Raw genomic sequence first — 57,671 nt, forward strand, 5'->3', positions numbered from 1 at the left:
CCACCCCCACAAACCAACGCGGGGGCTACGGGGTATCAACATATCTGGCGTTGACTTTTGGCACACTGTTGAGTTCTCAAAGAACGAACGCTTCCATCACAACCCATATCCCAGGGCCACTCCGGGCACATCCCTCTCGGTAAGATCCAACTCTACCAGTGAACTTTCCGAACCCGTTTGCGGGGCCTTCCAGTTGACTCTGGCTTGCGGGTGTCGGTGGGCGAAGCCCGCCCGGTACCCGCTGAGTTGGAGCTGTAAACCTACTGGAGCGGAGCGCCTGGACGCAAATCGAGGCGCTCCGCCCGTCGTTGGGCTCAGACCTCGACGACCACCGGGAGGATCATCGGACGGCGCCGGTAGGTGTCGGAGACCCACTTGCCCACGGTGCGGCGTACGAGCTGCTGGAGCTGGTGCGTCTCCGCGACCCCGTCCTGGGCCGACTTGGCCAGGACCTCGTCGATCTTCGGCACGACCTGGTCGAAGTCGGCGTCGTCGATGCCCGAACCGCGCGACTGGATGTGCGGCCCGCCGACGATCTTTCCGGAGCTGCTGTCCACCACCACGAAGACGGAGATGATCCCCTCGTCGCCGAGGATGCGGCGGTCCTTGAGGGAGGACTCCGTCACGTCCCCGACCGAGAGGCCGTCCACGTACACGTAACCCGCGTGCACCTTGCCCGCGATGGTGGCCTTGCCGTCGATCAGGTCGACGGCCACGCCGTCCTCGGCGATGACGACGCGCTCCCGCGGGACGCCGGTCTGGGCTCCCAGTTCGGCGTTGGCGCGCAGGTGGCGCCATTCGCCGTGCACCGGCATGAGGTTCTTGGGCCGGCAGATGTTGTAGAAGTACAGCAGTTCGCCGGCGGAGGCGTGCCCGGAGACGTGCACCTGGGCGTTGCCCTTGTGCACGACGTTCGCGCCCCAGCGTGTGAGGCCGTTGATGACGCGGTAGACGGCATTCTCGTTGCCCGGGATGAGGGACGAGGCCAGGATCACCGTGTCGCCCTGGACGATGCGGATCTGGTGGTCGCGGTTGGCCATGCGGGACAGTGCCGCCATGGGTTCGCCCTGCGATCCCGTGCATACCAGCACGACTTCGTCGTCCGGGAGATCGTCCAGCGTCTTCACGTCGACGACGAGGCCGGCGGGGACGTCGAGGTAGCCGAGGTCCCGCGCGATGCCCATGTTGCGGACCATCGAGCGTCCGACGAAGGCCACTCGCCGTCCGAACTCGTGGGCGGCGTCGAGGATTTGCTGGATGCGGTGCACGTGGCTGGCGAAGCTCGCCACGATGATGCGTTTCTGCGCTCCCCCGAAGACCTGGCGAAGCACACCCGAGATGTCGCGCTCCGGCGGTACGAAGCCCGGCACCTCGGCGTTCGTCGAGTCGCACAGCAGCAGGTCGATGCCCTCTTCGCCGAGGCGGGCGAAGGCACGCAGGTCCGTGAGGCGTCCGTCCAGCGGGAGTTGGTCCATCTTGAAGTCGCCGGTGTGGACGACCATGCCCGCGGGCGTGCGGATGGCCACGGCCAGCGCGTCCGGGATGGAGTGGTTGACCGAGACGAACTCGCAGTCGAACGGCCCGATGCGCTCGCGGTGGCCTTCCTCGACCTCCAGCGTGTACGGCCGGATGCGGTGCTCCTGGAGCTTCGCCTCGATCAGCGCGAGGGTCAGCTTGGAGCCGATCAGCGGGATGTCGGCCTTCTCACGCAGCAGGAACGGTACGCCCCCGATGTGGTCCTCGTGTCCGTGCGTCAGGACGATGCCGTCGATGTCGTCGAGACGGTCCCGCAGGGAGCTGAAGTCCGGCAGGATCAGGTCGACTCCGGGCTGCTCCTCCTCCGGGAAGAGAACGCCGCAGTCGATGATCAGCAGCCGGCCGTCGTACTCGATGACCGTCATGTTCCGGCCGATCTCGCCGAGTCCGCCGAGAGGCGTGACGCGCAGGCCGCCCTCGGCCAGCTTCGGCGGCGAGCCGAGTTCGGGATGCGGATGACTCAAAAGACTCTCCTCACCACACGCGCGCCACGCTCCCCTGGTCTTCGGCATGGGGAATCCCACTGGCCTTCGGCATGAGGGACCCCGTGGGACGCGTGGCGCGCGCGGTATTCGTGAATGGGTTTGACGCTTATTCGCTCGTACTGGCTATGTCTGGGTGTTTCTGATCTTGACCGTTATGAAGTTATGCCGTCCTTGCTCAAATCTGTACGCCGCCGTGCGCGAGGTCGTGCCGCAGCTGCTGCGTCTCCTCCGAGGAGAGCTCGACGAGCGGCATCCGCAGGGGTCCGCCCGGCAGGCCGCGCAGCGTGAGGGCGGCCTTCGTCGTGATGACGCCCTGCGTACGGAACATGCCCGTGAAGACGGGCAGCAGCTTCTGGTGGATCTCGGTGGCCTTCGTCACATCGCCGCTGAGATACGCCTCGAGCATCGACCGCAGCTCGGGTGTGACCAGGTGGCCGACGACCGATACATAACCGATCGCGCCGACCGAGAGCAGCGGCAGGTTGAGCATGTCGTCGCCGCTGTACCAGGCGAGACCGCTGGTCGCGATGGCCCAGCTGGCGCGGCCGAGGTCGCCCTTCGCGTCCTTGTTCGCGACGATGCGCGGGTGCTCGGCGAGGCGGACGATCGTCTCGGTGTTGATCGGGACGCCGGAGCGACCGGGGATGTCGTAGAGCATCACCGGGAGTTCAGTCGCGTCGGCGATGGCCGTGAAGTGCCGGTAGAGGCCTTCCTGCGGCGGCTTGCTGTAGTACGGCGTCACCGCGAGAAGGCCGTGCGCGCCGGCCTTGGCGGCGTCGCGGGCGAGTTCGAGGCTGTGCGCGGTGTCGTTCGTGCCGGCTCCGGCGACGACGTGGGCGCGGTCTCCGACCGCTTCGACCACTGCCCGCACGAGCTGGGCTTTCTCGACATCACTGGTGGTCGGGGACTCGCCGGTGGTGCCGTTGACGATCAGGCCGTCATTGCCGGCGTCCACCAGATGTACGGCGAGCTGCTGCGCACCGTCGAGGTCGAGTGCGCCGTCCGCGGTGAACGGCGAGACCATCGCTGTCAGTACCCGCCCGAAGGGCGTGTGCGGTGTGGAGGTCGGAGCCATGGGGTCCACGCTACTCGCAGCCCGGTCGGTAGCGCCCCCTCGGGGCCATGGTCATGGTCATCCCGCTTGACGGCGAAGGGGCGGGCGAAGCCGGGAACAAGTGCAGACAGAGGGCGATGCCGGAGGTGTGCACACCCGCGGCACCGCCGGGATCAAGGGAGACCCGGCACTGCCTGCTCGGGGGTTCAAGCAGTGCCGGGCCGTGATTTCAGCGTAGACGTACCACGCGAAAGCCCGCAATCCGGGCAGATTACGGAGCGACACGACCGTTGGCGTTGAAGGCCTCGTAGGTCAGGGGCATGAGCTTCGCCCACTGCTCCTCCATCAACTCGCCCACCATCTCGATCTCGCGCTGCGGGAACGAGGGCACCTTCGCCTCCTCGTGCTGGGTGCGCAGCCCGAGGAAGTGCATCAGGGAGCGGGCGTTGCACGTCGCGTACATCGACGAGTACAGGCCGAGCGGGAGGACGGCGCGGGCCACCTCGCGGGCGACGCCGGCGGCCAGCAGCCGCTGATACGTCTCGTACGCCTGCCGGTACGAATCCTCCATGGCGGAGGCCGTCAGCTCGTGCTGCTCGGGAGTGCCCTCCACGAATTCGTACTTGCCGGGGCGGCCGCGCTGGACGAGCTTCCTCGTCGCGTCCGGGGTGTAGAAGACGGGCTGGAGCTCGCGGTAGCGGCCGGACTCCTCGTTGTAGGACCAGCCGACCCTGTGCCGGTGGAACTCCCGGAAGACGAAGAGCGGAGCGCTGATGAAGAAGGTCATCGAGTTGTGCTCGAAGGGGCTGCCGTGGCGGTCGCGCATCAGGTAGTTGATCAGGCCCTTGGAGCGCGCCGGGTCCTTGTGCAGCTCCTCCAGGGACTTCTCGCCGCCCGTGGAGACCCGGGCCGCCCACAGCACGTCGGTGTCGGCGGCGCTGTGCTTGACCAGCTCTACGGTCATCCCCCCGCGGAAAGCGGGAGCTGCGGACTGGTCTGAGGTTTCGGTCACGGCGGTCCTTCCGGGTCGTACGGCTGCCGGGCGCGACCAGCCTAAGGCGCACCACCGACAGCGCCCGGCCGTCCCCGGCGTGCTCGCCCGAGCCGTGCGACTGCCTGCTCGCGCCGTCCGGTAAGCGCCTTGTGTACGGACAAAACGGGCCGTCTGTCGCCATAAGGGGGGTCGGTGTGTGGAGGCGCCTGGGCGCTTGGTATTTTTTGACGCACGTCCCCTTTCATCCGGCACTTCTCAGCCGTCGTGGACGTTCTACCTACGAAACCTTCCAGCACGATCTCGACAGGAGCTTCCCTGCCCATGTTCCGCCGCGGAGAGTCCGTACCGTTCGCGTTCCTCGCAGACGCCGACCGGTTCCGCAGCAATGTCACGCCGCCGCCCCGAGCCCAGCGCACCTCCGCCGAGAAGGCGGGCAGCGCGCTGTTCGGCCTGACGGTCGTGGCGGGCCTCGTCGGTTCCCTGATTCTGGGCGTTCCCGCCCTCGATCCCGACCGACCGTCGCAGCATCACGGGCCCGCTGCCGCCGAGAGCCGCTGACGCCGCGGCTCTGCCGCTCCCTCGCTCCTCCGCTGCACTTCGCTAAGCCAGGCCCTTGCCTTGCCTCGCCTCGCCTTGCCGTGCCCGGGTCGGCCCGGGCACGGCACGCCGCGCCGACCTGCCGGGCTGGCCGGGTCCCGTACACCTCGCTAGTGTCCTCGCGCATCACGATCCACCCGATCGAGACCGTTCCGAGCGAGGACCACCAGTGCCCCTGCCCTTCATGACGGCCGCAGGACAGACCGGCGCGGCCGACCACGCAGACCAGACCCCGCTGCCGCACGACGCCCGTGAGCACTGGCGCCGCCCGTACCGTCCCGGCCCCTGGCGGGTCGGGGGCGCGGCGGTGCTGCTGCTGCTCGCGTCGTACATGCTGTTCTCCGCGCTGATCATCGCCCTCGCCGGGGCGGTGCCGGGCGCGCTCGTGTGTCTCGCCGCCGCGCTGGCGGTCATCGCATTCGCGCTGCGGCTGCTGCGCGTCGGCGTGTGGGTCTCGGCGCACGGCCTGCGGCGGGTCGGGCTGCTGAACACGGTGACGCTGCACTGGCGCGAGGTGGCCGCCGTGCGCACGGTGCAGCAGCCGGTGCGGTGGCTCGGGCTTCCGCGCACCGTGCAGGGCCAGGCCCTGGATGTCGTACGGGCCGGTGACGGCGAGCCGCTGCGCCCGCTGCTCACCGACCACAACGCCGACTTCCTCGCGAGGCCGGAGGCGTTCGAGCGGGCGGCGGACGTCATAGAGGGGTGGGCCGCCGAGTGGCACCAGGCCGCCCATGGAGCCGCGGCCCCTCGTTAGGAAGCCGCGTCAGGGGACGTCGCTGCCGCTCTGCCCGTTCGGGGCGGTGCCGTGCGGCTGGTGCCCGTCATGCCCGTCGTGCAGGGCGATGGCCCGCTGCATCGCCCTGCGGGCTCGGGGGGTGTCGCGGGCGTCGCGGTAGGCGACGGCGAGCCGGAACCAGCAGCGCCAGTCGCCGGGGGCCCGCTCGGTTTCGGCTTTTCTGCGGGCGAAGACGGCGTCGGCCGAGTCCCTGTCGATCCGGCCGGAGGGCGTGCGCCGCAGCTCGTCGACGGGCAGCCCGCCCTCTGCCTCCAGCTCGCGCGCCAGGCGCTCGGCGTTCCGGGCGAAGCGGGTTGTCTGCCACAGGAACCAGACGCCGATCAGCGGCAGGACGAGTACCGCGAGGCCGAGGGCGACGGTGACCGCCGTGCCCTGCCCGATCAGCAGCACTCCGCGGCTGCCGGCCAGCACGAAGTACGCGGCCAGCACGGCGGCCAGGATGAAGTACGTGATCTTCGCCCGCACGCCGTCACCGGTCCAGGTCGAGGAAGTGCTCCAGGCCGTAGGTGAGTCCCGGGGCGGAGCCGATGCGGCGCACTCCGAGCAGCACACCGGGCATGAACGAGCTGCGGTGCAGCGAGTCGTGCCGGATCGTGAGGGTCTCCCCCTCGCCTCCGAACAGCACCTCCTGGTGCGCGACGAGGCCGCGGAGCCGTACGGCGTGCACCGGGACGCCGTCGACGTCAGCGCCGCGCGCACCGTCCAGCGAGGTGGTCGTGGCGTCCGGCTGCTCGGGCAGGTCGGCCTCCTCGCGTGCGCCTGCGATGAGCTGCGCGGTGCGTACGGCCGTGCCGCTCGGTGCGTCCGCCTTGCCAGGGTGGTGCAGCTCGACCACCTCGGCGGACTCGAAGAAGCGCGCGGCCTGCTGCGCGAACTGCATGGTCAGGACGGCGCCGATGCCGAAGTTGGGCGCGATGAGGACGCCCGTGCCCGGCGAGGACTCCAGCCAGCCCCGTACGGTCGCGAGGCGCTCGTCCGTCCAGCCCGTGGTGCCGACGACCGCGTGGATGCCGGCCGCGACGCAGTGTTCGAGGTTGCCCATCACGGCGTCGGGGTGCGTCAGATCGACCGCGACCTCGGCGCCGGCGCGGGCAAGGTCGTCGAGGGTGTCGTCGCGGTCGAGGGCGACGGCGAGCTCCATGTCGTCGGCGGCTTCGACGGCCCGTACGGCCTCGGAGCCCATCCGTCCTTCGGAGCCGAGTACGGCCACGCGCAGCTTGCTCATGTCGTTCCTTCGGGGACTTGTGGCAGGTGGGCGGCGGGCGGAGGTCAGGCGACCGCCTCGTGGAGCTGGGTCGTCTGGCGGTCGGTGAGCGGGCCGATGACGGCGAGCGAGGGGCGTCTCCCGAGAACGTCGCGGGCGACCTCGCGTACGTCGTCCGGTGTCACGGCGGAGATCTTCGCCAGCATCGCGTCGACGGAGAGCTGTTCGCCCCAGCACAGTTCGCTCTTGCCGAGCCGGTGCATGAGCGCGCCGGTGTCCTCCAGACCGAGGACCGTCGCGCCGGACAACTGGCCGACGGCGCGGCGCAGTTCGTCATCAGGCAGGCCGTGCCGTGCGGCCTGGTCCAGCTCGTCGCGGCAGATCTTCAGCACGTCGGAGAGCTGGCCGGGGCGGCAGCCCGCGTAGACGCCGAACAGGCCGCAGTCGGCGAATCCGGACGTGTAGGAGTACGTGCTGTAGGCCAGGCCCCGCTTCTCCCGGATCTCCTGGAAGAGGCGGGAGCTCATGCCGCCGCCGAGCGCCGCGCTGAGCACCCCGAGCGCCCACCTGCGGTCGTCGTTGCGGGAGTAGCCCGGCATTCCGAGGACGAGGTGGGCCTGCTCGGTGCTGCGGTCGGCGATCTCCACGCGGCCGCGGGCGCGCAGGGAGCGTGCGCCGGTCCGGGGGCCGAGCGGCTCGCGTCCCTCCGTACGCTCCAGTGCTCCCGCCCGGTCGAAGGCCGCGCGCACCTGGCTCACGACGGCGTCGTGGTCGAGGTTGCCGGCCGCGGCGACGACGAGGTGCGGAGGGTCGTAGTGCTTGCGGTAGAAGCGCGCGAGGCGGTCGCGCGTGAAGCCGTTGACCGTCTCGACGGTGCCGAGGACGGGACGGCCGAGGGGTGAATCGCCCAGCAGGGCGCGGGAGAAGAGGTCGTGCACGCAGTCGCCGGGGTCGTCCTCGGTCATCGCGATCTCTTCGAGGATGACGCCCCGCTCGGCCTCGACCTCCGCCGCGTCCAGCACCGAGCCCGTGAGCATGTCGCAGACGACGTCGACGGCCAGGGGCAGATCGGAGTCGAGGACGCGGGCGTAGTAGCAGGTGAACTCCTTGGCGGTGAAGGCGTTCATCTCGCCGCCGACGGCGTCCAGCGCCGCCGAGATGTCGAGGGCGCTGCGCCGCCTGGTGCCCTTGAAGAGCAGATGCTCCAGGTAGTGCGTGGCGCCGCCCAGCGCCGGGGTCTCGTCGCGGGAGCCGACGTGCGCCCAGATGCCGAGGGTCGCGGAGCGGACCGTCGGCACCGTCTCGGTGACGACGCGCAGCCCGCCCGGCAGGACCGTCTTGCGGACCTCGCCTCCGCCGCCGGCGGGACGGCCGCCGGTCGCAGCCTTCGCCGTCGCCGGTGCCTTCGCCTTCGCCTTCGCCTTCGACGGCGTACGGGCGACGGCCCGCCCCTCCACGGTGGTGGGGCGGGCCGTCGGACGGTGCTTACGTGTCACTGGTCACCCGCGGCGGCCTCGGCCGGCGCGGCGTCCTTCTGCTCGGAACCGCCGGAGCCCTCCGACTCCTCGTCCTCCAGGACGGGGATCAGCGAGAGCTTGCCGCGCTGGTCGATCTCGGCGATCTCGACCTGCACCTTCTGGCCGACGCCGAGAACGTCCTCGACGTTCTCCACGCGCTTGCCGCCGGCGAGCTTGCGGATCTGCGAGATGTGCAGCAGCCCGTCCTTGCCGGGGAGCAGCGAGACGAACGCGCCGAACGTGGTCGTCTTGACGACCGTGCCCAGGTAGCGCTCGCCGACCTCGGGCATCGTCGGGTTGGCGATGCCGTTGATCGTGGCCCTCGCGGCCTCGGCGGCGGGACCGTCGGCGGCACCGATGTAGATCGTGCCGTCGTCCTCGATCGTGATGTCGGCGCCGGTGTCCTCCTGGATCTGGTTGATCATCTTGCCCTTGGGGCCGATGACTTCGCCGATCTTGTCCACGGGGATCTTCACGGTGATGATCCGCGGGGCGTTCGGGGACATCTCGTCCGGGACGTCGATCGCCTCGTTCATCACGTCCAGGATGTGCAGACGCGCGTCACGGGCCTGCTTCAGCGCCGCGGCGAGCACCGAGGCCGGGATGCCGTCCAGCTTGGTGTCGAGCTGGAGGGCGGTGACGAACTGGCGGGTGCCGGCGACCTTGAAGTCCATGTCGCCGTAGGCGTCCTCCGCACCGAGGATGTCGGTGAGGGTGACGTAGTGCGTCTCGCCCTCGATCTCCTTGGAGATCAGGCCCATGGCGATGCCGGCCACCGGCGCCTTGAGCGGCACGCCGGCGTTCAGCAGGGACATGGTGGAGGCGCAGACCGAGCCCATGGACGTCGAGCCGTTGGAGCCGAGCGCCTCGGAGACCTGGCGGATCGCGTACGGGAACTCCTCGCGCGTCGGCAGCACCGGCACGAGCGCACGCTCGGCGAGCGCGCCGTGGCCGATCTCGCGGCGCTTCGGAGAGCCGACGCGGCCGGTCTCACCGGTGGAGTAGGGCGGGAAGTTGTAGTTGTGCATGTAGCGCTTGCGGGTCACCGGGGAGAGGGTGTCCAGCTGCTGTTCCATGCGCAGCATGTTCAGCGTCGTCACGCCGAGGATCTGCGTCTCGCCGCGCTCGAAGAGCGCCGAGCCGTGAACCCGCGGGATCGCCTCGACCTCGGCCGCAAGCGTACGGATGTCCGTGACGCCGCGGCCGTCGATGCGCTTCTTCTCCTTGATGACGCGCTCGCGGACCAGCTCCTTGGTCAGCGTGCGGTACGCCGCCGAGATCTCCTTCTCGCGGCCCTCGAACTGCGGGATGAGCTTCTCCGCCGCGACGCCCTTGACCCGGTCCAGCTCGGTCTCGCGCTCCTGCTTGCCCGCGATGGTGAGGGCCTGGGCCAGCTCGTCGCGAACGGCCTCGGTGAGCGCTTCGAGCACGTCGTCCTGGTGGTCCAGGAAGATCGGGAACTCGGCGACGGGCTTCGCGGCCTTGGCCGCCAGGTCGGACTGGGCCTTGCAGAGCACCTTGATGAAGGGCTTGGCCGCCTCGAGACCCGCGGCGACGACCTCCTCGGTGGGGGCCTCGGCACCGCCCCTGACCAGCTCGACGGTCTTCTCGGTGGCCTCGGCCTCGACCATCATCACCGCGACGTCGCCGTCGGGGAGGGTGCGGCCCGCGACGACCATGTCGAAGACGGCCTCCTCGAGCTCGGAGTGGGTCGGGAAGGCGACCCACTGACCGCGGATGAGGGCGACGCGGGTGCCGCCGATGGGGCCGGAGAAGGGCAGGCCCGACAGTTGCGTGGAGCAGGAGGCCGCGTTGATGGCGACCACGTCGTAGAGGTGGTCGGGGTTGAGCGCCATGATCGTCTCGACGATCTGGATCTCGTTGCGCAGGCCCTTCTTGAAGGACGGGCGCAGCGGACGGTCGATCAGGCGACAGGTGAGGATCGCGTCCTCGGACGGGCGGCCCTCGCGGCGGAAGAAGGAGCCGGGGATCTTGCCGGCCGCATACATCCGCTCCTCGACGTCCACCGTGAGCGGGAAGAAGTCGAGCTGGTCCTTGGGCTGCTTCGATGCGGTGGTGGCCGACAGCACCATGGTGTCGTCGTCCAGATACGCCACGGCGGAGCCGGCTGCCTGCTTGGCCAGCCGGCCCGTCTCGAATCGGATGGTGCGGGTGCCGAACGTGCCGTTGTCGATGACGGCTTCGGCGTAGTGGGTCTCGTTCTCCACCAGGGATATCTCCTCGTCTGCGTCCGGCGCCCGTGCGGCGGCGGACCGGCTGCGGAGGAGCGCTCCGTGTGCGGGCCGGTCTTCGATCGAAGCTCCCGGAACGTCTGTGTCCGGGGGCCACTACCGAGGACCGGCGACGGCGGGGCGCCCCTGCCGCGTCTGTTTTCCTATGTGCCCGTGTGACCGCTGTCCTGTGGGGGCGGTCTCCGTCTCGTACTCAGAGTCGTACGTGTTCGTGTGTTGTACGTCGTGCTGGGACCAGCCTACAAACCATGCGGTCCGTTCAGATACGGCGAAGGGAGCGGCCCCCGGTCACGGGAACCGCTCCCTGCGTCGCATGTCAGCGGGCGCCCGCCGCACCGCGGCGGATGCCGAGGCGCTCGACGAGAGCGCGGAAGCGCTGGATGTCCTTCTTCGCCAGGTACTGCAGGAGGCGGCGGCGCTGGCCGACCAGCAGCAGCAGACCACGGCGGGAGTGGTGATCGTGCTTGTGGATCTTCAGGTGCTCGGTCAGGTCCGAGATGCGGCGTGAGAGCAGTGCCACCTGGACCTCGGGGGAGCCGGTGTCACCCTCCTTGGTGGCGAACTCGGACATGATCTTCTTCTTGGTCGCGGCATCGAGAGACGACACGCGTACTCCTTCGGTTTCTGCCCGCGAGCGCCCCTGGTCTTCGTCTCAGGGGAGGCTTCGATTACTCGGAGGGCCGCACCAGCCTATCAGCGCCCCAGCATGCCTTCGCCCGCCCCCTGTACGGCTCTTGGGGCGGGCGGAGTGCGGACGGCGACGGCTGTCGGCGCCGCGGTGAACGGCGGTCCCGTCAGCCCGAGATGGATCCGCGGACCTCGGCGTAGACGTCGAGGACCGCGAGGCAGAGCGGGATCAGGGAGAGGAGCACGAAGGTCTCCGTCAGCTCCATGAAGCGCCCCCAGAACGGGGTCAGGCCCGTGCGCGGAACGATCAGGCCGATCGCGGTGACGAGCGCCGCGGCGACCGCGATGGACGCGGCGATCCAGACCGTACGGACGTCGAGGCCCGTGCTGTCGCCCTGAGCGAACTCCCGGACGAGCTGGGCCGGCGGGTTGAGCGAGAGCCCGAGCGCGAGCAGCGTGAGGGCGCCGAGGCCCGCGACCAGGGCGCAGGTGACCTGCGAGGTGTAGCGGAAGAGCCGGGCGCGCAGCAGCATCGCGATGCCGGTGGCGAGGGCGAGCAGCTGGCCCCAGCCGTTGTGCGAGAAGCCCAGCACGGCGGCGGTGCCCACGACGGCGGCGCACCAGCCGCCGACGAGACCGACGAGCATCTCGTGGCCGCGGCGGGCCTGGGCCGCGATGCGCTCCGCGTCGACCGGGCCCTGCGCGCTGCGGCCGTCCTGCCCGCCGTCGTAACCGCCGAGGCCGCCCGCGCGGGGCTCGAAGCCTATGGGCAGGCGGGCGAAGCGGGCGGAGAGACCGGGCAGGAAGGCGATGACGCCGACGGAGACGGGGGCGGCGATGGCCGCCGCGTCGGCCGCGCCGATGTCGGCGAGGACGGCAACGAAGGTGAAGACCGTGCCGACCGCGGAGACGATAGCGGCGGCGACGAACGGGCCGTCGCCCCTCGGTGTGATCGCGATGAGCACCGCCGAGGCGAGCAGCACCGCGACGCAGCCGAGGAGGAACTGGAGCCGGCCGATGCCCTCGCCCTCGCCGATCGGGAGGATCCCGGACCCGGCGATCATGATGTGCGGCATGGCGCCGAGGCCGAGCGCTATGGACGACGCCCTGTCCTCGTACACACGGGCGCGGACGCACGCGAGCGCCACGAGGAGGATTCCGGCGGCGCCGGCGATGATGCCGGGCAGCCCGTGCATGTTGTGCCTGACCGGGTCGGCGAACCACAGCGCGAAGGCCATGAGCACCAACAGGACGCCGCCGCCGGTGAGTCCGGCCACGCGCATCCGCTGTTCGTTCCACAGCGCGCGGTCCTGACGGACCGCCGAGGCGACCGCGTCGCTCACGTCGTCGAAGACGGCGGAGGGCAACGAGTCGGCGAACGGACGCAGGAGCAGAACCTCGCCGTCCCTGATGCCGTTGCCCGCGAGGGAGAGGCCCGACTCAAGAACCCGCCCGTCCCTGCGCACCAGGTGATACCCCGACAGGGAGCCCTCGGCCGGGCTGCCTCCGGAGAGCCTGGCGATCTCCGGATAGACGTCGGACAGGGGCACGTCCTCGGGAAGCGCGACATCGATGCGCCCCCCGGGAGCAACTACCGTGACGCGGCAGAAGCCGGTCGCTGCGGTCGTGGCCACCTTGTTGTTCCCCCTTGCTCACTGCTCGGACTCGGCGTCACGATGAATTACAGACATTGTGGGCCCATGTAATGCCCCAAGGTTCCTCGCCATGGAAGCACTTGGGGAAGATTGCGGGTCACCTTACCGTCCACGGCGGACAGTCGGTCCTCCCGGATACCGGAGACTCTCACACCTACTAGGATCGGCATCTGCATGACCGGTAGCTGTTGCGGATGGCGGGGGCATCGGTGCGTAATTGCGAATTTATCGTGAAGGACTGATGAAACGGTGAGTGTGGTCATCGTGAAGCGGCAGCCACGGGTCATGCCGCCGACCGTGCCCGAAGGGGAAGTGAAGCTTGAATCCCCTCCCGAACTGCCGCGCGACGGTGACAGCGACATCTGGATGAATCTCCTGCCCGTGATGGGCATGGGAGGTTCGGTCGCGTTCTTCTTCATGCCGGGCTCGCAGCCCTACATGAAGGTCGTCGGCGGCCTGATGGCGGTCTCCACCGTCGCCATGGCGATCGCACAGGTCGTCAAGGCCAGGCGTGGAGGCCGTGCCCAGATGGGGCAGGCGCGGAGGGATTACTTCCGCTACCTCGACCAGATCCGGAAGGACGTACGCAAGACATCGGAGGCGCAGCGGAACGCGCAGCTGTATCAGCATCCGAGTCCGGATCAGCTGTGGGCGATCGCCGGTGACGCCAAACGGCTGTGGGAACGGCGGCCGTCCGACAACGACTTCTCGTCCGTGCGAATCGGCACGGGCTGGCAGCAGTTGAGCACTCCGCTCGTCGCACCGGAAACGGCTCCGAAGGACGAACTCGAGCCGCTCACCGCGGAAGCGATGAAGTCCTTCCTGGACATTCACCGTTCACTTCCGGATCTCCCCATCGCGGTGAGTCTCCGGGCCTTCTACCACGTGGTCGTCACGGGAAGTACGGACGAGGTGTACGGCAACGTCCGTGCCGCGATAGGCCAACTCTCCGCGCTGCACTCCCCCGAGGAGATGATGATCGCGGTCGTCGCCCACCCGGGCTCGATGGCCGAGTGGGACTGGACGAAGTGGCTGCCCCACGCGCAGCACCCCTCGCAGTCCGACGGCGCCGGCCAGGCCCGCCTGTTCTTCGACGACCTCGGGCAGCTGGAGGAGTCGCTCGCGAGCCAGCTCGACGGCCGCCCCCGGTGGAACCGGGACGGCGCGCCCGTCGCCGACCAGCCGCACATCATCGTCATCCTCGACGGCGGTTCGATCCCGCCGGACTCCCAACTCGCGGGCGCCGAGGGCCTCCAGGGCGTGACGTTCATCGAGGTGGCCCCGGGCGCGCTGGACGACCAGATGTCCGGCGGCCTGACGGTGCACGTGCGCGAGAAGGCGCTCGACCTGTACGTCGGCCGGGAGTCGGCGTACTCCGGCAGGCCCGACCTGCTCAGCTACGAGCAGGCCGAGGCGCTCGCACGCCAGCTGTCGCCGATGCGCATGGGCAGCGGCGAAGAGGGCGAACCGCTGCTGTCCAACCTGGACTTCACCGACCTGATGGGCATCGGCGACGCCGGTTCGGTCGACATGGCGCGCACGTGGCGGCCGCGTTCGCTGCACGAGAGGCTGCGGGTGCCGATCGGCATCGGCGGCGAGGGCGAGCCGGTCATGCTCGACATCAAGGAGGCGTCGCAGGAGGGCATGGGCCCGCACGGCCTGTGCGTCGGCGCGACAGGTTCCGGCAAGTCGGAGCTCCTGCGCACGCTCGTGCTCGGCCTGGCCGTGACGCACTCGTCCGAGACGCTCAACTTCATCCTCGCCGACTTCAAGGGCGGCGCGACCTTCACGGGCATGGCCGACATGCCGCACACCGCGGCGGTCATCACCAACCTCGCCGACGAGCTCACGCTCGTCGACCGCATGCGCGACGCGATCACGGGTGAGCTGAACCGCCGTCAGGAAGTGCTGCGCAGGGCGGGCAACTACGCGAACATCACGGACTACGAGAAGGCGCGCGCCGCGGGTGCCGCGCTCGATCCGCTTCCGTCGCTCGTCCTGATCATCGACGAGTTCAGCGAACTCCTCACCGCCAAGCCCGACTTCATCGACATGTTCATCCAGATCGGCCGCATCGGCCGTTCGCTGGGCGTGCACATGCTGCTGGCCTCGCAGCGCCTGGAGGAGGGCAAGCTGCGCGGTCTGGACACGTTCCTTTCGTACCGGATCGGTCTGCGCACGTTCTCGGCCGCCGAGTCGCGCACGGCGATCGGCGTTCCGGACGCCTACCACCTGCCGAACGTGCCGGGCGCCGGCTTCCTGAAGTACGACACCGAGACGATGGTGCAGTTCAAGGCCGCCTATGTCTCCGGGGCCTACCGGGTCGCGGGTCCGACGCGGGTCAGCCAGGCCACGCAGACGCGTCCCGTGATGTTCACGGCGACGCCGGTGGCGCTGCCCGTGGCGCCGGAGCCGGAGACCCGGGACACCGACACGGTCGACGACGCTCTCGCCGACACCGTGCTCGACGTCATCGTGCAGAAGATGGTCGGCCAGGGGCCGTCGGCCCACCAGGTGTGGCTGCCGCCGCTCGACGAGCCGCCGTCCATCGACCAGCTGCTGCCCGCGCTCGCGGCGACGCCTGAGCGCGGCCTGACGGCGCCCGAGTACACGGCGCTCGGCCGGCTCGCGGTGCCGGTCGCCCTGCTGGACAAGCCGTTCGAGCAGCGCCGCGACGTGCTGTACCGGGACTTCTCCGGTGCGGCCGGTCACGGATTCGTCATCGGCGGGCCGCAGTCCGGCAAGTCGACGCTGCTGCGCACGCTCATGACGTCGTTCGCGCTCACGCACACGCCGTCCGAAGTGCAGTTCTACTGCCTCGACTTCGGCGGCGGCTCGCTGCTGGCCATGGAGGATCTGCACCACGTCGGCGGTGTCGCCAACCGTCTCGACGGCGAGAAGGTGCGGCGCACCGTCAGCGAGGTCATGTCGATCCTCAACGAGCGTGAGGAGTACTTCCGGGCGCACAACGTCGACTCGATCGCGACGTTCCGCCAGCGCCGCGCGGCGGGCCAGCTGCCGGACCAGAAGTGGGGCGACGTCTTCCTCGTCATCGACGGCTGGGCGACGTTCAAGAACGACTACGAGATGCTCGAGGCCGACGTCACCGACATCGCCACGCGCGGTCTCGGCTTCGGCGTCCACCTCATCCTGACCGCGTCGCGGTACACGGAGGTGCGTCCCGCGCTCAAGGACCTCCTGCAGAACCGTGTGGAGCTGCGGCTGGGCGACCCGTCCGAGTCGGAGATCGACCGCAAGGTCGCGGCGAACGTCCCGGTGGCCATGCCGGGGCGCGGTCTCAGCCCGGACAAGCTGCATCTGATGACGGCGCTGCCGCGCATCGACGGCTCGTCGACGCTGGAGGACCTGCCGGACGCCACCCGGCAGACGATCAGCGCGATCAACGAGCACTGGAAGGGCGAGCCCGCACCCGCGGTGCGGCTGCTGCCGACCATGCTGGAGGCGTCGAGGCTCCCGAAGGGCTCCGACTACCCCGACCACGGGATCGCGTTCGGCATCGACGAGAGCTCGCTGCGGCCGGTCTTCGTCAACTTCGAGACCGACCCGCTGTTCGTGGTCTTCGGCGAGAGCGAGTCCGGCAAGAGCGCGCTGCTGCGGCTCCTCATGCACCAGATCACCGACCGCTACTCGCCGGACAAGGCGAAGATCGTCGTCGGCGACTACCGGCGCGCGCATCTTCAGGGCGTGCCCGAGGCGCACCTGTCGCGGTACTGCGCCGCGGCGCCGGCGCTCCAGGAGACGCTGGAGGGCCTCGCCGGCTCGATGTCCCGGCGGATGCCGGGGCCGGACGTCACACCCGAGCAGCTGCGCAACCGCAGTTGGTACGACAGCCCGGACGCGTTCGTCGTCATCGACGACTACGACCTGGTGGCCACCGGGCAGAACCCGCTGATGCCGCTGCTGGAGTACCTGCCCTTCGCGCGGGACGTGGGGCTCCGCGTCATCATCGCCCGCTCGTCCGGCGGCGCCAGCCGCGCTCTGTACGAGCCCGTGATGCAGCGGATCAAGGAGCTCGGCGCACAGGGTGTCGTCCTCTCCGGCGACAAGTCCGAGGGCGCGCTGCTGGGCAGCATCTCGCCGACGCAACTGCCGCCGGGCCGGGGCTACTTCCAGACCCGGCGCAGGGGCGGGCAGCTCGTCCAGACGGGGTGGATGCCGGCGAACGCCTGAGGGCGCGAGGCATGACAGGAGCCCGGACGGGGGTGGGAACCCTCGTCCGGGCTCCTGCTTTCGGGGTGTCCGGTGAGCCGACGAACTGGCCGCGCGCGAGGGGGTGTTGGGCACGGACCGCCGAGCCGGTACGCGGTCGGTCCGTACGGGCGCCGCTGACTCGATCCGACCTGCACGATCACAGCGTCGTGGGATGATGACTCACGGCAGCGGTGCCGACGAAGAGACATACCGATGAAGCCGCCTGCCGACGAAGAGACGCGTCGCGATGCGCGGGTGCCGGGAAGCGCCGGAACCTGAGAGTGCGGCGTCGAAGAAGGGAGCGTGCGCCCGATGGGGACGCAGCAGGAGAAGGACGAGCTGTACGCGATGGACATCTCCGACGCCGTCTGGGAATCCGCACCCGGCGACCCGGACGAGGAGAGGGTCGAGATCGCCCACCTTCCGGGCGGTGCCGTGGCGATGCGCAACTCCAAGGACCCCGACACGGTGCTGCGTTACACCGAGGCCGAGTGGCGCGCGTTCGTACTCGGCGCCCGCGACGGCGAGTTCGACCTGGAGCCGACGCCGGAGAACGGCGGCATGAGCACGGGTTCGTAAGGAACGACTCGCGGCGGGGCGGATGCACGGCGACGCCCGTGGGCGGCTCCGTAGACGATCCGCCGGACCCTCCTCAGTCGGCGCGGCCCGTCGCCGCCACCGTCACACCCAAGCCGATCATCGCGAAGCCGCCGGCTCCGCCGACCATCGACAGACGGCGGTCCGAGCGGGCGAACCAGGAGCGGGCCGCCGAGGCCCCCAGGCCCCACAGGGTGTCCGTGATCAGGCCGACCGCGACCGGGACCAGGCCCAACACCATCATCTGGACCGGGACATGGCCGGCCGCGTGGTCCACGAACTGCGGTAGCACGGCCGCGAAGAAGACGATGCCCTTCGGGTTGGTGACGCCCACGACGATGCCGTCCAGGATCGTGCGCAGATCGCCGCGCCGCTCACCCGCCGGTGCCTCCATGTACGCCGCGTCCATCTGCTTGCGGTGCCGGAACGCGTGCACGCCCAGGTAGACGAGATACGCCGCTCCGGCCAGCTTCACGCCCATGAACACCGCAGCCGAACTCTCCACCAGCGCGCCGAGGCCCCACGCGACGGCGATCACCAGGACGTACGACCCGACCAGGTTGCCGAGGACCGTCGCGAGCGCCGTGCGGCGGCCGTGCGCGAGGGCCCGGCCGATCACGAACAGCACGCTCGGCCCGGGAATCACGATCACCAGCAGCGACATCGCCGCGAACGCGAGAATGCTCTCCGTGGGCACCATGCGCCCCTCACCTCCTGGTTTGCCGTCCAGGAGGTCATGGAAGCAGATGCCGGACGGTCCGCTCCAGGCGCATCGACTTACCGATATTCCGGGCACAGCGGCCCGGCTCCGGCTCCGGCTCCGGCTCCGGCTCCGGCTCCGGCTCCTCCAACGATCTGCCGGACTCCGTCGGACTCCGCCTAGTCGCGCCCCGGCGCCGCCGACAGGATGCTCGCGTGGTCCGCCTTGGCCGAGCGGTGCTCCATGGAGAGGACCTGTGTCCTGCGCTGTACGGTCATCAGGCCGCTGCCTCCCGGCAGCGCGAGGACACCGCCGATCTCGACGTTTCCGGCGTACCAGGCGCCCGTCTCCATCCGCTCGTCCCAGCGGTTCCAGCGAAGCGGGTTGCGGGCGGACATGCTCTGGGACCAGAGCGAGCCGTCCTCGTCCTCGTACGTGCTCTTGCCGCCGTCCGGTTCCGTGCCCTCCGGGAGCCGCAACTGCACGGGAACGCCCCTGGGCTCCTTCGTACCGGACAGCTTCCGCACCGCCGGGAACGACCGCCAGGGGTACGCCTCCAGAATGCTGCGGGCCTTGCGCAGCCGGGACAGCGCGCCGCAGCAGGTGTACAGCGCGAACGGGTAGGCCAGGACGGCCACTGCCCCGATGAGACCCCCGACGCTGTTGTCGCCGCGGGCGCTGCCGTCGCCCCAGCGCACCTCGGCGAGCACACCGCTCAGCGCCAGGGCTGCGATGAGCAGGCCGCTCCACAGCCACAGCTTGAGCAGGACCCGCCGACGCGCCGACTTCCAGGCCGCCTGTGTGCCCTCATGGTCGAACGCCACGCCCGTCAGCGGCAGTTGGGGCTGCTGGTCTCCCACGTGCGAAGGTCCTCTCATCGCCTTGTGGCCTCGGTCCGGAACCGTGCTAGAGCGTGCGCCGGGCCATTCCCGCTCGCGTGGCCTTCTCGACGCGCTCGGCGCCGGCGCGGCTGCGCTCCGCGGCGAGTTCGTCCCAGGCCAGGGGCTGCACACGCATCAACTCGCCGGAGCCGGGGACCATCACGACCCCTCCGAAGATCTCGTCTCCGGCGAACCACACGCCGTCCTCGATGTTCTTGGGCCACAGCTTGCCCAGGGGCTGGTGGGCCGCCAGTTTCGGGGACGGCTGCTCAGCGCCGATTTCCCCGCCGCCGAGGCGCAGCGAACGCTTGCCGGAACCACGCAGGTTGAGCTTCTCCACCGGGGCTCGGAAGGTGAACTCGTACTCCGCGAGCACGCGAGCCGCGAACCGCACCGACCGCATCTGCTCGCCGCAGAAGGCCGTCCCCGCGAAGAAGGCGATCGCTGCCATGGGAGCGGCCATGACGGCGTAGTCGGACTGGGTCACGAACACGGCGGCCACCAGCGCGGCGACGACACCGAGGATCACCGCGTAGCGCCGCAGCAGGACCCTGCGGTGGTGAAGCACGACCCCCCGGCGGTCCGATCCGTCCGTGGCGTACGGGACGTTGCCGCGGGCGGGTTCGTAGAGCAGCAGGAGGACCGCGGTGGCGGTCAGCGTCACGAGAGCTATCAGCCCGGGGATCGCGAGGAAGACGAGGGAGTCGGTCAGCACCAGGAGTGAGAGCCCGTAGGCGGCGGCGAAGGCCAGGAGCCACTTGGCCAGCGTCCACGCCCGGGCGGCGGGCGGCCTCGCCGTACCCGGCGTTGCCACGGACCCGGACCCGGACCCCCCGCTGCCTACGGACTTCTCGGTGCTCACCCGAAGTCGCTCCTCACTGCCTCGGCCGCGGAGCCGGGCTCCGGCGCCTCGTCCCCCGTACGGGCGGCGAGCGCGGGGTCGGTGAAGCTCACGGTGCGGGCGATGCCGAGCAGCACGTTGCGGTAGTCGTCGGCGAGATACACCGCTGGCGTGACGAGCTGGACGGCGATGACGGTGGACGAGCGGGTGTCCGGGATGGCCACCATGCCTCGCCAGACGGGAGCCTCGGAGTCGCCGTCTTCCCCGTCCGACCGTGCACCGGGCACGGTGGCGCGTTGCACGGAGCCGGTCAGGAAGCCCGGCCCGCAGGGCAGTTCCACGGGAACGATGCCGCCGTCGAGCGACTCCCCCGCGCCGGACGCCATCAGCGTGGCCAGCACGGCCTTCGGATTGACGCCCTGCATCTCCACGCTGGACACCGTCAGTACGGACATGGCGGCGCCGCCCTGATCGTCCGGGTGCAGGCCGAGCGCACAACCCTGCACGCGGTGCTTCTGCATCTCCCACATCACGAGGGCGTACAACCGGAAGACCTGGTCCGCGCGGTCGCGGACGTCGTCCGGCAGGGCGAGGATCTGACGAGCCAACTCCTCCATGTACTCCGCGGAGGGATAGATATCCAGCCGCAGATAGCCGTGCGGGATGTCGTACCAGAACGCGGGCCGCTCTGTGACGGCGGTGTCTTCCTGAGTGCTGTTCACAGACGGAGCCCTGTCACCAGATCACTGACGCCGCGAGCGGCGTCCGAGAGGTTTCCGCCTGCACCGAAGCCCGAAGCGGCGGCCTTGGTCCCCTCCGCGGCGTAGTGCCCGCCGCCGTCCTGCGGCAGAACCCCCTCCGTCTCCAGTGAAGAAGCGGTGTTGGCCAGCACGTTGGCGCCGTTGACGCCGTATTGCAGCATCCCGGTGTTCGGGTCGGTGGCGGTGTCGAGCGCCTTGGTGCTGAACGCCTCGACGGTCTCCTTGCCGAAGCTGGAGATCTTCGACCCTGCGGACATGGCCTCCCCGCCCTCGCGGGCGGCGCCCGACAGCACGCTGACCTCACCGCTGGCCTTGCCGAGCGCACCGACGCCCGGGAGCATCCCCAGGGTGTCGCCGGCGACCGAGCCCCACGCGGTGATGGCCTCCATGGTGCCGTACTTGCCTGTCAGCGAATCGCGGAAGTCCTCGCTCGCCAGGTTCTTGCCCAGCGACGCGGCGCTGGCGACGACCGCGATGCCCGCGAACACCGGGGCGAGCGGCGTGGGGAAGAGAGCCAGCAGTCCGGCGATCGCGCCGATGGTGCCCGCGTGGTCCAGGAGGAACTTGCCCGCGGCGGCCAGTCCGTCGCCGATCGCGCTGAGCGTCTTGCTCAGCCACCCCGGCTCCTTGGGAGCGAGGTCGTCGTCGGCCTTGTCGAGCTCGTCCGCGACCTTGTTGGCCTCCTGCTTGTGCTCTTCCTCCAGCGTCTTGGCCTTGCTGATGACGCTGTTGTAGGCCTCGTTGGCCTTCTCCAGGCTGTCGTTGGCCTCGTTCAGCCTGCGCTCGGCCGCCCGGAGGCGCTCCGTCGCGGCGTCCGCTTCGGCCTGGCTGGGGTACTCCTTGCCGCCGAGCTTGAGATCCGGGTCCTTGCTCGCCGTGTCCACGCGGTCCTTGGCCGTGCCCGCGGCTTGCTTCTTCTCTTTCGCCTCTTCGTCGTACTTCTTCGCCAGCTCACGATTGGACGTCAGATCGCTGTCCCACTTCGCGAGCTGGGCTGCGGCCTTCTCCATCGAAGCAGCCGCGTCCTTCATGTACTTCGGGAGATCGCCGTCGAGTTCGCCCCGGAACGCGTCCGCCGCGTCGCCCTCCCAGTGGCTGCTCTCACCCAGGAGCCGCTCGATCTGCTGGTGCGAGCTGCGCAGCGCCTTCGCCGCGCTGTCGACCTTGGTCTTGAGCGACTGGACTTCGGAAGGTATGCCCGGAACGGGATTCCAGCCGAGGTGCGGGTACGGATTCTGCGCCATCACTTACCCCCGCCGGCCGAAGTGCCCTGCTGCTCCATCTGCTTGAGCGCCTTCTCCAGGTTGTCTTCCATCTCCTTGTAGCTCTTCGCGTTCTTGTCCACGCCGTCTTTGATGCCGCTGATCATCTCGGTCAGCTGCTCCGAGCCGTACTTCCAGCGTTCCTGGAAGCCGTCGCAGGCCTCGTCGAGCCGCGGCGTCCCGATCTGGTCGCCACGAACGTGAGACAGCGCCGTACGGGCCTCGTTGAGGTCGGTGACGCTTCTCTGCAACGACTGGGCGAACTGGCCCAGTTGGTCCGTATCGGTCTTGAAGTGATCCCCCATGAAGTACCTTCCTCGAAGATGACCGCAGCGAAGAGCGGACGAGAGACGCTGAACCAGACGGAAGCCCGTGGCCAGCCACGGCGAGTCTCGCAGCGGGGCCCGATTATACGAGCCGGAGCGAGCGCTCGGGACGAGACCAGCCACGGATCCATGCCCTCTCGACGGATATCGTCGCCCGTCTAACGCCGTAGGCGCACGAGGAGTTGACGCGCGGCATTGCTTCTGGGCGAAACCGTTCGACAAACTTCACCACTGCTCCACACCAGCCGTCGGCTTGGTGCACTCGCCCCCGTACCGTTTGGCAGAAGCAGTGTTTGACAGAGGCAGTGCTGGCCCCTGATCCGTACTGGCCCTGATCCGTACACACCACTTGAAGCAGAAGGACCCCCGCGTGAACAACAAGCCCAGTGAGGGTGCGCCCGGCAAGCCCGCCGCCCCACGTTCCAGCGTCTCGAAGGCTCTGCTCGGGACCGCGGCCGTTCTGGCCGTGGCAGCGGTCGCATGGCTCCTGCTCACCGCCACGGGTGTGACCGACGGCAAGACGGCGATAACGATCGTGGCCTGGGTGCTGGTTCCAGTAGCCATCGCGGTCGACTTGTGGACCCGGAGCAGGCGACGACGAAATGCGCAGCCCGCCTCCCTGGACGACGCTCGCCGCCGAATCGACACCGTCGCCCTGCGCGTGATGAAGGAACAGAAGGGCGAGGTACGTGCCGTGAAGGAAGCGCGCCGCCAGGTGCCGGGGCTGTCGCTCGCGGACGCGACTCAGCTGGTCAGGGGCCTCTGAGGGATCTGTCAGGGGTCTCCGAGGGACCTGTCAGGGGTCTCCGAGGGATCTGAGAGAGGAACAGGTCCCGGTGACGGGGGACGGTGCCGGGACGCGTGCCGGTCTGACGGCTGGCACCGGGGGCGGTATGCGCCTGCTTACAGAGTCGTGCCCCGTCGGCCCTGGAAACTCGAAGGACCGACGGGGCACGAATTCGCTGCGCGTGCGCCTCACATCATCGCGGCGGAGGCTGATTCGGCGGCGGGGGCGGCGAGTTCGGAGGCCCGCCGAACTGGCCCGACGGCGCGCTTGTTTGCTGCTGCCCCGGGTACTGCTGCCCCGGGTACTGCTGCCCCGGGTACTGCTGCGGCGGCACGGTGCCGCCGGGGCCACCGGACGCCCACGGGTCACTCACCAGGTCCCGGCGATCCCTCCGCTTGACGAGGACGACCACCAGAACCGCAACGCCCACGAGCACCACGAAGATGAGGCCGAAGAGAACGATCGGCGGACCGAGCGCGAACATCCACCCCGAGGAGTCATCAGAAGACGACGCCCCTGAATCCGAACTCGCCTCGCCCGCCGCCGAGTCCGACGACTTCCCCGGCTGCGCCAACGGACCGGCCTTGGGGCCTGCGGGGTAGTTCGCCGTCACTGCTCGGAACGGACGGATGGCACCGTAGCCGAACTTTTCATCCGGCAACTTGGGCGAGTTCCCTTTAGCATCAGCCAACGGTTTGGCCGACTTGATCAGTCGGTTGATCACCTGGCCGGCTGTTAGGTCGGGATGCTTCTCCCGAACCAGAGCAGCAGAAGCGGAGACGTAAGCAGCCGCGTCGGACGTTCCGTCACCGATCGCATACCCAGACTCGTACTTTGAATTTGCTGAAATATTGTTCTCGGCAGGGGCTACAAGAGAGACATTCGAGCCCCATGAGGACCCCTCCCACAAGGTGCCATCCCGCCCCAGTCCCCCAACGGAGACCACTCCTGGGTAGGCGGCCGGGTATTCTTTGTGCTTGCCCGGGGTGTTTCCACTGGCTGCTACGACGACCACGTTCTTCGAGATTGCGTACTCGACCGCTTTCCGGTCACCTTCATCCCGAGGTCCTCCGTAGGAAAGGTTGATCACCTTGGCACCGTGATCTACCGCGTAGCGAATGCCCTTTCCATAGGTAGAGGCGGTCGGCACAGTGATGGGCATGATCTTGGCTCGAGGAGCCAGCCCTTTCATTCCCGAGTTGTTTCCGGGCCCGTGCCCATGGGCAGCGATCAAGCTCGACATCGCCGTACCGTGACGACCCTTGTCAGCGTTGCCTTTCCCGTTCGTGTAGTCCTTCCCCGGAACCTCTGTGCCCTTGAGGTCTGGGTGCGACGCATCCAGACCTGTGTCGACCACCGCGACGGTCACACCCTTGCCGGTGGCGTGCTGCCAAATGTCCTCGGCCGCAAAGGCATCCAGTGCCCACTGCCTGTTGCGGATGTCATCAGCGGAAGCTGCCGGAGCGGAGCCGAGGAGCAGGGCTCCCGTCAACGCTCCGGTGCCCACAAGGTGCAGCGCTCGTCGGAGTCCCAACTCCTGCTCCTCTTCGTACTCGACGACGGCCCCCGCGAAGTCGATTTCGCGAGGGCCATCTGTCTTCCTCAGTGGCTACCTGCCACCGTTCTTACTCGATTGTCTTGGGGACGCTGCGGCCGTCCTCGGGCGTCCAGGTCTCTTCGTCTTCGACCAAGTAGTCGGGACGACTTCCCTGGTCCCGCTCTTCCTCGTCAGGTCGCTGGCTCGTGCCCCTGGCGCCGCCAAGCATTCCAGCCCCACCACGGCCGGCGGCACCCGACGCTCCGGCGCGGCCCTTGCCAAGTCCCGTTCCACCAGGGGTCGCGGGCTTGCCGCCGCTGATGCCCTTGGGGGCCCCGGCGACACCGCCCTTGGCCCTGGCCAAGGCACCGCGCCCAGCAGCACCTGCGGCTCCCCTGCCGCCGGCTGCTGCGCCACCGCCTCGGCCGCCCATGGCCCCGGCACCGCCGATACCGGCACGCCCGGCGGCACCACGAGCAGCACCGGCAGCCGCCGCGCCGCCGATCATCCCCCCACCGGGGACACCGGCCGTGGCGCCTCCGCCGCCGGCAGCACCAACGCCGCCGCCTGCGCCGGCTCCCGACACGGCGCCGCCGCCGGCTGCGCCCGCAGTTCCACCACCCGAGATCCCGGAAGGCAGGCTGTCGACCTTGGTCTGGCTGGCCGGTACTTGCTGACCACCGGAGATACCCGGGTCGCGAGGGCCAGTCGCGTCCGCCACCTTGGCTGTAGAGGCCTGACTCGTCGCAGTCTTCGCCGTGCCCCCGGCTGAGGGCGCCGAAGAGGCACCAGAGGACGCCGGAATCGGGGTCGGCATCGGTGTCTCAGGGTTGGACGGCGGCACCCCATCATCGTTTTCACGATGAGGAGCCTTGATCCGCTGCGAATACCCGACGTAGCTCCGCCCCAGGTTCTCCATGATGGCGACGGCTTTGAGCTGCTCTTCCTTCTCCGCCCCGATGTAGCCCTCGTTGGCCTCGGCGATCAGGTCCTTCGGGATGTTGCCGCTCTTTACGTCCTGCTCCGTGTACTTGTCATCCCGCCCGGAGTCGGTGATGCAGTCCCATGCCTTGCCGAACCAGCTGGGCTTCTCGATCTTGCTGATGGCGTCCCGCTGCGTACGGAGGTCGTCCGCGGCCTGAGTCATGACCTGGGACACGTTCGAGGCATGAGAGGCGCTGTTGGCGATCTGCTGAAGGATCTTCTCCGCCTTGGTCTTGAACTGGGTGGCGCTCTCGCCCTCCCAGTGCTCAAGAACATCGTCGACGGCCTTCTTCAGCTGGCCATAGGCGCTGTCGCCAGAGGGAGAGCTCCCGCCCCCTTCGCCCACGAGCTTGTCGTGAACTCGCTTCCAGTTCTTGCCGATCCCGTCCACGCCATCGGGGTTGGCATGCTCGATCATGCCCTTCAACTGGTCGATGTCGTGGGCCGTGAAGTTCGTCTGGAGCGGGAACTGCTCGTTGTGCTTCTGGTAGTCCGAGATCTCCTTCTCGTGACCTTCCAGACCCTCGTCGTGCGACTCCTTCTTCGCCTGCTCTATCGCTTGGCGCTGAGCCTCGATCTGCTCCTGTGACGGCGCTTCGTAAGCTGGATATCCCACTAGCAGTCACTCCCCACCGTTGAATTCTGGTCCGCCTGCGTCACTTGAGACCCGACGGGTCGGACGAGACCCCGTGCTTCGTCTTCTGCTCCTGGTCGTCGTAGTTCCGGCGGACCTGTGACGCGTTGGAGCTGAACTGATTGATCAGGCCCTGCAATTGCTTGATGTAGCCCTCGATGGCTTCCTTCATCCCCGAGTGGGCTCCGCGGAAGCCCTCTTCCTCGCTGAAGCCCTTCCCCAGCCACCCGGGAGGAAGGTACGTCTCGTACTTGGCGCAGGTGTGCGGGCCGCCCATGTCGTCGACGACGCGGTTCAGCTTCTTGATGACCTCGTCCAGGGCGCTCAGATCGACCTTGTATCCGTTGCTCATGCCCCGTCTCCTCTCCCCCTGCTGCCTAGTGCCTCGTTGAAGTTGTGGTGTCCGCCGTGCCGTTCGCGGCTGCGCGCTTGCGGCGGTGGTCGCGGGCTGCGATCGCCGTGCCGCCGATGAGAAGTGTCAGTACTGTGCCGGTGGTCATGACGTAGACCGAGATGCGCTGCGTGCGTTCCGTCTTGCTCTCGCCGACGGTGAGGGACATCGGCGTGACGTGCCCGCTCTGCTTCGGCTTGTCGGGGACCGGTGCGTCCTGCGGCTCGTCGTCGCCCGACAGGGCTGCGACCGGGTCGACCACGCCCCAGCCGAGTTGCGTATCGGGGCCGGAGCCGGGCCTGTTGGCCGTCTGCTTGAGGCGGGCGGCGATCTGCTGGGCTTTCCAGTCCGGGTACTTCTCGCGCATCAGCGCCGCCACACCGGCGACGTACGGAGCCGAGAACGACGTGCCGTCGGCGCTGCACTGACCGCCCTTGGGGACGGTGGAGACCATGCCGACGCCCGGTGCCGCGACGTCGACGAAGCGGCCGGACTGGGAGAAGTACGCCCGCTCGTTGTTGCGGTCGGACGCCCCGACGGCCAGCACCCCGTCGTAGGCGGCCGGATAGGTGTTCTCCAGCTTGCCGTTCGCACCGTCGTTGCCGGCGGCCGCAACGACCAGGATGCCCTTGGAGACCGCGGTGCCGATGGCCGCCTCGAGCCCGGCGTTGGGCTTTTTGGCGACTGTGTCGGAGGAGATGTTGATCACGTCGACGTCCTGGGCGACCGCGTAGCGGATGGCCTTGGACATGGTCTCGGAGTTGCCCTGCTTCTCCGGGTCCTCGCTGCCCGTGTACCGAAGCGGCAGTATCTTCGCGTTCGGCGCGATGCCGGAGAAGCCGGTGTCGGACGCCGACCAGCCGGGGACATCCGACGCCCTCTGCGCGGCGATGATGCCGGCGACCCGTGTGCCGTGGCCGTTGGTGTCCTTCGTGCCGTCTGACTTGCCGACGAAGTCCTTGCCGCCGTCGGCGAGGGCCGGGCGGATCTGGGGGTTGCCCTTGTCGACGCCCGTGTCGATGACGGCGACCTCGACGCCCTTGCCCGTGGCTTCGCTCCACAGCTCGTCCAGCAGGACGCGCTGGAGGGACCACGGCGTGCTCTTGATGTTCTCGCCGCCGAACTTGCATTCGGTGCTGCTGTCCAGGCCCGGATCTCCGCCTGCCCCATCCTGCGTCCCCGCCGCGGACGGTCCGTCTGTCCGCGAGGGAGCGGCCGGGGCCGCGGCGGCCGACGTCGCCGAACCGACGGCGCCGAGACTCAGCGCCGCGAGCACGACGAACGCCCGCTGGGCACAGCGGGTCTTGCGGGACCGTCGATATACGGCCCCCGTGTTCAGGGCTTCGCCATTGGATCCAGTGAGTGCCTTGGACATCGTGATTCTCCCCCGGGGACGCCGGTCCGCGCCGACGTGCTCACCCCGGCCCGGTCGAGCGCCCTGACGCAACGGCAGGAGCGGGCCGGCCAATTGAGAGGCCGGGCCCACTCCTCGTACGGGCGCTGCCGGTTGCTCAGTTGCCCCAGACGTTCGCGTTGCTCTTCTCGGTGGACTGGTAGTTGTCCGCCGAGTTCTGAAGCGCCGTCGAGATCTTGAGCAGGACCTGGTGCAGGTGGTCCGCGGTCTGGTCCCACTGGCGCTGCTTCGCCTGGTAGCCCTCCTGGGCCGAGCCTTCCCACGTGTTGGCCACGCGCTTGACCATGGCCTCAAGGTCGTCGAGCTGGCTCTTGATGCGGCCGGCCGTGGACCTGACGTCCTGCGACGCCTGCGACACCGTCTGGAAGTTAACGAGAATTCCGGACACTTACGACTCCTCCTTCAGCGATTCTTCGGTAGTAGAGAGCTGTGAACTCGTAGGACGACGAACGTCGTCTGATCGGCCAAGTGGCTCTGAATCAGCCGAAGTCCGACATGATCTTGCTGACCTCGGAGTTCTGCTGCTCTTCCGTCGCCGAGTAGTTCTGGCGGGTGGAGTCGACCGCTTCCTTGATGTCGTTGAGGATGTTGTTCATCTTGCGGGCATCCTCGTTCCACTGCTGCTGAAGCCGGTGGTAAGCGCTGGCCGCCTGGCCCTGCCAGCCGCCGGCGATCTGGCTGATCACACCGTCGAGGCGCTTGACCTCACCCTGGACGGAGCTGTTGACCTCGCTGATCTTCGACGACAGAGCCCGGAGCTCGTCCTCTGTTACCCGAAACTGTCCTGCCATGGCGCACCTTCCCCCATGCTTATTCTGTGAACGTCTCAGCAGCCCGAGTCGGGCTGGTGGGTCACCCTATGCCACGTACAGAACGGGCCGTCAGCTGACACCGTGAGAACACTACCTTGCCCCACCGACACAGCCGTTCGCATGCCATTACCGTCACGTGGTCAACACACCGCCGCGACCATTCCGTGATCGCGCCGCGGCCGGTGCTTCACACACCGGACTCACTCTGCCCCCGCTGCACCCCCTGCGAAACCCCCCGGCCCCCGTGGAAAGCCGTAACTCCCGCCCAGAAGGCGGGAGTTACGTTCTACCCGGAAATCCACGCGGGGATGCACGCGACGATGCGCGCGACGCCGTGAGCCGTCACGGAACCTGCGCCCGCGAGGTCACAGACCCTGTTCCTGCGAGGCGCTCTTGGAGTCGAGCGTCGGGCCCTTCGGCAGCAGCGACGACCAAGTCTGCGGCACATGCGCGATCTTGGACTTCTCGTAGCCGAGCCGCGCCTGCGCGCCCTTCTCGTTCTCGCCGCCCGTCTGCTGCCCGCCACCGCCGTTCTGAAGGGCGTAGCGCAGGCCCGAGTCGGTCAGCAGGAAGCGCGCGCCACCGCCGCCCCTGCCGCTGACCTCCTGGTAGAGCAGCCCGGACCCGGAGCTGACGTACGCGTTCGCCGAGCCGTCGACGATGTTGGCCGGATAGTCGGGGCCGGCCCAGGCGGCCAGGCGGGGCTTTCCGTTCTGCGACTTCCCCGTGTACACGCTGCACGAGACGGTGCGGGAGGTGGAATCGATGCCCTCGGCGGGGCGGTTGACGTGCGTCAGCACGTTCTCGGGCCAGCCGCGGCCGCCGGGGTTCATCTCGTCCGACGCGCCCGCGCCCGCCACCTCGACGTTGCTGACAGACACGAGCTTCTCGTTCTGCTCGACCATGTAGAGCCGTGCGACGAGGGGAGTGACCCGCTGCACGCCGTTCTTCAGCACGACGTAGAAGTAAGTCGCGCCGCCGGAGCTGGACTTGAGCACCTTCCCGACGGAACGGGCCTCCGCGGGAAGCGAGTCGACGCCGGAGAACTGCGGGTCGGTGCCCTGCGGGGCGTCCAGCTTCGGGAAGACGATGTCGGTCCCGGAGTTGAGGGTCTTCAGCCACTGGCTGGAGACCTTCTGGGGCTCCCCCGGGTCGCGGAGGACCTGCTTGGTCAGCACGTCGCGCTCGGCGAGCTTGGCGTCGCTCTTGCCGTCGGGCCCGTCCAGCAGAAGCTTCGTCCCGGTCCCGTCGACCACGTACCGGTCGCCGCTCTCGCTGTCCTCGACGTAGAGCCCCTGGCCGTCGCCCAGCCGGTACTTGTTCTTCAAAGTGTCCTTGTCGCGCCCGCCGAGCACGAACACGCCCTGCTGCGGCTCTCCCCGGCCGTCGCCCGGCGGCTTCTCGCACACCGCCCACTCCTTGGGCGACTCAGCGTCGGCCGTGGTGGGCAGCCGGTCGGGGGCGTACGGGATGCCGATGGTGGCGCCACGGGCGAGCGGGCTCTCGTCGATGTCCTTGCCCGAGACCTCTATGACCTCGCCCTTGCCCTTGTCGAGGACGAGCTTGGCCGACGCGAAGTTGAGCACCGGGTGGAGCTGGCGGATCTTCTTGCCGCTCTTCGTCTTGTCGCTGAGGACGACGTACCGCGTCGTGGAATCCGAGTCGACGATGATGTGCTCGCCGGGCTTGTCCCAACCGGGCGGCGCACTGGGGGCGATGGCGCCCCACGCCACGAAGCCGGCGACAAGTACCAGTCCCATAACGGCACTCGGCATTATCGCCCGTACGGGACGCGGAGCCTCCTCGTCGGACACTCTCGATTCCGGCTGCAGAAAGGCAGCAAGCGTGCGCTTCCGCGCGAAGGTGTGGGCGCTGAGCTCGTCCCGCCGCGTCGCCATCGGTCCCCGTCTCTCCCGTTCCCGTGCTGGTGAATTACCCGGTGCTGGTGGTGTCTTGGAGGTGCGCGGTGTCCGGGTCGTGTGCCCCCGCGCCGCCGTTCGGGCTCCGCGCCGGGCCCAAGTCCGCCTCCCCCGGCTGCACTACTATGCCGCCCCACGGTGCGTACGCAAACGCCCGGGTGGTGGCGGACGTCGCGGTATCCGCACAATGCCCTCACTCGCCCTGCTGTCAGCCGCCTGCGGGGCCGCGTCCGTGATGAGTATCCTGACGTCCGGCCGGCGCGCGTCGACGTGCGGGCCGGTCCGGCTCCGGTGCGGCACCGGGGCCCGCGATCCGAGAGCACGGCAGGGGGCGACCGCAGACACGGCAGCGGCGAATCGCCGAGGCGGCGAATTCACCGTATGCGAAACCATCGAAACCACTGAATCCACCGATGGCATAAGGCATTACGCGGAAATGCGCCCGCACAACCGGAACCAGGTTCCGGCGAACCGCACCGCATGAAGGAAGCGGCGGCCGAGGTCACAGGCCGGCAGCCGTGCAGATGACATCTCGAAGGGGAAACACGGGGGATGACGAGCGCCACCCGCAGCCGGTCACGCGACCGGCGCGTCCCGCCTCAGCGGAACGACGAGCGACAGGCACCGCCCGCCTCGCAGGCACCCACCAACGCGACGCTCCGGCTGAGCAGCAAGCCCGGCAGCTTCGGCCCGGTGCGGCTTCAGCAACTGGTGCTGATCGAGATCGCCGCGGGGCTTCTGCTGATCGCCTGGATCACCCAGAAGTGGCTGCTGCTGCCCGCGGCCGTGGTGGCCGGGGTGCTGACGCTGTTCGCCCTCTTCCGCCGCCGCAAGCACCCGCTCTCGGAGTGGTACGAACTGAGGCGCTCGCTGAGGCGCCGCAGGCGCGCGGCCAAGTACCCGGTTCCGGCGGGCACGGATCCCAGCCTCATGCCGGTCGTCGAGTGCGACGCGGCCGTGCAGACGTCCACCTATGTGACGCGTGAGGACCGCGCGGTCGGCATGGTCGGCGACGGCACGTTCCTCACGGCGCTGATCGCCGTCGAGGGCAAGGACGCTCCGCTCCGCCCGGGGCGCACGGGCCGCGTCGAGCGTCCCGTACCGCTCGACGTGCTCTACGACGCGCTCACGACGGACGACATCCGGCTGGAGTCGATCCAGATCGTGCAGCACACGCAGCCCGCGCCGGCGCCGCATCTGCCCGAACAGGCCGTGGTGGCACGGTCGTACGGGATGCTCCAGGAGGCCTCGGGGATTCCCTCGCTCCGTATGACGTGGGTCGCGCTGAAGCTCACGCCCGAGCTGACGCCCGAGGCGATCGAGGCGCGCGGAGGCGGGCTCGGAGGCGCACAGCGTTCGCTGGTGCGCGCCGCGGACCAGCTCGCGAGCCGGCTGGAGGGCGCGGGATTCAGCGCGACGGTGCTCAACGAGACCGAGGTCGTCCAGGCTCTCGCCACCTCCACGTGTCTCAACCCCCGGGCCAGCAACGCCGCTTCGCAGGACGGCCGCCCGGCCCAGCGGCGCACCGAGGAGTCGGTGCGCGGCTGGCGCTGCGACGACCGCTGGCACGCGACGTACTGGATGAGCCGCTGGCCGCAGGTCGGCCCGAGCGCCGTGAGCTCGGCGCATCTGGCGTCGATCCTCACCTCGCTGCGGGTGTTCACCTCGGTCTTCAGCCTGACGCTCGGCCGGGGCGACGGGCGCTCGGCGTCCATCTCGGGCCACGTGCGCATCGTCACCCGCAGCGAGAACGACCTGTCCACCGCGCGGCGTGAATTGCAGCGCACGGCGAGCCGGGCGAAGACGGGGCTCATCCCGCTGGACCGGGAGCAAGTGCCCGGTGTGCTCGCCACTCTGCCCCTCGGAGGCACCAGCTGATGTCCACTCCGATGATGCCCAGACAGACCGGCATGCCCGGTGCGGGCCTCGGCCGTCAGCAGCAGCCGCAGGGCGGCCTGGGCCAGGACGGCGAACCGCCGCAGCCGCGCCACGTGGCGACGGCGACCGACACGGGGGTCATCCCCGTCTTCGGCCACACCGACGAGGCGGGGCAGGAGACGCCCCGTCCGCGCCGTCCCGGATTCGGTCTGCGCGGCCCGCGCCATCTGCGGCACAAGGTCGCCGTCGAGCAACTCTCCGCGATAGGCGTCCCGTTGGGCGACGACGGCGTCGTCATCGGTACGGACTCGCAGCGGCAGCCCGCCGTCCTCGGGCTCGTACGCCGTACGGCGTACGACGTACTGCTGATCGGCGGCCTGTGGACGGCACAGGTGCTGGCCCTGCGGGCGGCGGGCACGGGCGCGCGCGTCGCCGTCGAGACGGGCCGTACCCATGTGTGGACGCCGCTGGTGCGGGCGGCCGGCGCGGAGCAGCAGTGCATGACGCTGCACGACGTCGGCCATGTGCCCTCGCTCGGCCCGTCCGTCGGCAGCCCCGTCGTCATCATCCGCGACTGCGGCATGAAGCCGCCCCGCGGGCGGGTGACGTCGGCGCCGTGGCAGTCCGTGGTGACGCTGCTTCCCTACCTCAGCCCCGCGGCGCCGCGTCTGCTTCAGACGTCGTCGCTGGTGGGCATCCAGCGTGTGTCGCCGGACGAGGCCGCGCATCTGTCGCGGACGATGCGGCTGCCCCGCGAGGAGACCGAGGCCCTCTCGACGCTGGGCGACGGCGTGACCCTGTGGTGCACGCGCAAGGACAGGTACTACTCGCTCACTCAACCGACCGACGCGGAGACGGGGTTGCTCGGCAATCCGCGGCGCCTCGACTGACAGCGCGGCGTTCCGGCCGTGTCCGGCGGGGTGCTGGGGGCGGTCCGTCCGACGGGTCCGCTCCCGTGACCCGTCGGACGCCGGGCGGCCGAAGGCGCCGCACACGTGCCGGACGCCGAGCGCACTCCTGCTAACGCACCCCCTGACAATGGTCACGGTCACGCGTCATGCGTCCGTCCCGGCCTCGGCAGACCAGCCGGGGAAACAGGCCCCGGTACGGGACGGACAGCAGCCGTGAATCGGCGGAAAGTTGACCGCCGGACGGAGCGCTCCGAGACTGGACCGAGACCTTCGACTGATTGGGTCGGGTCGTAGTCGAACAGAGTGGCCCCCGGGCACCGAGCACCGACGGGGCCACAGTGCCGTGCCCGGAGCGGTCGTGACTAGGCTGGGCCACTGCGCAACAAACGGGGTGTGCGACCACACAGCAGGAGGCATTGTGAGCAGCGATCGGGACGAGATCCGCTGGGGCAGGACGGGGCCCGATACCGATCGATTCGATGCGGACTCATCGCCCGAGAACGACACGGAGTCGACGGGGCAGTTCACCATCGACTACACGCCCCCTGCCTGGTACACGCAGGACGCGGACAGCGCCGCCGCGCCCAACACCCCCGGTGTGGGGGACAATCCGAGCGGTCCGACGACGCCGCCCCCTGCCCCGGCCCCCTTCCCCGGTACGAGCCCGCCTCAGCCGCTCCCGGGTGCGCAGCAGGGAGAGCCCGCCGGTTACGGTCCCGCGGCTCCGGAGCCGCAGCAGACCACCCCGCCGCCCGGCCCGCCGAACCCGTCGTTCCCCGGGTCGGGCTCGCAGGACAACGCCTTCGTGCCGCCCGCCTCGGCGGACGCCACCCATGTGATCGCGCCACCGGCCCGGCCGGATCCGCGGGACCAGCAGCCGGATCAGCCGGACCCGCAACCGCGTACCGGTGAATTCGGCGACCTCGGTGAATTCGGGGAGCGCCGCAGCGACTTCGGGGGGCCTTCCGGCCGCGACGACGCAGCGGACGACACCGGGCCGGCGGCTTCCGAGACGCCCGCCGCCTCTCCTCCGTCGTTCCCCTCCTTCCCTTCCGTTCCGCAGCCCGCGGCGGAGGAGCCGGGCAGTGCGTCGGACAGCGGGGACGCGGAGACGCCGCGTCCGGGCCCGGACGACACCTCCGGCGCGGGCGCCGGCTCGCACGGCGAGGAGACCTCTTCGACGGACGAGGCGACTTCGACGGACGACGCCGCCGCTGCTACGGACGGGGCAGTTCGGCCGGAGTCCGATGCGCCGGACGGACCGGAGGCGGACGGCGGCGACGGCGAAGCCGCGCAGGAGCCCCGTCCCTCCGCCGACAGCACGGCGGACGACCGCGAGGCCGCTGCCGACGCCTCCACGGCTGATGCCTCCGCAGCGGAGGAGGATTCCGGGGCCGGTACGCCCTCGGCCGAGGAGCCCGCGTCCACGGCCGACGACGGTGGCACCGGCAGCAGCGGCCCCATGCCGCAGGCCGAGGAGAGCCCCGCGCCGAGTGCACAAACGGCCCAGTTCCCTCAGCAGGGCTCGCCCTGGGCACCGTCGGGGGGCGGCGGCGCACAGTCCCAGTCCGGCGAACTCCCGCCTCTCCCACCGGACTTCCAGCCCGCCTCATCGGAGGCCGGCGCGTCTCCCGTCGCGGGCAACCCGCCCGTCTCCGCGTCCCCCGCGGCGCCGAGCACCGCCGACTCGGGTACACCCGCGGCCGGTACGCCGGGGCAGTTCCCGCAGCAAGGGGGCTACGGCTACCCGCAGCAGGGACAGCAGCAGCCTCAGCAGGCCCAGCCGCAGCCCGGCCAGCAGCAACAGCCCCCGCAGGGGTACGGATACCCGCAGCAGGGACAGCCGGCGCAGGCCCAGCCACCGCAACAGGCACAGCCCGCACCCAACGCCCAACCACCACAGCCCGGTTACGGCTACCCCCAACAAGGACAGCCACAACCCCCGCAAGCACAGCCACCGCAACAGCAGCAGCAGCAGGCATACGGCTACCCACAGCAGGCACAGCAGCCCGCCCAGCAAGGTCAGCCCGGCCAGCCCGGTCAACCGCCCCAGCAGGGTTACGGATATCCGCAGCCTGGCCAGCCCCCGCAGGGGTACGGATACCCGCAGCAGGGACAACCGGCGCAGGCCCAGCCGCCCCAGCAGGCACAGCCCGCACCCAACGCCCAAGCACCACAGCCCGGTTACGGCTACCCCCAACAAGGACAGCCACAACCCCCGCAGCCACAGCCGCCGCAAGCACAACCACCGCAAGGACAACCGCCGCAACAGCAGCAGGCATACGGCTACCCACAGCAGGCACAGCAGCCCAACCAGCAAGGTCAGCCCGGCCAGCCCGGTCAACCGCCCCAGCAGGGTTACGGATATCCGCAGCCCGGCCAGCAGCAGCCCGGCCCCGCAGGTCCTGCCACGCACGGCCCGCAGCCCCCCGCCGGAGACCCCGGTGCGATGGCCGCCGGGCAGGCACCGCCCGCGGAGGACCCGCGCCGCCAGGGCCAGGCAGGCAATCCGCTCGGCTACACGGCCGCCGTCGAGCTCTCGTCGGACCGGCTGGTCAACAACCGGAAGAAGCCGCGCTCCCAGAACCCTGCTCTCGGCGGCAAGTTCCGCTTCGGTGGCAAGAAGGAGGAGGCGGAGCGGGAGCGCAAGCTGAACCTGATCCGTACTCCGGTGCTCTCCTGCTACCGCATCGCCGTCATCAGCCTCAAGGGCGGCGTGGGCAAGACCACGACCACGACCGCGCTCGGCTCGACTCTGGCGACGGAGCGGCAGGACAAGGTCATCGCGATCGACGCGAACCCCGACGCGGGCACGCTCGGCCGCCGCGTGCGGCGCGAGACGGGCGCGACCATCCGCGACCTGGTGACGGCGATCCCGTATCTCAACAGCTACATGGACATCCGGCGCTTCACGTCGCAGACCGCGTCCGGCCTCGAGATCCTCGCGAACGACGTGGACCCGGCCGTCTCGACCACCTTCAACGACGACGACTACCGCCGCGTCATCGACATCCTCGGCAAGCAGTACCCGATCATCCTCACCGACTCGGGTACGGGGCTGCTCTACTCGGCCATGCGCGGAGTGCTCGACCTCGCCGACCAGTTGGTCATCATCTCCACGCCGTCCGTGGACGGTGCCAGCAGCGCGAGCACGACGCTCGACTGGCTCTCCGCACACGGCTACGGGGATCTGGTGCAGCGGAGCATCACCGTGATCTCGGGTGTCCGCGAGACCGGCAAGATGATCAAGGTCGAGGACATCGTGGCGCACTTCCAGACGCGCTGCCGCGGCGTGGTGACCATCCCGTTCGACGAACACCTCTCCGCGGGCGCCGAGTTGGAGCTGGACATGATGCGCCCGAAGACGCGTGAGGCGTACTTCAACCTCTCGGCGCTCATCGCCGAGGACTTCGCGCGTCAGCAGCAGGAGCAGGGTCTGTGGTCGGGGAACGGCAACAACCCGCCCCAGCAGATGGCTCCGCCGCTGCCCGGGCAGCAGGGCCAGCCGCCGCAGCAGGCGTACGGACAGCAGCCCTTCCCGCATCAGCAGCCGCCGCAAGCGGGGCAGCAGCCCTATCCGCAGCAGGGAGGCGGCTGGCCGCAGCAGCCTCCGGGGCAGGTACCGCCCCAGCGGTAGCTGGGAGGCACGGCGGAACGATCAACGCAAGACGATCGAAGGGCTGGTACGGGTCACCCGTACCGGCCCTCGTCGTATGACTCCGCGCTCCTTCAGCTGGCAGTCGGAGCCCGGTAGGCGCGACGCCCGACGTCTGACACCGGGCGCCTGACGTCCAACACCTGGCACCTGACGCCTAACAGCTGACGGCCGACAGCTGACAGCTGACAGCTGACACCAACTGTCAGCCGGTCCCCGTCGATTCGGCCTCAGCCTCAGCCTCGGCCTCCGCCTCCACCTCGGCCCCTGCCACCAGCGCACGGCTCCGTTCCACGTCGTCGGCCATACGCTCCATCAGGGCGTCGAGCGTGTCGAACTTCTCCTGTCCGCGGATGTACTGCAAGAAGTCGACCGAGACGTGCTTGCCGTACAGATCGAGGTCCACGCGGTCGATCGCATACGCCTCGACGGTCCGCTCCGTCCCGTCGAACTGCGGGTTCGTGCCCACGGAGATCGCCGCGGGCATCCGCTCGCCGTCGGCGTTGAGCCATCCCGCGTAGACCCCGTCGGCAGGCACCGCCGTGTGCGGAACCGTCTCGACGTTGGCCGTGGGATAGCCGAGTTGCCGGCCGCGCTGCGCGCCTCGTACGACCACTCCCTCGACCCGGTGCGGCCGTCCCAGCACCTCCGCGGCCCCGTCGACGTCGCCCTCGGAGACCAGACGCCGCACCAGCGTCGAGGAGAAGGGCTCTCCGCCGCCTGCCGCGCCGCGCTCGTAGAGGTCCACGACGACGACTTCGTAGTCGTACGTCGCGCCCAGCTCCGCGAGGAAGGCGACGTCGCCCGCGGCCCTGTGCCCGAAGCGGAAGTTCGGCCCCTCCACCACGGCGCACGCGTGCAACTTGTCGACCAGCACCTTCGCCACGAAGTCCGCCGGCGTCAGCTTGGAGAACTCGGCGGTGAAGGGCAGCACCAGCACCGCGTCCACGCCGAACTCCGCCATGATCTCGGCGCGGCGGGGGTGCGGCGCGAGCAGCGGGGGGTGGCTTCCGGGGCGTACGACCTCGCTCGGATGGGGATCGAAGGTGACGACGACGGCGGGCACTCCCAGCTCACGGGCGCGTGCCACCGTCCTGTTGATGATCAGCTGGTGCCCGCGGTGCACCCCGTCGTACGAGCCGATGGTGACGACGCTGCGCCCCCAGCCCTCCGGGATGTCCTCCAAGCCACGCCAGCGCTGCACGTCCCTGCTCCTCGCCGATGCCGATGGTTGGTTCCGCCGGTCCAAGGGTGCCATGCGGCTCAGTGGCCGCCGCAGGGGACCCGCGTCCGGGCCGGGCCAGCGGGACGGACGCGCTCGCCGCGCCCGCGGGCGGGATCGGGCCCGGCGGGCCGGGCGGCCCGCGGCTCCGAAGGCTCAGGGACCGCCGCACCTGCCTCCACCAGACGGCCTGTTTCGTGCTTTTCGCGTGCTTCGCCCGCTCCGTCCGGCCTGCTTCGCGCCACCGTCGCCAGTGCCGCCTCCAGCACCGCCGGATCGCGCTCCCCGAGGAGCAGTACGTCCAGCAGCTCCTCGCCCTGCCCGCGCCGGGGGTGCGCCGGGGACATGGGCTCCCCGGCCTCGCGGAGTGCGCGCGCGAGGCTCGCCCTCAAGGGCGTGTGCGGCGTGCTCAGCACCGCGTCCGTGAGCAGCTGGAGCCCCGGGCACCCCTCGGGACGGTGCGCGAGCCGCCGGCGTACGAACGCGGCCAGCGCGTCACCGGCGGTCTCCGGATACGTCGCGGCGTAGTCGCGCACGACCTCCGCCGTCGGCACGGCCAGGCTGTCATCGCGCACGTCCGCGAGCGTCTCGGCGAGACGCCGCGCACCGTCGCCGGACTGCTCGCACAGCGCCGCGCGGAAAGCGGCGAGCGCGGGTGCCGGACGGCCGCCGAGCTCCTCGACGAGAACGGCGGCCAGCTGCGCCGATCCCGTGGCGCCGAGGAGCCGGAGCGCGTCGGCGAGATGCCGGTCACGCTCGGGGGACGACTCCGCTCCAGCGCCCCACGCAGCGGCAGCCGGCGGCTGCCGGTGGAGCCGCAGCAGCATCGCCAGCGCCGCGGGACCGTACACGGACGAGCCGCCCGAACCGGCCAGCAGGGCATGCGCGGCACTCTCCAAGTGCCGCACGTCCGAAGCCCGCCGGTCCGAAACTCGCCGGTCCGAAGCCCGCCGGTCCGCGGCCGGACTGCCGCGATCCCGGCGGCCGGCGTCCCGAGCCGCGTACCGCACCATCCGCGGCCCGTACTCCGCGGCGGCGATCCGCCGCAGCGTCCGCTCGTCGTGCGCCCAGCGCTCGACGGCGCGGCACATCACGGACGGCTCCTCCAGGGCGAGTTCGCCGAGGAGTTCGTCGGCTCGCGGGTGGCAGGCGTCGGTCAGCAGGTCCAGCGTCATGTCGGGGATGCGCCGTCGGTGCGCGTACAGCAGGGCCTGCGCGACGGAGGCGACCGTGGGCCTCGGCACGTCGCCGGAGCCGCCGGGGCCGGTGCCCGCGAAGAGCTCGCTCGCGGGGTCCTTTTCCGGTCCTGACAGCGGCCGCCGGTCGGTGAACCACCCGCACAGCAGCGGCTGTACGGTCTCCGGCTCCGCGGTCAGCAGCTCGCCCACTACGTCGAGGTACCGCTCCTCGCCGCGGTTCCCGGCGGCACCGTGCGGCGCGTCGGCCGGAAGCAGCAGGCGCAGCAGCCCCGTCCGCTGTGCGGTGGGGAGGGCGAGCCGCCGCCAGAACGGCGGCCCGAACTCGCCCGCGCAGCCGGGTCGTTGGGCCGCGAAGTGCTCCGCCAGCCCTCGCAGCAGCCCGTAGTAGGGGCGGGCGTCGTCGACGCGCAGCAGCGTCTCCCGCAGCAGACGGCGGGCCCACCACACGCGCTCGTCCTTCCCGCCCGCTACGACGGCGTCGGCCAGCGGACGCAGCCGCCTCTCCAGCGCCTCCGCGCCCGCGAGCCGTGCGCACGTCACCAGCGCGTGCACGACGGGGCCGATCCGGTGCCGCGGCATCCGGGCGGCGGACGCGGCCGGGCCGCCCGGATGCCCGCCGTGTACGAGCGCCGCCAGGGCCGCGTCGACGTCCAGATGCCGGCCCTGCAACCAGTCGCCGAACTCCTCGTCGGCGAACCGGTATTGCTCTCCCGGATCGTGCTCTCCCGAATCGTGATCCACCGGGTCACGGCCCTCTGAAAACGGATCCCCCCGGTGCCGGTCCGCCGCCTCCAGGACGCCGTCCCGCAGCACCGCGTCCGCCCAGCCGCCCGCGCGCGGGAACACCTCCTCGAAACCGGCCCGGCTCAGGGCGCCCCGGCCCGGTCCCAGACAGCGCCTGGCCGCCTCGTGCAGTGCTCCGGCCGCATGGGCCGCCAGCCGCCGCACGTCACCGGCGCGTGCCATGGGTCCGCCCAGCATGCGCGCGATCCGCAGAGCGACGAGGTCGAGGTACGCGGAGAAGATCTCGTCCCGGGTCAGGGGCGCGGGACGCGAACCGGCGCCCCGGCCCGCGTACTCCGCGGAGCCGCCCTGCGCCGTACGGATCTCCGCCAGCATGCGCATCGCCAGCGGATGCCCGGCGTCGGCCTCAGCGAGATCGCCCGCGCCGAGCCCGTACGACTCCCGGGCGTCGGCGGCCTGCTCGGCGGGCAGATCTCCGAGCGGTACGCACGGGGGCAGGCCGCATGAACCGAGTTCGCTCGAACCGGCCCGTACGCGCTCCCCGTACAGCAGCTCGGAGGGGAACAACTCCCCCAGTTCCTCCCACTGTTCGGGCCCGCACGCCAGCACCATCCGGGCGCCGGAGGCACGCAGCCAGCTCGCCGTGCAGGCCGTCCACCGCCGCAGGTCACGCGACAGTGGTACGGGCATCTCCTCAGGCGCGTCCAGCACCACCAGAAGCGGGCGACGCGCTTCCCGCGCCAGGCGGGCGACGACATCGGCGCGGGACGCGGCGGCGCCGTCCGCGGCCCGGGCGGTCCGGTGTCTCCCCCTGGCTTCTCCCCCTCGCTTCGCGGGGAGGGACCCCCGGGGAGGTACCCCCAGCGGACCGGAGTCCAACGCCCGCCCCAGCGCCTCCCGTACGCCGCTGTCGCCCTCCCGCAGCTGCGCGCCCCGTAGCCACACGGTCGGCGCGGGTTCGGCGCCCGCCGCGCGCCGGGACGCGAGTGCGGCCAGTTGCGTCGTACGGCCCGTGCCCGGTCGCCCCACCAGGGCCGCGACGGACGCACCGCTCACGCAGAACTCGTCCAGGGCACCGGCGACTTCGGGACGGTCCACACAGCGGCCGCCGGAGCCCGCGGCAGGGAGGCAAGCGGACAGGGAGGCGGCCCGCTGCACGGCGGGATGCACCGTCGCCGCCGTCAGCCGCAGCGCGCCCGCCAGATTGAGGTCGGGGCCGAATCCGGGAACGGTCGCGTTGTTGCGCGCGAGCACCGCCCCCAACGGGCCCTCCGCGTCCCACAGTCCGGCCGTACGGAGCGGAACGGCGAACCCGGTGCCGCGCCCGGCGCCCGGCGCGTGCAGCGCCGTGCCCAGCACCGCCAGCACCGCGCCGCTCTCCCCGTCGAGGACGGGCGAGCCCGACGCCTGCCTGTCCAGCCGGAGCCGGTCCGCCGGGGGTACCTCCCTGGGGGCCTCCCTGGGGGTCCCTCCCCGCGACGCGAGGGGGAGAAGCCACGGGGAGGCCTCGGGAAGCGTCAGCCGGAGCGCGCCCTCGACGGCGTGGAAGCGGTCCGTCGAGGTGTACGTGACATCGGCGGCGGTCCCTGCCAACTCGCCCTCCGCCCAGCCCGCTTCGGCACCGTCACCGCGGCTGTCCCCCTCTCCCGCGCCCATGAAGAGCCGCACGGGGGTGGCCCCTTCGGCTGCCCGCTCCGTCCCGATGAGGAGCGGCGCGACGCCGAGCCCTTCCGTACGGACCAGGGCGAGATCCCACTCGGGCAGGGACGTGACCGCGTCGGACTCGGCGAGGTGGCTGCGCCCGCCGGGTGCGTGCACGACGACGCGGGCGAGCCCGTCCACCGCCTCATGACTGGTGATCACGGTGCCCGTGCCGTCCGCGACGAAGCCGGTGCCGCGCGGCCGTCCCGCCAGATCGCAGATCCGCACCAGCGTCTGCTCCGCGAGCATCGCTCCCATGACGCACCCGTCCACCTCGGCCGATCGAACTCCCCGACCGTAGGCGGACGTTGATCAGCGGCGACAGGGCCTGCCGCGAAAGCGCCCCCGGTCGCGCCCTCGACTCGCCCCGAGCGCCCGGCCGTTGGAGTGAATGCCGCGGCGAGCAGGAATGCGATGGCCCTGTGGCGGCACGGCACCACCCCCATCCCGGCCCCGCCGCTACGCGGTGACCACCTCGCACCGGCCGTCCGCCGCGAACTCGGCCACCCGCTCGGGCTCCGCCCCCGCATCCGTGACGAGCGTCCACGGACCGATGTGGCGAGCGTGGTACGGGAAGGGGCTGTCGCCCAGCTTGGAGGCGTCCGCCAGCACGAAGACCTCACGGCTCCGCTCGGCCATCAGCTCCTTCGAGTGCGCCTGTTCGAGGCTGGGGCAGCAGAGGCCGTCGCGCGCGTGCAGCCCGTCCGCCCCGAGGAAGGCCACGTCAGGCGTGAGCCGCCGCAGCGTCTCCTCCCCCTCCGGGCCGAGGATCGCACCGTTCGGACGGCGCACCCGGCCGCCGAGGACGACCAGTTCGACTCCCTGCGCCTGGGCGAGATGGCGCAGAGCGATGGTGGAGTTGGTGACGACCGTGAGCCCGCTGCGCGAGCGCAGCGCCCTGGCCAGTCTCCCGGTCGTGGTGCCCGCGTCGATGAGGATCACGTCGCCGTCGCCGACCCGCTCGGCCGCCGCCCGCGCGATGGCCTCCTTCTGGGCGCTGTTCCCGGACTCCTTCTCGTCCAGGGTGCGTTCGGCTGAGTGGCCGCCCGCGACGGCGCCTCCGTAGGTGCGGTGGATATGCCCGTCCCCGGCGAGCTGTTGCAGGTCCCGGCGGACGGTGGAGACGGAGATCCCGAAGCGGGCCGCGAGTTCGGCTATGTCGCCGTTGCCCGCGAGCACCTCCCGGAGGATGCCGTCGCGGCGCCGCGCCGTGCCACGGCGCGGCGCGCGGACGCGGGCGGTCGTCAACGCCCCTCCTCCGCACGGACCTTGGCCCTGCCGCTCAGCGCATCCGGCGCCCCCGTCGGCGCGGGCACCGACGCCGCTGCCGCCGCCTCCCTCGTCGCCTCCGCGGAGGGACGCAGCCCCGTGAGCACCAGCACCACGGCCACGGCGAGGAATCCCGCGAGGACTCCGAAGCCGGTGACGCTCGTTCCGGTGCTGTCCGTCAGCCAGCCCACCAGATACGGGCCGACATAGCCGCCGAGGTTGCCGAGGGCGTTGATGAGCCCCATGGCGACGGCCACGACCTCCATCCGCAGCACCCCGCCGGGGATCGCCCAGAACGGTCCGTACGGTGCGTACAGCGCGCCCGCCGTCACGCACAGCAGCAGCATCCCGGGGACGCCTCCCTGCACGATCTGCCCGAGCAGCAGCGCCGCCATCGCGACGACGAGGGGTGCGGCGACGGCCAGCCGCCGCTTGCCGGTCCGGTCCGACCAGGCGGCGTTGGCGACCATCGCGATCAGCGCCACCGTGAACGGGATCGCGCTGAGCAGCCCCACCTGCGTCGAAGAGCCGTCGTGCGTAAGGGTCTTGACGACGGACGGCAGCCACAGCGTGAAGCCGTAGAAGCCCGTGATCCAGAAGAAGTAGACGGCGATCAGTACGAGCACCGACCGCTGCCTGATGGCGTCGAGGTAGGAACCCGAGCCCGTGGTGGGCTTGGCGGCCTCGTCGGCCGCGAGCGCGCCCTCGACGTACTCGGCTTCGCCACGCGAGATCCAGCGCGCCTGCGAAGGGTGGTCGGCCACGGCGAACCACCACACCACGGCCCAGATCAGCGGCGGGAAGCCCTGCATCACCAGCACCCAGCGCCAGTCGGTGTGGTCCAGCATCAGCCCGGAGAGCGGCGCCATGATGATGGACGAGATCGGCAGGCAGGCCATCCACAGCGCGTTGGCCCGCGCACGCTCGCGCAGCGGGAACCAGGAGGCCAGCAGGATCAGCACGGCCGGCCACACACCGCCCTCGAAGAGGCCGAGGACGAACCGCGCGACGTAGAACTGCTCCTTGGTCTGCACGATTCCGCAGGCCATGGCGGCGACGCCCCACGCGACCATGAGGATCATCACGGTCTTACGGGCGCTCCAGCGCTGCGCGAGGATCGCGCCGGGGATCTGGAGGAAGACGTATCCCAGGAAGAAGATCCCGGTGACCATGCCCTCGTCGGCGGCGGACAGGCTCAGATCGCCGTGCATGTAGGGCAGGATCACGGAGACGTTGCTCCGGTCCAGGAACGCCAGCATGTACATCACCACGGCGACGGGGATGACGTACGTCCAGCGCTTCGCGGGTATCGGCGTTCCGGTCCCTGTTCCTGCTCCGGCTCCGTTTCCGGACCCGGGTCCCTGTCCTGGCCCAGATCCTGATCCTGGTCCTGGTCCGGCCGGGGGTGTGGCGGATGTCATGTGCGGCTCCAACTACGCGTGCTCGGTGAGGAATTCACGGACCGGCGGTCAGGAGCCGCCGCCGTACGCGGCCCTGATGCGCTCGGCCGAGCTGCTGAAGTCGACCCCGGCGCGGAACGCGGCGGCCATGGTGCCCGGCGAGGCCTTGCCGGTGCCGGCGATGTCGAAGGCCGTGCCGTGATCCACCGACGTACGCAGGATCGGCAGGCCGACGGTCACCGAGACCGTGCCGTCGAAGTCGACTGTCTTGGCAGGGATATGGCCCTGGTCGTGGAAGTGGGAGAGCACGCCGTCGAAGCGGCCCTGAAGGCCCTGGTGGAAGACGGAGTCCGCCGGGATCGGGCCGACGACGTCGAGGCCCTCGGACGCCGTCCTCTCGACCGCGGGACGCAGCGCGGTGATCTCCTCGTCCCCGAAGTGGCCGTTCTCCCCGCCGTGCGGGTTGATCGCGGCGACGCCGAGCCGCGGCTCGTCGTGCCCGAAGACGCGCAGGGCGGTGACGGCGTGGCGGATGCTGGCGATCACCCGCGCCTCGTCGATCTGGTCGAGTGCCTTGCGCAGCGATACGTGGCGCGTAGTGAAGAAGATCTTCAGTCCGCGGACCACGAACATCGTGTCGAAGTGCGCGGCGCCGGTCAGTTCGCCCAGCATCTCGGTGTGGCCGAGGTGCTGGGCGCCGGCGGCCCAGACCGCTTCCTTGTTGATGGGCGCGGTGACGATGCCGTCGACCTCACGTGCCATCGCGGCGCGGGTGGCCGCCTCGATCGCGGCCACGGCGGAGCGGCCCGCGACGGGGCTGACCTCGCCCCACGCGAGGTCGCCGCCCGCGATGCCCAGGTCGAGGATGTCGATCGTGCCCGGCGCGAAGCGCGCCTCCGCGACCGAACCGACCGCGTTCACCTCGACGTCCAGACCGCACACCGCGACGGCACGGCGCAGCACGGCGGCGTCGCCGACGGCGATGCCGTGCCCGAGCTCCGCGGTCCGCGGGTCGGCGAGGGTACGGGCGGTGATCTCCGGCCCGATGCCGGCTGGGTCGCCGAGGGTGACGGCGAGGACGGGAAGCCCGCTGCTGGTCATGGCGAAACCTCTTCTGCTCGGGGGTGATTGGGACCCGTTGTGGACGTGGAGTCGTACGGGGAGCCGCCGGCGCGGGAGCTGCCCGCGCTGCCGGGAGGGCCCGTGCCGTCCCGTGAACCGGGGGTCTCCCGGGCGACGGGAACAGCGCGCGTACGCATGGCACGCAATCGCTCCAGGCAGGCCACGGCGGCGTCGGGGCCCCCGATGAGGCCGCCCTTGGTGGCGAACGGCAGGCCGCCGTGCGGGCCGCCGGCCAGATGGCCCGCGACCGCCAGCGGCAGCACCTCCGCCTCGATCACGAACCCCTCGGCGCCGAGCGCACCGGTGACCGCGGCCGCCACGTCGCCCCCCGAGGTGTACAACCCCGCGGGGCCGAGAGCCTCCACGGCCTGTACGGCGATGTCCGCGAGGCAGCGCAGGATGCGTTCCGCCGCGCCGGGATCGCGTACGGCCCGTGGAGCGACGCGTACGCCGAGCACGGTCGCTCCCGACCGGGCGGCGCTCTGCAACTCCCGTACGACACGGGCGGGTTCGGGCGCCGGATCGCCCGGATCGATGGCGATGTAGTGCGCGCCGAGCGCCTTCTCCGTGCGGGCGAGCTGCTCGTCGGTGGCCTCGGTGACGCTGCCGACGATCGCGAGGATGCGGGGCGCAGCACCTGCCGGGCGGATGCCGAGCTCCGCCGCGAGCGCCGCCCCGAACGGCCCGGAGTCCAGTGAGATCCAGCGCGTGCCGTCCTCCGCGGTGAGCCGGGCGGCCGCGGCGGCGACGGTACGCAGATGGTCGTTCTCGGTGGCGTCGCAGATCAGGACGTCGGCCGGGCGCCGCAGGGCCTCCAGCACGCTCCCCGCGCCCGACTCGACGACGTCGAGCGGGACTTCGGCGGTGCTCAGCGAGCTCTGCTCGCCGATGACGGAGGCGATCCTGGAGTGCCGCACCGAGGTGAAGAGGTCGTGGGCGACGGGCGTACGGGTCAGGGGCACGCCGTCGACGAGGTGGATGCCTCCGACCGTCGTGCGCCCGGCGTCGGGGAAGGCCGGAACGGCCAGTACCCGTACGGGAGTCGAGTCGCGCGTCGAGGCACCCCCCTGGACCACCGCGTCGACCACCGCGTCGAGTTCGCGCCCGGGATTGCCGCGCAGCGTGGTGTCCACGCGCTTGACGACGAGGGCGTCGCCCGCGGCCGCGACGGCAGCGGCATGCACTGCCTCGTAGCTCTCCTCCGACGTGAAGCGGCGGGACCCAGTGTCCACCACGAGGACGTCGACTGCGTCTGCGTACCGCGGCACCTGGGCCGGGTCGCTCACGGTGACGGCGTGCAGCCCCAGACGGGCGAAGAGTGCGCCGGTGGCGTTGCCACCGGTGAGGTCGTCGGCGACCACGAGAATCTGCGCCATCACACCCCATCACGACCGGTTCCGGCGAACCGCTCGACGCCGAGCGACCTGACTGATCCGCGCACCACTTATTGCGCGTTTCACTCAATTAAGCGTCGTGGCCGCGGACTTCACCTGTCAAGGGAGGTGCTGTGAGGAGTGTTCGCGCGAATCGAGCAACTTCGGCGGGTGGCTGTGAACGATGGACGGTGACCGCTAGACGAAGACCGCGAGGCTCTTCGCCCGTCCCTGGCGCTCCTCGACGAGCGCCACGAGGTCGCCCTCCGGGCCGAACACGGCAACGGGCGCCGGGACTTCCGTCTCCCCGGCCGCCTGCTCCGCATCCCCCGCGGGCATGCGCAGTTGTACGCCGTTGCCGATCATCCGCGCCCCCTCCGCATCGACGTCCCAGCGCGGGAAGGCCGCCGCGGCGGCCTCCGCGAGCGGCAGCAGCGCGAGCCCCGCACCGCTGTCGGCCTCGCTCTGCAACTCCTCCAGGGAGCGTGCGTCCTCCAGCCGGTAGGGGCCGACCCTCGTGCGGCGCAGCGTCGTCAAGTGCCCGCCGGTACCGAGGGATTCGCCGATATCGCGCGCGAGCGCCCGTACGTAGGTGCCGGAGGAGCACACGACGGAGACGGTCAGGTCGGTGACCTCCGTGCCGTCCTCGGCCCGCCCTCCGCGGCGTACCTCGTGCACGTCGAAGGCGGAGACGGTGATCTCACGGGCGGCGAGCTCGACGTCCTCGCCCTCGCGCACCCGCTGATAGGAGCGCTTGCCGTCGACCTTCACGGCGCTCACCTTCGACGGCACCTGACGGATGCGGCCGGTGAGCTTGCCGACGGCCGCGGCGACGGCCTCGTCCGTGACGCCGGCCGCCCCCCGCGCGCCGGTCACCTCGCCCTCCGCGTCGTCGGTCACGGTGCTCTGTCCGAGCCGGACCGTAGCGACGTACTCCTTCTCCGTGAGGGCGAGATGGCCGAGCAGCCGCGTGGCCTTGCCGGTGCCGACGACGAGCACGCCGGTCGCCATCGGGTCCAGGGTGCCCGCGTGCCCCACTCTCCGGGTGCGGGCCATGCCGCGCAGCTTGGCGACGACGTCGTGCGACGTGAACCCGGCGGGCTTGTCGACGACGACAAGCCCGCCGGGTTCCTGGTCCTTCTTACGCGCCACGGCTCATTCGTCCTCGGCCTGTTCGGCGTCCGCGGGCTTGCGGTAGGGGTCCGCCCCGCCCGCGTAGTCCGCGCCCGAGGAGGCCTTGCGGACCTCCTCGTCGGAGGCCTTGGCCCGTGCGAGGAGATCGTCGATCGTGCGGGCGTTCTCCGGCAGGGCGTCCGCGACGAAGCTGAGGCTGGGGGTGTGCTTCACGCCCGCCGCCGCGCCGACCGCAGTACGCAGCACGCCCTTCGCGCTCTCCAGGCCGGCGGCCGCCGCCTTGCGGTCCTCGTCGTCCCCGTAGACGGTGTAGAAGACCGTCGCCTCCCGCAGGTCCCCGGTGACGCGGGTGTCCGTGACGGTCACATGTGTGCCGAGCCGCGGATCCTTGATCCCCCGGTGAAGCTTCTCCGCGACCACCTCACGGATGAGGTCTGCCAGCCTCTTCGCCCGCGCATTGTCGGCCACTGGTCCGTCTCCTCGCTAATCGTCGTCTTCTCCGTGGAACCGCCGCCGCACCGACAGCAGTTCCACCTCCGGCCGCGCGGCGATGAGCCGCTCGCACCGGTCCAGCACGTCCGTCACGTGCGAGGCGTCCCCCGAGACCGCCGCCAGGCCGATCCTGGTGCGGCGGTAGAGATCCTGCTCCGCGACCTCCGCCACGCTCACCGCGTACTTGCGCTGCAACTCGGCGACGATGGGGCGGATGACGGAGCGCTTCTGCTTCAGCGAACGCACGTCGCCCAGCAGCAGGTCGATGGAAAGAGTCCCCACATACACCAGGAGATCGTAGAAGATGCCGCCGGGGCCGCTCGACGGAGTTTCCTCCGCCGACCGGCCCCGGTACGGCTCACGGACCTGCTATCAAGCGCCGAGGCCCTCAGCCGCGGGGCTTCTCCCGCATCTCGTACGTGGCGATGACGTCGTCGACCTTGATGTCGTTGAAGTTGCCGAGGTTGATACCACCCTCGAAACCGTCACGGATCTCGGTGACGTCGTCCTTGAAGCGGCGCAGACCCTCGATGTTGAGGTTCTCCGCCACGACCTTGCCGTCGCGCACGACACGGGCCTTGGAGTTCCGCCGGACCTCGCCGGAGCGGATGAGGACACCCGCGATGTTGCCGAGCTTGGAGGAGCGGAAGACCTCGCGGATCTCCGCGGTGCCGAGCTCGACCTCTTCGTACTCCGGCTTGAGCATGCCCTTCAGGGCCGCCTCGATCTCCTCGATGACCTGGTAGATCACCGAGTAGTAGCGGACGTCGACGCCCTCGCGCTCGGCCATCTGCGTCGCGCGCCCCTCGGCGCGGACGTTGAAGCCGATGACGATCGCGTCCGAACCCGTCGCCAGGTCGATGTCGGTCTCGGTGACCGCACCGACGCCGCGGTGCAGGATGCGCAGATCGACCTCTTCGCCGACGTCCAGCTGCATCAGCGAGGACTCCAGGGCCTCGACCGAACCGGACGCGTCGCCCTTGATGATGAGGTTGAGCTGCTGCACCTCGCCCGCCTTGAGCACCTTGTCCAGGTCCTCCAGCGAGACCCTGCGGGTGCGCTTGGCGAACGCGGCGTTGCGCTCGCGGGCGGCACGCTTCTCGGCGATCTGACGGGCCGTACGGTCCTCCTCGACCACCAGGAAGTTGTCGCCGGCGCCGGGGACGTTCGTCAGACCCAGGACGAGGACGGGGGTCGCGGGACCCGCTTCCTTGATGTTCTCGCCCTTGTCGTCGAGCATCGCGCGGACCCTGCCGTAGGCGTCGCCCACGACCATGGTGTCGCCGACGCGGAGCGTGCCCCGCTGCACCAGCACGGTGGCCACGGCGCCACGGCCGCGGTCGAGGTGCGCCTCGATCGCGATGCCCTGTGCGTCCTGGTCGGGGTTGGCCCGCAGGTCGAGCGCGGCGTCCGCGGTCAGGACGACGGCCTCCAGCAGGGCCTCGATGTTCTCGCCCTGCTTGGCGGAGATGTCGACGAACATGGTGTCGCCGCCGTACTCCTCCGCGACCAGGCCGTACTCGGTGAGCTGGCCGCGCACCTTCGTCGGGTCGGCGCCCTCGACGTCGATCTTGTTGACCGCGACCACGATCGGCACCTCGGCGGCCTTGGCGTGGTTGAGCGCCTCGACCGTCTGCGGCATCACGCCGTCGTTCGCCGCGACCACGAGGATCGCGATGTCCGTCGACTTGGCACCGCGGGCACGCATGGCCGTGAACGCCTCGTGGCCCGGGGTGTCGATGAAGGTGAGCTTGCGCTCCTCGTCGTTGACCTCGGTGGAGGCCTGGTAGGCACCGATGTGCTGGGTGATGCCGCCAGCCTCGCCCGCGATGACGTTGGTCTTGCGGATGGCGTCCAGCAGGCGCGTCTTGCCGTGGTCGACGTGACCCATGACGGTCACGACCGGAGGCCGCGGCATGAGCGCCTTCTCGCCGCCCTCGTCCTCGCCGAACTCGATGTCGAAGGACTCGAGAAGCTCGCGGTCCTCCTCCTCCGGGCTGACGATCTGGACGACGTAGTTCATCTCCTCGCCGAGCAGGCTCAGCGTCTCGTCGGAGACCGACTGCGTCGCGGTGACCATCTCGCCCAGGTTGAACATCACCTGGACCAGCGACGCCGGGTTGGCGTTGATCTTCTCCGCGAAGTCGGTGAGCGAGGCGCCGCGCGAGAGCCGTACGGTCTCGCCCTTACCGCGCGGAAGCATCACGCCGCCGACGGACGGCGCCTGCATCTGCTCGTACTCCTGACGGCGCTGCCTCTTCGACTTGCGCCCACGGCGTGCCGGACCGCCGGGACGGCCGAACGCACCCTGCGTGCCACCACGGCCGCCGGGTCCGCCGGGCCTGCCCGCGAAACCGGGACGGCCACCGCCGCCACCGCCGGGACGACCGCCGAAGCCGCCGCCACCGCCGCCGCCACCGGGACGGCCACCGCCGCCACCGCCGGGACGACCGCCGAAGCCGCCGCCACCGCCGCCACCGCCGGGACGACCGCCGCCGCCCGGACGCGGACCGCCGCCCTGGCCGCCGCGGCCGGGGCCCGGACGCGGAGCGGCAGCAGGACGCTGCGGCATCATGCCGGGGTTGGGACGGCCACCGCCGCCACCGCCACCGGGGCGCGGACCGCCCTGGCCGCCGCCCTGCGGACGCGGCATGCTGCCCGGAGTGGCACGGCCACCCGGCGCCTGCGGACGCGGACCGCCCTGGCCCTGACCGGGCTTCGGCGGCTGACCCGGCTTGGGGGCACCGCCGGGACGCGGCGCCTGCGGACGCGCCATACCGGTCGAACCACCGGACGTGAAGGGGTTGTTGCCCGGACGCGGACCGGACGGGCGGCCACCCGGCTTCGGTGCGCCCTGCCCCGGGCGCGCGGCCTGGCCGCCACGGCCGCCGGACTGACCCTGACCGGGCTTCGGCGCGGACTGGCCGGGCTTGGGAGCCTGGCTCGGCTTTGGAGCCGTCGCACCGGGCTTGGGGGCGTCAGCGGAACCCGCCGGCGCCGAGAACTCCGGCTTCGCCGGACCCGGCTTGGGGCCACCCGGCTTGGGAGCCTGCGTCTGACCGGACGCGGGAGCGGCCGGGGTGACCGGGCCGCCGGCCTCGCCCTCTGCCGCGGGGGCAGGGGAGGCGGGGGCCTCGGGTGCCGGCTTGGGCGCCGGCTTGGGTGCCTTGGACTGGCCCGTCTTCGCGGCCGCGCCGGGCTTGGGCGCGGCACCGCCACCGGGCTTCGGTGCGGCAGCGCCACCGGGCTTGGGGGCCGCCTTCTTCGGCGCCGCCGGCTTCGCCGCGGACTTCTTGGCACCGGAGGATGCGCCGGCACCACCGCCCGCGTCGAATGCGTCGGTCAACTTGCGTACTACCGGCGCCTCGATCGTCGAGGACGCCGAGCGGACGAATTCGCCCAGTTCGTTGAGCTTGGCCATGACGACCTTGCTCTCGACTCCGAGCTCCTTCGCGAGCTCATATACCCGGACCTTAGCCACTTCGCTCCTTACGGTCCGGGGGGCTCATCCGCCGCCGGACCTTCGCTACTTATGCATGGGCGTACTCATCGCGTACTCATCGAGTGCTCATCGCAATCTCGACCTACTTCCGACTCGCGAGGTACCTCTCCGAACGGAGGGTTCCGAACGGACTGTCTTACGGTTCCGCCTTCTCGATCTGCTCCACCTGCCGGGACAGCTCTGCCACGTCGAACGGGCCCGGGCCGCGAAAGGCCCTGTTGAAAGCCCGTCGGCGGACAGCCTGAGCGAGGCAGGCCGACGTGGGATGCAGATACGCGCCCCGACCTGGCAGCGTACCGCGAAGATCAGGGACACAGCGGCCCCCGCTCAGCACCACACGCAGCAGATCCGGTTTGTCCGAGCGCTTCCGACAGCCCACGCAAGTGCGCTGTGGGCATGCTCGGACTAGCGTCCGGCCAGACACCGTTAAGTCTACCTCCCCGTACCGTCACACCCCTTCGGGGGTAACCGGCACCCTCATGGTTTCAGCCCTGCTCGGCAGCCTGTCCGGGGGCGGGTTCGGGCTCGGCCGAGACGGCGTCGCCGGCTTCCGCGGTGTCCGGGCGGATGTCGATGCGCCAGCCGGTGAGGCGGGCGGCGAGGCGGGCGTTCTGGCCTTCCTTGCCGATGGCGAGCGACAGCTGGTAGTCGGGCACCGTCACGCGTGCCGACCGCGCCGCGAGGTCGATGATCTCGACTTGATTCACACGTGCCGGGGAGAGCGCGTGCGCGACGAGATCGGCAGGGTCCTCGGACCAGTCGACGATGTCGATCTTCTCACCGTGCAGCTCCGCCATGACGTTGCGCACACGGCCGCCCATCGGCCCGATGCAGGCCCCCTTGGCGTTCAGCCCGGAGCGCGTCGAGCGTACGGCGATCTTCGTACGGTGCCCGGCCTCGCGCGCGATGGCGGCGATCTCGACCGAGCCGTCCGCGATCTCCGGGACCTCCAGCTCGAAGAGCTTCCTGACCAGGTTCGGGTGGGTGCGCGAGAGCGTCACGGACGGTCCGCGCACGCCCTTGGCGACGCGTACGACGTACGTGCGCAGGCGGGTGCCGTGCGCGTAGTCCTCGCCGGGGACCTGCTCCTGCGGCGGGAGGATCGCCTCCAGCTTGCCGATGTCGACCAGCACGCTCTTGGGGTCCTTGCCCTGCTGGACCACGCCGGCGACGACGTCGCCCTCGCGGCCCGCGTACTCGCCGAAGGTGATCTCCTCCTCGGCGTCACGCAGCCGCTGGAGGATGACCTGCTTCGCCGTGGTCGCGGCGATGCGCCCGAACCCGGTCGGGGTGTCGTCGAACTCGCGGGGCTCCGCCCCCTCGGGCAGCTCTGACGCGCTCTCCCTGGCCCAGACCGTGACGTGCCCGGTCTTGCGGTCCAGCTCCACGCGGGCGTCCCGGTGGCTGCCCTCGGTGCGGTGGTACGCGATGAGGAGGGCGCTCTCGATCGCCTCGACCAGCAGATCGAGGGAGATCTCCTTCTCCCTCACCAGCCCCCGCAGGGCACTCATGTCGATGTCCACGGCTACGCCTCCTCCTTGCCTTCGCCGTCAGCGGCCGCGGACCCGAACTGCGCTCTCTTCTCGGCGGCCTTGCGGTTGAACTCGATCTCCACGCGCGCCTTCGCGATCTCGTCGAAGGCGAGCCGGCGGGCGGTGGGCTTGCGGCCCTTCACGCCCGGGACCTCCAGGTCGATCCCCTCGTCGTCCACTCCCGTGACGCGCGCCGTCACTTCGCCTCCGCCGGCGCTCTCGGCGAGGTTCGCCTTGACGAGGCGGCCGATGGCGCGGCGGTAGTGGCGCTGTTCGGTCAGGGGGCGGTCGGCACCGGGCGAGGTCACTTCCAGCACGTACGGGGAGCCGCCCATGGTGTCGGCGTCGTCCAGCGTCTCGGAGAGGGTGCGGCTGAGTTCGGCACAGGTGTCCAGCTGGACTCCGTCGTCGGAGTCGACCACGACGCGGAGTACCCGCCGCTTCCCGGCGGGAGTCACCTCGACCTCTTCGAGATCCAGCCCCTTCTTGCTCACGACCGGCTCCAGCAGTGCGCGCAGCCTCTCGCTCTGGGTGGTGCTCATCCGGGTGACTCCTCGGCCGCGTGTGCTGTTGTAGGGGCGCTGTGATGGGGGGAGGTGACGTGGGGCTCTGCCCGTACAAGCCTAACGTCTGCCACGAGCGGCGCCGACCAGACGGGCGATCCGGGCGGGATGTCGGGGACGTGGGGGTATTCATGGGGCAACGAGGGTGGCCCGTCGATGTGTTCGAGAGCGCGCGGGTACGCTCACGGGGCGGTGATCACCGCACGCGGTGTCCGCCGCAGAGGTTCGAGCGATGCCGACGCTGATCAGGGAGCCCCCATGCCGCTCATGCCTCCCCCAGATCCTCCGGCCTGGGGGCGCACCCAGCCGCCGGCCGGCCCGCGCCGACGGTCGATGGTCGCCGGGACGCTGGGCACCCTGGGTCCGCTCGGAGTGCTGACGACGCTCACCGCGGGGTGCTCCGGGGACGCCGCCAGCGCGGACTCCGAGCAGAACGCCGCGGCGGACAAGCGGCTGCGCCGGGAGGCGACCGGGCAGAGCCTCGACCTGCTGGCCCACTACGACGCCACCGTCGACGCCCACTCCGGCCTCCGGGACCGGCTGCGTCCGCTGCGCGCTGCGACGCTCCGCCACGCGGAGGTCCTCAGCGGCCAGGACGACAAGAACGGTGAGAAGGACAAGGGCGGGGGCGGGGGCGGCGGTTCGTCCCTGGAGAAGGACAACAAGCACCGCAGGCCACGGGTGCCCGCCGACGAGAAGGCGGCGCTCGCGGCACTCGGCGACGCGGAGCGCCGTACCGCCCACACACGCACCACGGCCCTGGTGAAGGCGCCGCCGGAGACGGCCCGGCTGCTGGCGTCCCTCGCCGCGGCGGGCGCGGCGCACGCATATCTGCTCGGCGCGGAGGGCGCCGGCGACGGGAAGGACGGCGGTGCATGAGAAAGCTGGTCGACGCCGTGCAGGCCGCGCTCGCCGCCGAGCACGCGACCGTCTACGGCTACGGCGTCGTCGGCGGACGCATCGAGTCCGCGCGCCAGGACGAGGCGCGCAGCGCGTACGACGCCCATCGCGCACGCCGCGACGCACTTCGGCGCGAGGTGCGCGATCTGGGGGGCGAGCCGGAGCCCGCCGCGGCCGCCTACGCGATGCCGTTCGCGGTGCCGGACAGCGCGGCCGCGGTGCGCCTCGCGGCCGAGTTGGAGGACCGGCTGGCGGCGGTGTACGCGGATCTCGTACGGGCCAGCGAGGGCGCCCGGAGGCGGGAGGCCGCGGGGTCGCTGCGCGAAGCGGCGGTCCGGTCGGTGCGCTGGCGGGGCAGCAGCGTAGCCTTCCCTGGTCTCTCCGAGCGGTCCGCCTCCGACGGCCCGGCGCCTTCGGGGTCGCCCTCGCCCGGTGGGACGACGTCCGGTTCGCTCTGACCGACGCCGGCCGGCGTCACGGCGCCCGGGCACCGCACCGGCGCGGCAGCACACCGCGTACGGCACCGCGCAACGAACGCAACACAGCACCGTCCCGGCATCGCACAGCAGGCATGGCTCGGCAGCGCACGGGCAGCGTGATGCGCGCAGCCCCTTCGACGCTGTGCCGCCGTCCGTGGCCGGACTCCGACCGTCCGAACTCCGCCGTCCCGGAAAGGTCCACTTCACCGCATGCCTACTGCACTGCCTCTCGATCCTCCGCAGCGGCTTGTGCGCACCCTCGGCTCGCAGCACGGGCACGCCGGCGAACAGATGGGCCGGGCCGGTGAGGAGTGGCTGGCCCGGCTTCCGGAGCTGCTGGAGCGGGTGCTGGCGAAGTGGGAGCTGACGCCCGAGCGCACGGTCTCGCCCGGAGGCCGGAGCAGCCTGGTGACGCTCGTACGGCAGGCGGACGGTGCTCCTGCGGTGCTGAAGCTGCTCGCCCCGTACGTCATGGAGGCGCGGGAGCGCACCGAGCGGGAAGGAACGGCGCTCGCGCACTGGGACGGCCGCGGTGCCGTGCGGCTGCTGCGCTCCGACGCCGCGGAGGGCGCGCTGCTGCTGGAACGGCTGCACGGCGAGGTCTCGCTGCGGTCGCTTCCGGAGGCGAAGGCGATGCTGGAGGCCGCCTCGGCGGTGCGGCGGCTGTGGGTCTCTCCGGCGCCGGGCCCCGACGGCGGGGACGGCAGCAGGGACAGCGGGCACGCGGCGCCGGGTGCGGAGCATCTGCACACGGTCGCCGAACACACCGCCGCGGGCGTCGCCTTCCTGCTCTCGGACGCGACGCCGGAGGAGGTCCGGCCGCTGCGCGACGAGGCGGTGGAACTACGGGACGCGCTGCTGTCCGATCCGCCCGAACAGGTCCTGCTGCACGGCGACTTCAGACAGGGCGCCGTCCTCGCCGCCGACGCCGAGCGCACGCCGTGGCTCGCGACGGGCCCGGACCCGCTGCTCGGCGAGCGCACGTACGATCTGGCACGGCTGGTGCGCGACCGGCTGCACGACCTGGTCGCCTCCCCCGGCGCGGCCTCGGCGACCCGGCGCCGGCTGCACAAGCTCGCCGACTCCCTTGAGGTCGACCGCGAGCGGCTGCGGGCCTGGTCGCTCTACCGCTCGGTGGAATCCGGCGTGCGCCACATGAGCGGCGGCTGGCGCCAGGACGGCGAGCTGCTGCTGGAGTTCGCGGGCTGGCTCTGACCGGAAGGGCGGCGGACCGTCTCGTCCGCCACCGAGCCTTCTCCGGCCCGGACGGTCAGGTCGCGGCCGAGAGACGGGCGACGGCGTCCGCCACGGTCAGCTCCTCGCGCTCACCGGTGCGGCGGTCCTTCAGCTCGACGATCCCGTCCTTGGCGCCCCGCCCCACGATCAGGATCGAGGGGACGCCGATCAGCTCCGCGTCCGTGAACTTCACGCCGGGCGAGACTCCCGCACGGTCGTCGACGATCGCCCGCACGCCGGCCGCGCCGAGCTTCTCCGCGACGTCGACGGCGAGCTCCGTCTGAAGCGCCTTGCCCGCCGCGACGACGTGGACGTCCGCCGGCGCGATCTCCCGCGGCCAGCACAGCCCCTGCTCGTCCGCGGTCTGCTCGGCGAGCGCCGCCACAGCACGCGTCACGCCGATCCCGTACGAGCCCATCGTCAACCGCACGGGCTTGCCGTCCTGGCCGAGCACGTCCAGCTCGAAGACGTCGGTGTACTTGCGGCCGAGCTGGAAGATGTGGCCGATCTCGATGGCCCTGTCGAGCTCGATGCCCGAGCCGCACCGGGGGCAGGGGTCGCCGGCCTCGACGACGACCACGTCC

At 70.7% G+C, this 57,671-nt stretch carries 47 protein-coding genes (1 of these 47 running past the window's edge); 11 read left to right on the forward strand and 36 right to left on the reverse strand.

All coding sequences use genetic code 11. The annotated features are described in order from the left end of the window. Positions 1 to 314: 314 nt before the first annotated feature. The 3 genes from QQM67_RS25505 to thyX all read right to left on the reverse strand — a co-directional run bounded on the left by QQM67_RS25505 (position 315) and on the right by thyX (position 4,039). Complete coding sequence (locus QQM67_RS25505; RefSeq protein ID WP_314176860.1) at positions 315 to 2,000, reverse strand: ribonuclease J; 1,686 nt, start codon at positions 1,998 to 2,000, stop codon at positions 315 to 317. A gap of 196 nt (positions 2,001 to 2,196) precedes the next feature. Then, the gene (gene dapA, locus QQM67_RS25510; RefSeq protein WP_314176863.1) at positions 2,197 to 3,096 is read right to left on the reverse strand and encodes a 4-hydroxy-tetrahydrodipicolinate synthase; all 900 of its coding nucleotides are present in this window, start codon (positions 3,094 to 3,096) and stop codon (positions 2,197 to 2,199) included. A 250-nt stretch (positions 3,097 to 3,346) separates the two neighbouring features. Next, on the reverse strand, positions 3,347 to 4,039 hold the full coding sequence (gene thyX, locus QQM67_RS25515; protein WP_399067717.1) for an FAD-dependent thymidylate synthase: 693 nt from the start codon (positions 4,037 to 4,039) through the stop codon (positions 3,347 to 3,349). 351 nt (positions 4,040 to 4,390) lie between these two features. On the opposite strand from thyX, the gene QQM67_RS25520 reads away from it, so the two are divergent. Both QQM67_RS25520 and QQM67_RS25525 read left to right on the forward strand, forming a co-directional pair. After that, positions 4,391 to 4,627 (forward strand): hypothetical protein, encoded by a 237-nt coding sequence (locus QQM67_RS25520; protein ID WP_314176868.1) that lies wholly within the window; start codon positions 4,391 to 4,393, stop codon positions 4,625 to 4,627. Between the two features lie 208 nt (positions 4,628 to 4,835). Further along, a complete protein-coding gene (locus QQM67_RS25525; protein ID WP_314176870.1) occupies positions 4,836 to 5,420 on the forward strand; it encodes a hypothetical protein in 585 nt (194 codons plus the stop codon). A gap of 9 nt (positions 5,421 to 5,429) precedes the next feature. On the opposite strand, the gene QQM67_RS25530 is transcribed toward QQM67_RS25525, so the two are convergent. The 6 genes from QQM67_RS25530 to eccD all read right to left on the reverse strand — a co-directional run bounded on the left by QQM67_RS25530 (position 5,430) and on the right by eccD (position 12,696). Further along, on the reverse strand, positions 5,430 to 5,927 hold the full coding sequence (locus QQM67_RS25530) for a hypothetical protein (RefSeq protein WP_314176871.1): 498 nt from the start codon (positions 5,925 to 5,927) through the stop codon (positions 5,430 to 5,432). 4 nt (positions 5,928 to 5,931) lie between these two features. Beyond that, the gene (dapB, locus tag QQM67_RS25535) at positions 5,932 to 6,687 is read right to left on the reverse strand and encodes a 4-hydroxy-tetrahydrodipicolinate reductase (protein WP_314176873.1); all 756 of its coding nucleotides are present in this window, start codon (positions 6,685 to 6,687) and stop codon (positions 5,932 to 5,934) included. Positions 6,688 to 6,731: 44 nt separating this feature from the next. After that, complete coding sequence (locus tag QQM67_RS25540) at positions 6,732 to 8,162, reverse strand: M16 family metallopeptidase (RefSeq protein WP_314176875.1); 1,431 nt, start codon at positions 8,160 to 8,162, stop codon at positions 6,732 to 6,734. Next, positions 8,159 to 10,411 carry a polyribonucleotide nucleotidyltransferase gene (locus tag QQM67_RS25545; RefSeq protein WP_314176877.1) on the reverse strand — a complete coding sequence of 751 codons (2,253 nt, stop codon included), beginning with the start codon at positions 10,409 to 10,411 and terminating at the stop codon, positions 8,159 to 8,161. Before QQM67_RS25545 ends, QQM67_RS25540 begins: the two co-directional genes overlap by 4 nt. A 340-nt stretch (positions 10,412 to 10,751) precedes the next feature. Then, positions 10,752 to 11,042, reverse strand: coding sequence for a 30S ribosomal protein S15 (gene rpsO, locus QQM67_RS25550; protein WP_314176879.1), 291 nt, complete (start codon positions 11,040 to 11,042; stop codon positions 10,752 to 10,754). A gap of 187 nt (positions 11,043 to 11,229) precedes the next feature. Next, the gene (gene eccD, locus QQM67_RS25555; protein ID WP_314176881.1) at positions 11,230 to 12,696 is read right to left on the reverse strand and encodes a type VII secretion integral membrane protein EccD; all 1,467 of its coding nucleotides are present in this window, start codon (positions 12,694 to 12,696) and stop codon (positions 11,230 to 11,232) included. Positions 12,697 to 12,966: 270 nt separating this feature from the next. Here eccD and eccCa point away from each other — a divergent pair, with 270 nt between their 5' ends. Together eccCa and QQM67_RS25565 are read left to right on the forward strand one after the other, a co-directional pair. After that, complete coding sequence (gene eccCa / locus QQM67_RS25560; RefSeq protein WP_314176883.1) at positions 12,967 to 16,908, forward strand: type VII secretion protein EccCa; 3,942 nt, start codon at positions 12,967 to 12,969, stop codon at positions 16,906 to 16,908. A 333-nt stretch (positions 16,909 to 17,241) separates the two neighbouring features. Beyond that, complete coding sequence (locus QQM67_RS25565; RefSeq protein ID WP_314176886.1) at positions 17,242 to 17,508, forward strand: DUF397 domain-containing protein; 267 nt, start codon at positions 17,242 to 17,244, stop codon at positions 17,506 to 17,508. A 73-nt stretch (positions 17,509 to 17,581) separates the two neighbouring features. Here the strand turns inward: QQM67_RS25565 and QQM67_RS25570 are convergent, their stop codons facing one another. The 6 genes from QQM67_RS25570 to QQM67_RS25595 all read right to left on the reverse strand — a co-directional run bounded on the left by QQM67_RS25570 (position 17,582) and on the right by QQM67_RS25595 (position 22,276). Next, entirely contained in the window at positions 17,582 to 18,226 is a 645-nt protein-coding gene (locus QQM67_RS25570; RefSeq protein ID WP_314176888.1) for a LysE family translocator, read from the reverse strand. 179 nt (positions 18,227 to 18,405) lie between these two features. Beyond that, positions 18,406 to 19,086: a hypothetical protein gene (locus QQM67_RS25575; RefSeq protein WP_314176890.1), complete on the reverse strand. Its 681-nt coding sequence runs from the start codon at positions 19,084 to 19,086 to the stop codon at positions 18,406 to 18,408. Between the two features lie 46 nt (positions 19,087 to 19,132). After that, the gene (locus QQM67_RS25580) at positions 19,133 to 19,969 is read right to left on the reverse strand and encodes a hypothetical protein (protein WP_314176892.1); all 837 of its coding nucleotides are present in this window, start codon (positions 19,967 to 19,969) and stop codon (positions 19,133 to 19,135) included. Beyond that, the gene (locus QQM67_RS25585; protein ID WP_314176894.1) at positions 19,966 to 20,670 is read right to left on the reverse strand and encodes a hypothetical protein; all 705 of its coding nucleotides are present in this window, start codon (positions 20,668 to 20,670) and stop codon (positions 19,966 to 19,968) included. Before QQM67_RS25585 ends, QQM67_RS25580 begins: the two co-directional genes overlap by 4 nt. Continuing rightward, positions 20,667 to 21,953 carry a putative T7SS-secreted protein gene (locus QQM67_RS25590; protein WP_314176896.1) on the reverse strand — a complete coding sequence of 429 codons (1,287 nt, stop codon included), beginning with the start codon at positions 21,951 to 21,953 and terminating at the stop codon, positions 20,667 to 20,669. Before QQM67_RS25590 ends, QQM67_RS25585 begins: the two co-directional genes overlap by 4 nt. Beyond that, positions 21,953 to 22,276, reverse strand: coding sequence for a hypothetical protein (locus QQM67_RS25595; protein ID WP_314176898.1), 324 nt, complete (start codon positions 22,274 to 22,276; stop codon positions 21,953 to 21,955). Before QQM67_RS25595 ends, QQM67_RS25590 begins: the two co-directional genes overlap by 1 nt. 391 nt (positions 22,277 to 22,667) lie before the next feature. Between QQM67_RS25595 and QQM67_RS25600 the strand changes: the two genes are divergently transcribed. Then, complete coding sequence (locus QQM67_RS25600) at positions 22,668 to 23,063, forward strand: hypothetical protein (protein ID WP_314176900.1); 396 nt, start codon at positions 22,668 to 22,670, stop codon at positions 23,061 to 23,063. 214 nt (positions 23,064 to 23,277) lie between these two features. Here QQM67_RS25600 and QQM67_RS25605 read toward each other — a convergent pair whose 3' ends face one another. The 7 genes from QQM67_RS25605 to eccB all read right to left on the reverse strand — a co-directional run bounded on the left by QQM67_RS25605 (position 23,278) and on the right by eccB (position 30,754). Next, the gene (locus tag QQM67_RS25605) at positions 23,278 to 24,591 is read right to left on the reverse strand and encodes a S8 family serine peptidase (RefSeq protein ID WP_314176902.1); all 1,314 of its coding nucleotides are present in this window, start codon (positions 24,589 to 24,591) and stop codon (positions 23,278 to 23,280) included. Positions 24,592 to 24,709: 118 nt separating this feature from the next. Further along, entirely contained in the window at positions 24,710 to 26,221 is a 1,512-nt protein-coding gene (locus QQM67_RS25610) for a WXG100 family type VII secretion target (RefSeq protein WP_314176904.1), read from the reverse strand. Positions 26,222 to 26,261: 40 nt separating this feature from the next. Then, complete coding sequence (locus QQM67_RS25615) at positions 26,262 to 26,591, reverse strand: hypothetical protein (protein WP_314176906.1); 330 nt, start codon at positions 26,589 to 26,591, stop codon at positions 26,262 to 26,264. A gap of 25 nt (positions 26,592 to 26,616) precedes the next feature. Continuing rightward, positions 26,617 to 28,005, reverse strand: a complete 1,389-nt coding sequence (gene mycP, locus QQM67_RS25620) for a type VII secretion-associated serine protease mycosin (RefSeq protein WP_314176909.1) — start codon at positions 28,003 to 28,005, stop codon at positions 26,617 to 26,619. 136 nt (positions 28,006 to 28,141) lie between these two features. Continuing rightward, complete coding sequence (locus QQM67_RS25625; RefSeq protein ID WP_169140454.1) at positions 28,142 to 28,432, reverse strand: WXG100 family type VII secretion target; 291 nt, start codon at positions 28,430 to 28,432, stop codon at positions 28,142 to 28,144. Between the two features lie 91 nt (positions 28,433 to 28,523). Continuing rightward, positions 28,524 to 28,835 carry a WXG100 family type VII secretion target gene (locus QQM67_RS25630; protein WP_070018068.1) on the reverse strand — a complete coding sequence of 104 codons (312 nt, stop codon included), beginning with the start codon at positions 28,833 to 28,835 and terminating at the stop codon, positions 28,524 to 28,526. Between the two features lie 386 nt (positions 28,836 to 29,221). Then, a complete protein-coding gene (gene eccB, locus QQM67_RS25635; RefSeq protein ID WP_314176911.1) occupies positions 29,222 to 30,754 on the reverse strand; it encodes a type VII secretion protein EccB in 1,533 nt (510 codons plus the stop codon). A gap of 573 nt (positions 30,755 to 31,327) precedes the next feature. On the opposite strand from eccB, the gene eccE reads away from it, so the two are divergent. From eccE to QQM67_RS25650, 3 genes are all read left to right on the forward strand, one after another. Further along, complete coding sequence (eccE, locus tag QQM67_RS25640) at positions 31,328 to 32,653, forward strand: type VII secretion protein EccE (protein ID WP_314176912.1); 1,326 nt, start codon at positions 31,328 to 31,330, stop codon at positions 32,651 to 32,653. 14 nt (positions 32,654 to 32,667) lie between these two features. After that, the gene (locus QQM67_RS25645; RefSeq protein ID WP_314176913.1) at positions 32,668 to 33,543 is read left to right on the forward strand and encodes a hypothetical protein; all 876 of its coding nucleotides are present in this window, start codon (positions 32,668 to 32,670) and stop codon (positions 33,541 to 33,543) included. A 439-nt stretch (positions 33,544 to 33,982) separates the two neighbouring features. Beyond that, positions 33,983 to 37,201: an SCO5717 family growth-regulating ATPase gene (locus tag QQM67_RS25650; protein ID WP_314176914.1), complete on the forward strand. Its 3,219-nt coding sequence runs from the start codon at positions 33,983 to 33,985 to the stop codon at positions 37,199 to 37,201. A gap of 223 nt (positions 37,202 to 37,424) precedes the next feature. On the opposite strand, the gene QQM67_RS25655 is transcribed toward QQM67_RS25650, so the two are convergent. The 13 genes from QQM67_RS25655 to rimP all read right to left on the reverse strand — a co-directional run bounded on the left by QQM67_RS25655 (position 37,425) and on the right by rimP (position 54,451). Continuing rightward, positions 37,425 to 38,423, reverse strand: a complete 999-nt coding sequence (locus tag QQM67_RS25655) for a bifunctional riboflavin kinase/FAD synthetase (RefSeq protein WP_314176915.1) — start codon at positions 38,421 to 38,423, stop codon at positions 37,425 to 37,427. Between the two features lie 59 nt (positions 38,424 to 38,482). Next, positions 38,483 to 42,343: a trypsin-like peptidase domain-containing protein gene (locus tag QQM67_RS25660; protein ID WP_314176918.1), complete on the reverse strand. Its 3,861-nt coding sequence runs from the start codon at positions 42,341 to 42,343 to the stop codon at positions 38,483 to 38,485. 201 nt (positions 42,344 to 42,544) lie between these two features. Continuing rightward, entirely contained in the window at positions 42,545 to 43,333 is a 789-nt protein-coding gene (locus QQM67_RS25665) for a DeoR/GlpR family DNA-binding transcription regulator (protein ID WP_314176920.1), read from the reverse strand. Next, entirely contained in the window at positions 43,330 to 44,619 is a 1,290-nt protein-coding gene (locus tag QQM67_RS25670; protein ID WP_314177461.1) for an MFS transporter, read from the reverse strand. Before QQM67_RS25670 ends, QQM67_RS25665 begins: the two co-directional genes overlap by 4 nt. Positions 44,620 to 44,823: 204 nt before the next feature. Further along, positions 44,824 to 45,855, reverse strand: coding sequence for a 4-hydroxythreonine-4-phosphate dehydrogenase PdxA (gene pdxA / locus QQM67_RS25675; protein WP_314176922.1), 1,032 nt, complete (start codon positions 45,853 to 45,855; stop codon positions 44,824 to 44,826). Then, positions 45,852 to 47,252: a four-carbon acid sugar kinase family protein gene (locus QQM67_RS25680; RefSeq protein ID WP_314176924.1), complete on the reverse strand. Its 1,401-nt coding sequence runs from the start codon at positions 47,250 to 47,252 to the stop codon at positions 45,852 to 45,854. The genes pdxA and QQM67_RS25680 overlap by 4 nt, the downstream gene beginning before the upstream one ends. 195 nt (positions 47,253 to 47,447) lie before the next feature. Next, positions 47,448 to 48,401 carry a tRNA pseudouridine(55) synthase TruB gene (gene truB, locus QQM67_RS25685; protein ID WP_314176926.1) on the reverse strand — a complete coding sequence of 318 codons (954 nt, stop codon included), beginning with the start codon at positions 48,399 to 48,401 and terminating at the stop codon, positions 47,448 to 47,450. A 3-nt stretch (positions 48,402 to 48,404) separates the two neighbouring features. Next, entirely contained in the window at positions 48,405 to 48,851 is a 447-nt protein-coding gene (gene rbfA, locus QQM67_RS25690) for a 30S ribosome-binding factor RbfA (protein ID WP_314176927.1), read from the reverse strand. A gap of 15 nt (positions 48,852 to 48,866) precedes the next feature. Next, positions 48,867 to 49,163, reverse strand: a complete 297-nt coding sequence (locus QQM67_RS25695; RefSeq protein WP_314176930.1) for a DUF503 domain-containing protein — start codon at positions 49,161 to 49,163, stop codon at positions 48,867 to 48,869. A gap of 100 nt (positions 49,164 to 49,263) precedes the next feature. Then, the gene (gene infB, locus QQM67_RS25700) at positions 49,264 to 52,356 is read right to left on the reverse strand and encodes a translation initiation factor IF-2 (RefSeq protein WP_314176932.1); all 3,093 of its coding nucleotides are present in this window, start codon (positions 52,354 to 52,356) and stop codon (positions 49,264 to 49,266) included. A gap of 157 nt (positions 52,357 to 52,513) precedes the next feature. Then, positions 52,514 to 52,801, reverse strand: coding sequence for a YlxR family protein (locus QQM67_RS25705; RefSeq protein WP_314176934.1), 288 nt, complete (start codon positions 52,799 to 52,801; stop codon positions 52,514 to 52,516). Between the two features lie 61 nt (positions 52,802 to 52,862). Further along, positions 52,863 to 53,900: a transcription termination factor NusA gene (gene nusA, locus QQM67_RS25710; RefSeq protein WP_314176936.1), complete on the reverse strand. Its 1,038-nt coding sequence runs from the start codon at positions 53,898 to 53,900 to the stop codon at positions 52,863 to 52,865. 2 nt (positions 53,901 to 53,902) lie between these two features. Next, on the reverse strand, positions 53,903 to 54,451 hold the full coding sequence (gene rimP / locus QQM67_RS25715; RefSeq protein WP_314176938.1) for a ribosome maturation factor RimP: 549 nt from the start codon (positions 54,449 to 54,451) through the stop codon (positions 53,903 to 53,905). Positions 54,452 to 54,730: 279 nt separating this feature from the next. On the opposite strand from rimP, the gene QQM67_RS25720 reads away from it, so the two are divergent. The 3 genes from QQM67_RS25720 (at position 54,731) to QQM67_RS25730 (ending at position 57,066) form a co-directional block, all read left to right on the forward strand. Further along, entirely contained in the window at positions 54,731 to 55,351 is a 621-nt protein-coding gene (locus tag QQM67_RS25720; protein ID WP_314176939.1) for a hypothetical protein, read from the forward strand. Next, complete coding sequence (locus QQM67_RS25725; RefSeq protein ID WP_314176941.1) at positions 55,348 to 55,830, forward strand: ferritin-like domain-containing protein; 483 nt, start codon at positions 55,348 to 55,350, stop codon at positions 55,828 to 55,830. Before QQM67_RS25720 ends, QQM67_RS25725 begins: the two co-directional genes overlap by 4 nt. 231 nt (positions 55,831 to 56,061) lie before the next feature. Further along, positions 56,062 to 57,066 carry an aminoglycoside phosphotransferase family protein gene (locus tag QQM67_RS25730; RefSeq protein WP_314176944.1) on the forward strand — a complete coding sequence of 335 codons (1,005 nt, stop codon included), beginning with the start codon at positions 56,062 to 56,064 and terminating at the stop codon, positions 57,064 to 57,066. A gap of 55 nt (positions 57,067 to 57,121) precedes the next feature. On the opposite strand, the gene QQM67_RS25735 is transcribed toward QQM67_RS25730, so the two are convergent. After that, a protein-coding gene (locus tag QQM67_RS25735; RefSeq protein ID WP_314176946.1) for a proline--tRNA ligase crosses the window boundary here: on the reverse strand, positions 57,122 to 57,671 show its 3' portion. 1,163 nt of this gene lie beyond the right edge of the window; only the last 550 of its 1,713 coding nucleotides appear in the window; the start codon falls outside the window, past its right edge; its stop codon occupies positions 57,122 to 57,124.

The organism is Streptomyces winkii (genome assembly GCF_032248595.1).
GTDB lineage: Bacteria > Actinomycetota > Actinomycetes > Streptomycetales > Streptomycetaceae > Streptomyces > Streptomyces winkii.

Coding starts and splice junctions, on each gene's coding strand:
- dapA (WP_314176863.1), bottom strand. CDS start 3,096: ATGGCTCCGACCTCCACACCGCACACGCCCTTCGGGCGGGTACTGACA.
- thyX (WP_399067717.1), bottom strand. CDS start 4,039: ATGACCGTAGAGCTGGTCAAGCACAGCGCCGCCGACACCGACGTGCTG.
- QQM67_RS25520 (WP_314176868.1), top strand. CDS start 4,391: ATGTTCCGCCGCGGAGAGTCCGTACCGTTCGCGTTCCTCGCAGACGCC.
- dapB (WP_314176873.1), bottom strand. CDS start 6,687: ATGAGCAAGCTGCGCGTGGCCGTACTCGGCTCCGAAGGACGGATGGGC.
- QQM67_RS25565 (WP_314176886.1), top strand. CDS start 17,242: ATGGGGACGCAGCAGGAGAAGGACGAGCTGTACGCGATGGACATCTCC.
- QQM67_RS25570 (WP_314176888.1), bottom strand. CDS start 18,226: ATGGTGCCCACGGAGAGCATTCTCGCGTTCGCGGCGATGTCGCTGCTG.
- QQM67_RS25590 (WP_314176896.1), bottom strand. CDS start 21,953: ATGGCGCAGAATCCGTACCCGCACCTCGGCTGGAATCCCGTTCCGGGC.
- QQM67_RS25595 (WP_314176898.1), bottom strand. CDS start 22,276: ATGGGGGATCACTTCAAGACCGATACGGACCAACTGGGCCAGTTCGCC.
- QQM67_RS25615 (WP_314176906.1), bottom strand. CDS start 26,591: ATGAGCAACGGATACAAGGTCGATCTGAGCGCCCTGGACGAGGTCATC.
- mycP (WP_314176909.1), bottom strand. CDS start 28,005: ATGTCCAAGGCACTCACTGGATCCAATGGCGAAGCCCTGAACACGGGG.
- QQM67_RS25630 (WP_070018068.1), bottom strand. CDS start 28,835: ATGGCAGGACAGTTTCGGGTAACAGAGGACGAGCTCCGGGCTCTGTCG.
- eccB (WP_314176911.1), bottom strand. CDS start 30,754: ATGGCGACGCGGCGGGACGAGCTCAGCGCCCACACCTTCGCGCGGAAG.
- eccE (WP_314176912.1), top strand. CDS start 31,328: ATGACGAGCGCCACCCGCAGCCGGTCACGCGACCGGCGCGTCCCGCCT.
- QQM67_RS25645 (WP_314176913.1), top strand. CDS start 32,668: ATGCCCAGACAGACCGGCATGCCCGGTGCGGGCCTCGGCCGTCAGCAG.
- QQM67_RS25660 (WP_314176918.1), bottom strand. CDS start 42,343: ATGGGAGCGATGCTCGCGGAGCAGACGCTGGTGCGGATCTGCGATCTG.
- QQM67_RS25670 (WP_314177461.1), bottom strand. CDS start 44,619: ATGTACATGCTGGCGTTCCTGGACCGGAGCAACGTCTCCGTGATCCTG.
- pdxA (WP_314176922.1), bottom strand. CDS start 45,855: ATGACCAGCAGCGGGCTTCCCGTCCTCGCCGTCACCCTCGGCGACCCA.
- QQM67_RS25680 (WP_314176924.1), bottom strand. CDS start 47,252: ATGGCGCAGATTCTCGTGGTCGCCGACGACCTCACCGGTGGCAACGCC.
- rimP (WP_314176938.1), bottom strand. CDS start 54,451: ATGAGCACCACCCAGAGCGAGAGGCTGCGCGCACTGCTGGAGCCGGTC.
- QQM67_RS25720 (WP_314176939.1), top strand. CDS start 54,731: ATGCCGCTCATGCCTCCCCCAGATCCTCCGGCCTGGGGGCGCACCCAG.
- QQM67_RS25725 (WP_314176941.1), top strand. CDS start 55,348: ATGAGAAAGCTGGTCGACGCCGTGCAGGCCGCGCTCGCCGCCGAGCAC.
- QQM67_RS25730 (WP_314176944.1), top strand. CDS start 56,062: ATGCCTACTGCACTGCCTCTCGATCCTCCGCAGCGGCTTGTGCGCACC.